A 44933-nucleotide genomic window follows, 5' to 3' on the forward strand; every position below is an offset into this window, starting at 1 on the left:
GGATCGGGCGGTTGAGGGCGCTCTTGGCGTCCTGCTCGGAGCCGATCGCGTGGTACATGTCGAACCCGACGAACGCGATGAACTTGTACGTCAGGTACGGGGCGAACGCGGCCATCGCCATCAGCACGATCCCCGCGATGGGGTCGCTGATCGAGGCGAGGTCGGCGTCGATCGGTGCGGAGACCTGGGTGATCGCAACGAGGAACATCACGACGAGCACGAGCTTGGAGCAGATCAGCGCGACGACGAACATCGCCCACTTCCCGATCCACCCCCGCGAGGCATCCCACGAGGCACCGCTGAACGCGAGCGGCGCGAACACGACCGCGACCAGCAGGAGCGCTTTCCTGACGAGGAGGGACAGCCACACGATCGCGGCGGCGGTGATCGCGAGGCCGGCCATGAAGATCGTGATGATCGCACCGACGCCGGGAGCGGCGATGTTGATCCCGACCAGCCCTCCGGCGAGGAGGGCGATCTTGTCGCCCATCGACTCAGTGGTCTCTCCGGCGGCCTGCACGATCCCGATGCATAGCTGATCGACGACCTCCAACAGCAGCGCGGTGAGCGTGATGACCACGAACGATCCGAGGACGGACTTGGCCAGGCCGAGGGCGGCGCGGGTGAGTGCGGTGGGGTCGCGGCGGATCAGGCCGGTGATGAGTTGGAGGCAGAAGAAGATCAGCATCACGAATACCGCGATGCCGAACAGCAGGTTGTAGACGGCGATGTAGCCGGGCTTGGTGACATCCACCAGGGTCGTGGTGTCGAAGACCGACCAGACGGCCTCGAACAGCCACCCTGCGGCGGCACCCATCGCCTGGGCGAGCCAGTCGAACGGGGCCGCGACCAGCGAGGCGGCTCCTTCGCCGACGGCATCGCAGACCGAGGAGATCACGGGAACGTCGCACACGCCCATCACGAACACCAGCACTCTCGACGACGACGGGCGGGTCAGACGGACTGGCCGACGTTCCAGAAGAAGTTGATGAGCGTCACGCTCGCGCCGCAGATCACCGCCGCGCCGCAGGAGACGAGGACGCCGATCTTCCCGCGCGAGGCGAGGTGCGGGTTGGAGGAGTTCGCGCCGAAGCCCCACACGATCGCGGACACGATCAGCGCGAGAACGGACAGGATGAGGCCGATGGTCATCACCGCGCCGACGATGGTGCGCAGCTGGTTGATCCCCGGCAGGCCGTTGGTGTTGGGGTCGATGTTGATGTCCATCGGCACCAGCAGCGGCGGCGCGGACATGACGTTGGCGAGCAGATCGAACACGGTAGGTCTCCTTGGCGACGGGCGGCCCGCCCACGAACTCGCAGACGGGGTACACGCGACAGGTGCACCCGCGACCCCTCGGCAGCGGAGACGACAACGCCCACGTCGGCGAGGACGTGGGCGTTGACAGGTTCGGAGGCGTTCGGCGTCAGAGTTGTTGGCCGAGGTTGAGTAGCCAGTTCATCCAGGCGACGCCGCCTCCGGCGAGGACGGCGGCACCGACGGAGACGAGGACACCGATGCGGCCCTTGCTGGCGGTCGCGTAGTTGCCGTGGGCGGTCGCGATGGCCCACACGATGGCCGACACGATCAACATAAGGACGGCGACGATGAGGACGAACGCCAGGAGCGCTCCGACCACGGCGCGCAGGTCGCCGATGCCGCCGAGCCCGTTGAAGTCGGGGAAGACACCCATTTCCGTTCACCCAACCTTGACTGTGACGTGGAGGTGGTCGTAGTGGCCTCCGGTGATGGAGGCGGGGTCGTGCATGCCGCCGCCGTTGTAGGGTCGCCAGCCCTGGGCGTCGCGGGCGACCGACCAGATTTGGCCTTGCCAGATCAGGTACTCGACGCCGAGCACGTCGGCGTTGTCCTTCATCCAGTTGGTGACCTTCCAGCCGGCGTCGAGTTGTACCGGGGTGGGTCGCTGGCCGATGCGGTTGCCGAAGGTGATGTCGCACGCCCTGCCGAGGGGATGCTCGGACTTGGTGCCGGGGCGCGGTGAGTAGCAGCCCCAGCCGGTGTCGGGGAACGCGGCGAGGGTCTGCTGGTAGAGGTGGAGCATGCGGGCGGTGATCTTGCCCGAGCTGGTGGGATCGTCGACGAGCCGGTCGGGGTCTCCATCGACACCGGTCGGCGTGCCCGCGGTGGCGTTGTTGCAGGCGGCGGGTGATCCGCTGGTCGCCGTCGGCAGGTTCGCGGCCCCGTGCTGGTTGAGCCAGGCGGCGGCGTCGATGGCCTCGCTGTTCGTGCCGCCGGGCCGGACCTCGAAGTGCAGATGTGCGCCAGTGCTCATGCCCGAGGAGCCGACATCGCCGATGTGCTGCCCGGCACTCACCCGGTCGCCGGGACGGACGTGGATGCCGCTCTGCCACATGTGCGCGTAGGCGGTCGCGACGGTCTTGCCGTCGATGGTGTGCTCGATGACGATGAGGCCGCCGTACCCGCCGGAGAACTCCGCGACCGTGACGGTGCCGTCCGCGGCGGCGAGGATCGGGGTGCCGTCGGGCGCGGCGAAGTCGGTGCCGGTGTGCATCTTCCGCTCGCCCGTGATCGGGTGCACCCGCATCCCGAACGGCGAGGTCAGCACCCAGGTGCCCTCGGGCAGCGGGAACACCACCCGCGACGACGACACCGCCGGGCCGCCGACACCAAGAGCAGCACTGCCGCCTGTGGTGAGGGCGGTGAGGATGCTGTCGGCGACGGGCGCGTAGTTGCGGTAGCGGTCGGGGTAGGCGGACACCTCGACGGCTTGGGCGGCTTCGCCGGGGTCCATCTGTTGCCAGCCGGGGATGTCGAGCAGTCCGCGTGGCGAGGGGTAGTTCGGTCCGGTCGGCCCGCCGAAGAACGCTCGCGCCTGGTAGTTCGGGTCCATGAGCTCGGCGACAGTGCCCCACCCGGATTGGGGGCGCATCTGGAACAGGCCGAGGGAGTCGTGGTCGCCGCCGTTGCCGTCGTTCGGGTAGGTCGCCGACTCGGGGTACGTGCCGGTGTTGGTGAGCATCCGCAGCGTGGACTCGGTGAGCGCGGCCATCAGCGCGATCTTGATTCCGGGCCTGCCCACGTCGGTGATGCCGTTTCCGACGGAGATGATCGTGGCCGCGTGCGTGAGCTGCTGACGATTCAGCGTGAAGGTTTCGCCGTTCGCGGTGGTCACGGTGAGCGAGTCCGGGATCGGGCCGAGGTTCACGCTCCCGGCTGGAGTGGCGCAGTAGGCAGCGGCGGGATTCATCAGCACCCCGATCCCGAGGAGTGCTGCGGCGGGTGCGAAGAACAGCAGTGCCAGGGCTGCGATGGCGGCCTTGCGGAACACGACGCCAGCCCTTCAGCGCAGCGGGTTGTCGAGCTGCGACAGCCGCAGCAGATGGCACGTCGGGTAGGCCGGTGCGCAGACGATGAACAAGGTGAACGCGACCGGATGCTCGCTGATGACCGGTTGGCCGTTCCAGACCCCGGCGCGATGGCGGGTTCCCTCGATCGTGACGGCCGACGTTCCGGCCGCGAGCTGCCCTGGCTGGGCCTGCGCTACCGCCTCGGACCAAGCGTCGGGGACGTACGTGGTGTTGATGGTGAGGTGCTGACGGGTGGCGTACTGCCGCAGCTCGATCCAGGCGTCTCGGGTCGGCAGGTACGCGGCCACGTCGGAGGCCAGCCCTGCTTGTTCGTCCCCGCTGGGGTCGCCAACCGCGAGGATCGTCGAGGTGAAGTCCAGCGGCCACAGCCCCGAAGCGGTGTCCCAGGCGAACAGCGTTGACGCGACGCCCTGAGCGAAAGTCTCGGGGTCGGCAGAACGGGGAACCGCTGGAACTCGCGGCGGTAGAGGCGTGCTCGGTGCCACGGTTGGCGGTGCCGTGGTGACCGGGCCAGGCTCCGAGTCAGGATCGGGGGTGGTGCTGTTGCGGGGGCCGGTGAGGAGTCCGTAGACGCCGACACCGGTCAGGAGCAGCAGGACGACGCCGGCGGCGATGAGGGCGACGAGTCGGCGGCGGTTCCGGGGATTGGTGGGTGCAGGGCTCATGCCGAGCAGGTGCGCACCCGGCACCCACGCCCGCGGTCAGAGGGCTCGGAGTCGTGGCCGTTCCGCCGTGCCTTCGCGGGCGACGCGGAGTGCGTCGGCGAACCGAACGGTGCCGTCGGTGGTGGTGAGGAAGTTCTCGAACTGCTCGTTGGTCAGCTCGGCGGCGAGGGTGCCGGCGTCGTAGTGGGTCCACCAGTCAGCCAGCTCGCCCCAGGTCTGCACGAACGCGCGCAGCGGGTAGCGGACGGGCTGGCCGTCGCCGGTGACGAGCGGCAGCGGGCGGGGTGGGATGCGCTTGCCCTTCTTGATCGACTTCGCCTGGGCTACGGCTGCTTCGGCGCGGGCGTGCAGCTCGGCCTCGCGTCGCTCCCGCGCGGTGGTGTCGGCGTCGCGGATCGCTTGGTAGATCGGATGCACCGGGTCGCCGGCCTCGATCCGTTCCAGCCCGGCGGCAGCCTCGGTGCGCAACGCCTCTGGCTGAGCGGGGTTGTGGGCGATGTCTTCGAGGTAGCCGATCTTCTCCAGCGTCGTGTGCGATGCACCGCCGGGAATCATCGCCGCCGCTTGCTCCCGCGCCTTCCCGAGCGGCCCGCTCGACGGTGGTGCAAAGTTTGCACCACCGTCGTTTCCCGGCTGGTTCTCGCTGCTGAACTGGGTGGCGGACTTTCGGCGGGCGGCGTCTTCGGCCATGACCTGCTTGATCTCGCGGTAGAGGCCGGCGGCTTCGAGTTGGGTGTAGGGCTTGTGGAGCATGTTGTCGTCCTGCTCGGCGAGGAGCTGTCCGAGTCGGTCGGACAGGCCACTGCGAACCCACACGTTGACGGTGCGCCAGCCGAGCTTCTTGATCGCGGCCAGACGTCGTGCCCCGCACACCAGCACGCCGTCGATGGTGATCGTGAGAGGTTGCAGCAGGCCGTCGCGGTCGATGGAGGCGGCCAGTGTGTCGATGTCGCCGAGGTCGGCGCGGTGCCGTGTGCCGACGAGGATCGACTCGACCGTGCGGTCGAGCTGGATGCTGCCGATCTGCGGCTCGGTCACGACGCCTCACCGCCTCCACCACTCGGCGCGGCCAGAGCGAGCGCGAGGATCAGATCATCGTCGCGGAGCAGCAGGTCGAGCGTCTCGCCCAGCAGCAGCCGGAGCAGGATGCCGCGACCGCTGCTGGTGGCCACGTAGGCCGGGTGCGGGTTCCCGAGCAGTGCTTTCAGCAGCGCGGCCCAGGAGCGACGCGGCAGGTCGAGCAGAGCCCGCGCGTGCCGGTCGCGGCGCAGCGCCTCGTAGGCGGACTGGCGGGTGCCCGCCTTCATCAACGCACCGCAGACGTGCTCGACGGCGGCCCGAGCGGTGTCGGTCGGCCAGTCGAGCAGGCACAGCATCGCGATGGCGTCCTCGGCCGCCGATCCAGCGGACATGCACGCCTGCGCCGACCCGAGACTGTCGCGCGGCTCGGTTTCGAGGTCGCTGGGACGCAGGTCGGTGGTGTGGAACGCGGGATGGTAGTCGGCCAGCGCGGTGTCGCGTTCGGAGAACCGTTCGGGGTCGTGGAACGCCGAGACGTGCGCGCGGCGGGCCTGGTGCACCGAGCAGAGCAGACCTTGGGCGCGTTCCTCGTAGACGCAGGTGATCCGCACGGCGTGGGTGATGATCGCCCACGGATCGTTGGCCTCGCGGGTCGAGCGGTACTGCATCGCGTCGAACGCCGCCGTGACCGCTTCCCAGGTGTCGAGCTTGTGCTTCCTCGCGAGAGCGCGGTACTTGTCGGCGGCGAACTCCATCAGGTCGCGGGCTACCGGGTCGTGAACCCAGGCATCCTCGCCGCCCTCGGCGAGGCGATTGAGCAGGGCGCGCAGGCCCTCGCCGGTGGTGAAGTCCTCAGCCCCGAAGGCCGTCGGCTCGGTGTTGCTGCTGGTGCGGGTTGGTGTGGTCATGGTGTCGGCACCTCCTGGCAGGCAGGTGCGCACTCGCTCCCACGAGTGCGTCCTGTAGCCGATGCTGTCGCAGCCATGACCCGTCACCACCGTCAACTCATCGAGACCCCGGAGCGGGAAACCTGCGACGCCGGTGTGCTGCTGCGCCCGAACGCTGAGATCGGCGGCAACCGCCGGGCGCGGTCCCCGAGACGACGAACGCCTGCACCGAGCGGGGTGCGGGTGCGGCGTGCGAGCTCGGCTTGGAAGTCGAGACCACGCCCGGCCGCGTGCGCGGAGTGCCGGGCGATCAGGTCGGTGGGGCGTACCCACTCCACGCCGCGCCCGCGAACGATCGCGTGCTGCTTGTCGTCGCGGGCGACCTGCGCGGCCTGCACCGCCTCCGGCGTGCTCGCCGGTTCGACTGGCTCGGGGCGCTCCCGCGGCTCCTCGAGGACCAGCCTCGCCGGATCGGGCCTTACCGAGTCGGTGTGCTGCGCGTTGTCGCTGGTGTTCATGGGGTCGTCTCCTCCCGCTCGTCGGCGGTGTCATTTGTGTCAGTCAGGTGTGCGACGGCGAACCAGCGGCCTACGGTCGAGGGATGCACATCGAGTTCGCGGGCGATCCGCTTGTTCGACCAGCCCGCCTCCCGCAGCTCCTGCCCCAGCGCCCGCCGATCCGCCACGCCCTCGTCGTGACGGGTCGGTTCGGTTTCGGCGGACGGCAGCGCAGGCATCGACTCCGCAGCAGCCGTCGAGAACGACGCGGCGGCGGTAGGTTCGGTGGCGGGGTCGGTGGCGCGGGTGAGGATCACGGTCAGGTGCGTAATGGCCAGCAGCACGACGGGCGGCACCGCGGCGACCGAGGCCGCGAGCATCCTGGGCACGTCAGCATCTGCGGCGACGACGGCGTGAATGGCGTTCGCCGTCACCGACACGATCGCGCCGCCGACCAGCAGCGCCCACGGATACCAGGCAGAGCGCTGCCCGGCGAGAGCGACGACGGCGACCGTGGCGACCACGATGATCCCGTCCACGATCAGCGGCCACGCCCACGCCTGCCCCGCACCGATCCCCGAGCGAGCGGCGAGATCGGCCAACGAGGTGAACGACAGCCAGAACGCCCCGGCGGCGATGAACACCGTCCCCGCGACCGCGGTCATCGCGGCCCAGCGCCGCCCGTCCGATTCACGCCTCACAGCCCCGCCCTCCCCAAGGCTGCGGAAGGTGGGCCTCCCGAGCGTTCGAACCACCGGCCCGCGCCTTGGGCCCGGTGGTCTGACGTGGCCTCGGATACGGGCTGGGTGGCTCGGTAGGCAGAGCGCACGGTCGTAGTGATCTCGCGATCGCCCAGACCCGCGGACTGTGCCGCAGCACCCAGGGCATCGAGCGCGTCGGCGGGCGAGACGCCGTTCTCGGCGAGGCGGCAGGCGGCCCAGAACAGGCCCCGGTTCCGCTCGCCCTCACCCCGCCCGGCGACCCACGCCGCCAGCCGCGTCCCATCCACGGCCATCGAAGTGCCCTCGGCGCGCGTTGAGGCGACGGGGCGCGGGTCGAGGAAGTCCCGCAGGCGGGTCGCGTCCACCGGGCCGACCGAGTGCGCGGCGATGTCGGCGACCTCGTAGCGGCGGACGTTGCCGTCGATGATTCGCCGGGAAGGCGAAGCGATGATGTAGCCGCCGTCGCCCCGGAAATCGACACCCGCAGTGGCTGCCTGCCACGACCGCTGCTCCCGGCCCGGTGTCGCCGGGAAGTACACGTGCGCGCCACCGGTGGGTGTGCGCACCAACAGACCCGCTCCATCGACGAGCCCCGCCTCGGAGGCGCGCTCGAATGCCGCGCGGCCATCGTGGGGGCCATGGACATCGACATCGACGACGACAACGCCCGATGCAGCGCCGGTCGGGATGCTGATGTTCGCGTTCGGTGTGCGCGACCACCAGGCCGCGACCTGTTCCGGGTCGCTGCTCGCATCGAGGAACCCACGACGGGTCAGCGGACGCTTCCCCTCGACGACGCACGGAAACACGGGCACGCCAGCCGCCGCGAGGCTCCGAGCCGCGAACGCCAGGCTTGGCGAGCGATCCACGCGAATGAGCGCCGCCAGGACATCGAATGCTTCGGGCATCACAGCCCCCGCCCTGCCAGAGCTGGCACCTGCGCAGCACGCGGACGATCGGTCTCCACCGCAGGCGCAGACGTGCGGGAGGTGCGCGGACTGGCGTTGTCGCGGTCGAGGCCGGGCGGGGTGCCGTCGCCGACCTGGAGCGTGTCGAGCTGGTCGAGGATCGCCAGCGCGGTCTTCCGCACCCGCTCGCCGGTGGCCTGCACCACCTGGACGGGCTCTTGGCCGTCCACGCGGACGGCCCAGGTCGAGACGTACGGGATCGTGTACCCGGCAGTGTCCATGCCGTGCGCCGCACCGACCATCAGAGCCACGGACTCGGCCTCGACCTCGCGGATGCCGCGATGCTGCCGCGCCTCCTCATCGTCGGGATCGTGCATCAGCACATGCGCCAGCTCGTGCGCGAGCGTCTTGACCTGCGCGGCAGGGTCCATGTTCTCCCGCACCGCGACCGTGCGCGCCTCGTAGTCGGTCATGCCGTTCGCGCCGGAGATCATCCCCTCGTGCGGCACCCGCAGCACCTCGAACCCCGCGCCGCGAACCTGCCCCGCCAGCCCTTCCCACAGCCCCGACGGAGCTTCACCTTCCAGCAGCGCCGGAGCGGGCGGGACCGGCAGCGGTTCGCCGTCGGTCTGGGACGCATCCCACACGTAGGCCGGTCGCGCTCCGACCATTCGCGAGCGCACCACTTCGCCGGCCTTCGGCTTCTCCCGTGGGCCGAGCCGCCGCCACGAACTCGCATCGGCAGGAGTCGCGGTGGCGAACCGGCCCGTCACGGGCGCGAAGATCATGTAGCCCGGCTGCCCTTTCATCACCTGCCGTCCCAGCCCCTGCCACTGCCGGTATCCGGCGACGAGGGTGGGGAAGGGTTCGGGCACGCGGCCTGCCTCGAACGCGGCCTCGTGCTGCACCCAGATCAGCATCGTGTTGTTGAATGACCGCGACCTGAACCGTGCTGCGAAGGCCAGCGCCTGCCGCCAGTCGTCACCGGAGACCAGCGACTCGACCGCGCCGGTCAGCTTCTCGTGCAGCTCGTCGAGCTTCGCCTCTCGCGCCGCGCGGGCGTCCTCGTTCGATGCCATGCTCCGGTCTCCTTTTCGGTGGGCCGCGGCGCGGTGGCGCGCGGCGGTACACCTGGCAGGTAGGCGCGAACACCCGTGTCCGGACTGTGAGCTGGACATCGTTCACCTCCTTGAGGCCGCCCGAGCCGAGACCGGGGCACCGGTATTGAGCATGCTCAAAGTGTCCCGGAGTCCTGTTCTAACACCGACCGTTGAGCATGCGCAACCCTTGATTTGTGCATGCTCAACAAGTACGGTTGAGCATGCACAACCACCCTCCGGGTGGCCCACATCGATGCCTTGCCCGTCGCGAAGGGAAGGGGGTCAGCCACCATGACCGAAGACGAGAGCCAGGCTGCGGCCGAAGACCTCGCCAAACGTCTGCGGCTCCTGATGGATGTCGCTGTGGCCGAGTCCGGCACGGAGCCGACCTACTCGCAGATCGCCGGCTACCTCCAAGAGCGAGGCACCAACCTTTCGCGGTCGCGCTGGACGTACATGGTCAACGGCCACCGCTACGTCCAAGACCCCGCAGTCTTCGAGGGGCTCGCCGCGTTCTTCGACGTGGACGCGGCGTTCCTGCTCGGCGAGGACGGTGCCGCCACGCCCGAGAAGGTCTCAGCGCAGCTCGACCTGGTTCGGTCCATGCGTGCCGCGAAGGTGAAGTCCTATGCTGGCCGCACCCTCGGCGACATCTCGCCGAAAGCACTCCACGCCATCACCAAGTTCCTGGATGAGGAAATGGCACCAACGCCTGAGCACTGACAGGTGTCGCGCAGGGCGAAGCCGATACCGGTCGCTGCTCCCCACTGAGAGGGGCGAACCGTGAACATAGAACAGGCCGTATCGGCGGCCGTCGCGGGCCTTCAGCTCGGCAATACCTTCACCTTCGACGACCTCCTCCGCTCGGTCCAGGACCAGCGGCACCGCAGGCTCCGCGTCATCGAGCTCGCCGACCTCGACACGCACGACGGCCTCTGCGCGCTCTGGCTGGCCACTGATACGGACGACCTCGTGCTCCACGCCCGCACCGACTCGACACTGCACCGCCAACAGTTCGTCCTGCACGAGTTCGCGCACATGATCCTCGGCCACTGCGACGGAGCGGACTGCCCAGCCGTGGACATGCTGCTGCCCAACATCCCGCCCCGCACACGCGGACGCCTGCTCCGGCGGCAAGACCTCGACAGCGAAACCGAGATCGCCGCCGAGTCCCTTGCCGACCAGCTCGCCGCCGGCATCCGAGGATCGGTGTTCGCCGAATCGGCCTTCTCGGAGATATTCGGATGATCCAGACGCTCGTCGCGACGCTCATGTGGGCGCTCGTGGCGAGCCTGCTCATCTTCCGCCGCAAACGCACCGACCGAAGCATCACCTACGCCGCACTCACCATCGCCATCGCGATGACGCTGAACGTCGATGGAATCTACACGGCCGTCGATCCGCTCGTCGGCGGAACGAACCTCGCAACACTGCTCGCGGACGCGCTGCTGATGACCGGACTGTTCTTCCTCGGACGGGGCGTCATGAAGTCCGGCGAGTACAGGCCCACGCTCGTCCGCGTCGCCGTGAGCGCACCCGTGCTCGTGATCTCGCTCTCCGCGATCGCCGTGACGTTCGTGTTCATCGACCGCGGCCGTACGACCACGCAGTTCATGAGCGACCTCGGCGCTCAACCCGCGACGGCTGCCTACTCGATCATCACCTTCGTCTATGGCGGCATCGTCATCGCCGCGATGCTAACCCTCGCCGCCCGGCGATACCGGCACAGCGCCGGTGTCCAGCGCCTGCCCGCAGCGCTGCTGACGCTCGGGTCAGCTTTCGGCGTCGCCCTCTGCCTCGCTGTGATCGTCATGGACATCGCCCACGTCACCGGCCGACTCGGCCTCCTGCATGCCGTTCAGCCCGCCTACGGGCCGCTCTCGCTCCTGACGTTCCTATTCCTCTGCGCCGGGTTCGCCGCGCAACCCGCCGTCCGGCGCGCCCAGCACTACCTGCGCGACAAGCGCACAGCCGCCCTCGCGGCACAGCTGGAGTCACTCTGGAACCGAGCGACACAGGTGCGGCCCGGCCTGAGCCAAGCAGACCCGCTCGCCGCCAGCACGGAAGACCCCGAAGGGCGACTGCACCGAGAGATCGTCGAAATCCGCGACGCGATGATCGACCCCCGAGTCACCTTCGACACCAGCCGAACCGAACGCACCCTGCTCGAACGCGCCGAGAGCCACCTCGTCGGAAACGACACCGCCGTCGCGACGACCTTGCCCATCCCGAACGTCGAGGAGCGGGAATCGTGATCGGCCGCATCGCCCTGAGCGCTGGAGTCGTTGCAGCCGCGGCTGCTGGGGCGGGGTACGCCATCGCGCGACGGCTCACCGCACCCGTCGGCCCGCGCAAGTTCGACCTCCCCGTCCGAGGAGTCGAGCACGACGAAGACGGCGACTTGGTCGTGCTCGATCGCACCGACCAAACCGCCGCCGACGGCATCTACAACGTCTGGTTCGATCACGGCGGCTGGGCACAGCTCTCCGCTGAGGTCGTCGATCGCGGACCTACCCGCGTCGCCCGCAGGATCACGGGCACCGCACCCGACTTCAACCCGAAGGTCGACGAGTGCGCCTCCTGGAGCGGCATCTACTACGCCACCCCAGCCGACGCCGGACTCCACGCCCGCGACATCAGCATCACGACCCCCGCAGGGCCGTGCCCGGCCTGGCGCATCGACGGAGACCCTTCGACGTGGGCGCTCCACATCCACGGCCTCGGCAGCACCCGCGCCGGCACCCTCCGCGGCGTCCTCGCCGCAACCGAACTCGGCTACACGTCCCTCGTCGTCAGCTACCGCAACACAGCAGAAGGGCCGCGAGTCGGCACCCGCCGCTCAACCCTCGGCCACGCCGAGACGCCCGACGTTGACGAGGTCATCGGGTACGCCGTCCGACGCGGAGCGCAGCGGATCGTGCTCTTCGGCTGGTCGATGGGTGCCGCGATCGCCCTCCAGCTCGCCGACCACCCGCGGCACGCCGGGCTGATCGTCGCGCTCGCACTCGACTCACCGGTTCTCAGCTGGGCCGAGGTCATCAAGGCCAACTGCGCCCGCAGTGGACTTCCCGCAGCAACCGGCTACCTCGCGATCCCGTGGCTCACCATCGGCCCGCTGGCTCGCACCGTCGGCCTGCCAGGCCGCATCCCACTTCCCGCCTTCGACTGGACATCCCGAGCCGCAGACCTCACGACGCCGACCCTGATCCTCCACGGCAGCCAAGACGACTCCGTACCGCTTCAGCTCTCACAAGCACTCCGAGACGCACGCCCTGGCCTCGTCGAGTTGGAGACCTTCGACGCTGGGCACACCCTCTGCTGGAACGCCGACCCCGACCGCTGGCAGAAGACAGTGATCAGATGGCTCCAGACGCGTGTCGCACGCTGATCGCCCGAGCGGCGTCGCCGCTCTCGGCACCCATCTCGTTCGGCCACGCCCGGAGAAACCCAACTCAAGCCGTACCTCCGCCGGTACCATCGTGAGTGTTGGCCTGCCTGGGCCATAGAGCGAGGGAGGACCAACGTGGCTGAGCCGTGGCTGTCCGCAGACGACATCGCCGCCCACCTCGGGGTCACCAAAGACACCGTCTACACCTGGATCGCCGAGAAGGCCATGCCAGCCCACAAGGTCGGACGCCTCTGGAAGTTCCAAGCCAGCGAGATCGACGACTGGGTGCGACGGGGTGGAGCCTCGGCCTCGACTCACGACGAGGATGCTGGGTAGTCACGTGCGGATCATCAACAACGTCTCCGACCTCTTGGGCGACGATCTGAAAGCCGAGATTGCGCCAGGCTCGAAGGTGCGCATCGCTGCCTCGACGTTCTCGATCTTCGCGTTCGAGGCTCTCCGCAAGGAGCTTGAGAAGGTCAGCGATCTGGAGTTCATCTTCACGTCACCGTCGTTCGTGACCGAGAAGGTGACGGACAAGCTCCGCAAAGAGCGCCGCGAGTTCTTCATTCCCGGCGGCCAGGCCGAGTCGAGCCTGGCGGGGTCCGACTTTGAGATCAGGTTGCGCAACAAGCTCACCCAGCGCGCGATCGCCCGTGAGTGCGCGGACTGGGTTCGCCGCAAGGTCACCTTCCGCTCGAACGCCACGGGCAACCCGATGCAGCAGTTCGCGGTCATCGATGACAAGGCCGCGTACACCCAGCTCCAGGGGTTCACGACCGCCGATCTCGGCTACGAACGCGGCAACGCCGTGTCGAGCTTCGTGAACCGGCTCGACGAGGCCTCGATGACCGAGCAGTACATGCAGCTGTTCGACCAGATTTGGAACAACCCCGAACAGGTCAGCGACGTCACTCAGGCCGTCCATGATCACATCGCCAGCGTGTACACCGAGAACTCCCCGGCACGCATCTACTTCCTGATCCTCTACAACCTGTTCGCAGAGTTCCTCGACGACATCAACGAGGACGTGCTGCCGAACGACCGCACTGGGTATCAGGAGACGAGGGTCTGGCAGAGCCTCTACAACTTCCAGCGCGACGCGGCCACCGGCATTATCAACAAGTTGGAGACTTACAACGGCTGCATCCTCGCCGACTCCGTCGGCCTCGGCAAGACGTTCACCGCGCTCGCGGTCATCAAGTACTACGAGCTGCGCAACAAGTCGGTGCTGGTGCTGTGCCCGAAGAAGCTCGCGGAGAACTGGACGAACTACAACGCCAACCTGACGACCAACATCTTCGCCTCCGACCGGTTCAACTACGACGTGCTTGCCCACACCGATCTCTCCCGCACCAAGGGTGAGTCGCTCGGCCTGCGGCTGGATCGGATCAACTGGGGCAACTATGACCTCGTCGTGATCGACGAGTCCCACAACTTCCGCAACGCTGACTACGCCGAGGAGAAGGAGTCGCGCTACCAGCGCCTCATGCGCCAGGTCATCCGCGAGGGCGTGAAGACCAAGGTGCTGATGCTCTCGGCCACCCCGGTGAACAACCGTTTCAACGACCTCAAGAACCAGCTCCAGCTCGCCTACGAGGGCGAGTCAGAGAACCTCGCCCAGCACCTGAGCCTGTCCACGACGGTCGAGAAGGTCTTCTCTGACGCGCAGCGCGTGTTCAACGAGTGGTCCAAGCTGGACCCTGAGCACCGCACCACCGACCGCATCCTCCAGATGCTCGACTTCGACTTCTTCGAGTTACTGGACTCCGTCACCATCGCGCGTTCGCGCAAGCACATCCAAGCGTTCTATGACACCACCGAGATCGGCGCCTTCCCGGAGCGACGCCCTCCGCTGTCCATCCGCGAGCCGCTCACGGACCTCCCGGACGTGCCCGGCTTCAACGACATCTTCGAGCAGCTCCAGGCGCTGACCCTCGCCGTCTACACCCCCCTCGCTTACGTGTTCCCGAGCCGGCGCGCCAAGTACGAAGACCTCTACAACGTCACCGCCGGGAGCGCCCGATCCAACCTCGGGCAGGCCGGTCGTGAGCAGGGCTTGAAGAAGCTCATGACCGTCAACCTGCTCAAGCGCTTGGAGAGCTCGGTCGATGCCTTCCGCCTCACCCTGGCGAAGATCGAAGGCTCCGTCACCCACACACTCGGACGCATCAGCAACCACGCGGGCAACCTCGCCGATCTGAGCCCCGAGCTCGCGGGGCTCGACTTCGATGTCGATGACGAAGACGACGCGAACATCGAAGCGCTGTCCTTCGGCGAGAAGATCAAGATCGACCTCGACGACCTCGACATCGAGTCCTGGCAGCGCGACCTGTGGAACGACCGCGAGACCCTGCGGGAACTCCTCGACGAGATGCGCAAAGTCACCCCCGACCACGACCTCAAGCTCCGCAAACTCAAACAACTCATCGAGGACAAGGCTCGGCACCCCATCAACGACGGCAACCGCAAGGTGCTCGTGTTCTCCGCCTTCGCCGACACCGCCGACTACCTCTACCGAGAACTGGCGCCCACGCTCGCAGCCGCCGGACTGGACACGGCCGTGATCACCGGCGGAAGCCACGGAGCGAAGACAACCCTCGGCACGGGCTTCGACTTCCAGCAGGTGATGTCGTTGTTCTCGCCGCGCTCCAAGCAGCGCCACCTCACGATGCCGCGCGAGACCCGCGAGCTGGACGTGCTCATCGGCACTGACGTGATCAGCGAGGGCCAGAACCTCCAGGACTGCGACTACCTGATCAACTACGACATCCACTGGAACCCCGTGCGCATCATCCAGCGCTTCGGACGCATCGACCGCATCGGCTCCACCAACAGTCAGATTCAGCTCGTGAACTTCTGGCCCGACATCTCCCTCGACGAGTACATCAACCTCAAGGAACGCGTCGAGAACCGCATGGTCATCGCCGACCTGGCCAGCACCGCCGACGACAACGTCCTCACCCTCGAAGACTCCGACGCAGCCTTCCGCAAGGAGCAACTCCGCAAACTCCAAGATGAGGTCATCGAGCTCGAAGACGTCCGAACGGGAGTCTCGATCACCGACCTCGGACTCAACGACTTCCGCATGGACCTGCTCGGCTATATCAAGGAACACGGCGACCTCGACACCGCGCCCCGCGGCCTGCACGCCGTGATCCCCGCAGACCCCAGCAAGGGACTGCGGCCCGGAGTCATCTTCGCCCTCCGAAACCTCACCGCAGACGAGCACATCAACCGAGGCAACCGACTCCACCCGCACTACCTCGTCTACCTCGACGACCAGGGCGAGGTCATCGCGAACCACACCGAAGCCAAGCACCTCCTCGACTTGCTTCGCGCCGGCTGCCGACCCTACGAGGAACCGGTCAGCGATGTCGTAGGCGTGTTCAACGCCGTGACCGGCGAGGGTGCCCAGATGGGCATGTATTCGGCGCTGCTCACCGACGCGATCCACTCGATGATCGATGTCACCGAGGAACGCGACATCGACAGCCTCTTCACCGGCGGCAGCACGACCGCCCTCACCCAGACCATCGCCGGCCTCGACGACTTCGAACTGACCGCGTTCATCGCCGTCGTAGACCCCGCCAAGGGCGGTGCCGATGACTGACATCCTCTACCGCTGGCCCGAGGCAGCGAAGCTCGGCAAACGAGTGCCCAAGGAGAAGTTCTACGAGCACGGCACCGTCAGCGCTGCTGTGCGGGAGAAGTTCATCGCCGAAGTCCAACGCATCACCTGGGCCTACAAACTCGCCGAGGCCACGGTCAACTTGCCCGGCACGCCGGCAGTCCCCGAGGTGCAGGTCTTCACGATCGACGCCAAGACCGATGACGTGAGCGAAGCCGTCCTGGGCGCCATCGACAAGGCCATCCCGTTCCCGATCATCTTCGAGATCGCGCGCCACCGCGGCGAGCAGCCCGAGGCGCGGACGGTCGCGGCGCACAAGCAGCTCGGCACCGGGGCTCCCAAGCTCAGCGACTACTACTCGACCGGTTGGCAGCGAGGAGACACGGGGCGGCAAGCCCTGCCGACGGCGATCACACTGCCCGCCCTCTACGCGGCACTCCTACAGCCGCTGACCCCGATCACGGCCCGCCCGGGCGAGGACATGTCAGACGTTGCTGACAGGCTGTCGGCGGTGCGCAAGCTCGAACGTGAGGTCGCCTCCTTGGAGCGCAAGCTCCGCACTGAGCCTCAGCTCAACCGCAAGGTCGAGCTCCGCCGCACACTCAAGACGAAGCAACACGAACTGGAACAGCAGAGGTAACCCGTGGAGAGACTACGAATGACATCACCCGACCTCACGCAGGCCAACATCGACAAGATCGCCGAGCTGTTCCCCAGCGTGGTCACCGAGAGTTCAGACGTCGACGGCAACCCCGCTCGAGCGGTTGACTTCGACCTCCTGCGCCAGGAACTCAGCGATTTCATCGTCGAGGGCCCGCAGGAGCGCTACCGGCTCGACTGGCCGGGCAAGCGTGCCGCCGCCTTCACAGCTAACGCGCCGATCGCTAAGACCTTCCGTCCCGTTCGCGAGGAGTCGGTGGACTTCGACACCACGAAGAACCTCTTCATCGAAGGTGACAACCTCGACGCGCTCAAGCTGCTCCAGGAGTCCTACCTCGGCAAGGTCAAGCTGATCTACATCGACCCGCCCTACAACACCGGGAACGACTTCGTCTACAACGACGATTTCGCTGAGTCCAGCGCCGGGTACCTGGAGCGTTCGAGCCAGGCATCTGCGGCTGGCGAGCGTTTCCTGGCCAACACCGAGTCGAGCGGGCGCTTCCACTCCGACTGGCTCAGCATGATGTACGCACGTTTGAAGCTGGCGCGTGCCCTGCTGACCGAGGACGGGGTGATCTTCATTTCGATTGATGATCATGAGGTCGACAATCTGCGGAAGGTGTGCGGAGAGGTATTCGGTGAGAGGAACTTCATCGCGCAGCTTGTCTGGAGGGCTCGGAAGTTCACCGACATGAGGGCCACGACGAACGTGTCAACGGATCACGAGTACGTCCTTGCCTATGCCCGTACCTCAGAAGGCTGCCTCCGCGGCGTGGAACGAGACGAATCGAAGTTCGGGAACCCGGACGACGACCCGCGTGGACCGTGGATGAGCCGGAGCATTCTCGGTCTCGCCACGCGTGAGCAACGACCGAACCTTCACTACGATCTCATCGATCCCGCGACGGACACGGTGTATCCGCCGAATCCCAGCACTGGTTGGCGGTACTCGTCGGATCGGATGGCGGAGATGGTGTCTGAAGGACGCATCCTCTTTCCGTCGCGCGAAGGTGGAAGGCCGAGGGAGAAGAAGTTCCGCGCGGAGATGCAGACGGACTTGATCGCCTTCAGGTCGGTGATCGAGGAGGTCTACACCGCGGACGGGACGCAGGAAGGCCGCGAGCTGCTCGGCAGCGGAGTCTTTGCGTTCCCAAAGCCGACTCGGCTCATAAAGGAGCTGGTCCGGCAGGGTACTGAGTCAGATTCAATCGTGCTCGACTTCTTTGCGGGGTCGGGAACGACAGGCGACGCGGTTTCGCGGCTCAACGCGGAGGACGGTGGGACTCGGCGATACATCTTGGTGCAGCTTGACGAAGTCGCTGACGCGAACACCGATGCGGCCACCGCTGGGTATCGCACGATCGCGGAAGTCTCCCGCGAGCGGATTCGCCGGGCAGGCGCCGACACACGATCCCAGGCTGGAGTCCTCGGCGACGCGCTCGATGTCGGGTTCCGTTCGCTCCGCATCGACACGACGAACATGACCGACGTACTGAGGGCGCCCGATGACACGGATCAACTCACCCTCTCGGACTTTGGAAGCAGCGTGAAACCCGACCGTACGGGCGAAGACCTGCTGTTCCAGGTCCTTCTCGACTGGGGACTGGAACTCACGATGCCAATCCAGAAGGAGACGATTGATGGCTTCGAGGTGTACGACGTTGAGGAGGGTGCGTTGATCCTGTGCACACGTCCGCGTGAGGCGCGCGATCTCTCTCTCTCTCTCTCTCTCTCTCTCTCTCTCTCGGGCTGCCGCGGCCATCGCGGAGCGTCAGCCGCTTCGTGTCGTGTTCCTCGACGAAGACTTCGCGGACGACGCGGCGCGCATCAACGTCGGGCAGGTGTTCAGTGAACGCTCGCCACACACTGAGGTCAAGACCATATGACCGTCGCTCGCTGGTCGGTGGTGCGTGATGGAGAAGCGGACCCTGCATTCCCCCGACCTCACCGCTCGCAACATCGAGCGGATCGCCGACCTGTTCCCGCAGGTCATCACCGAGTCGCGAGACGCGGAGGGCAACGTGACCCTCGCTGTTGACTTCGATCTTCTCAGGCAAGAACTCTCCGACCAGGTCGTTGAGGGGCCGCAAGAGCGCTACCAGCTCGACTGGCCCGGCAAGCGTGCCGCCGCCTTCGCCGCCAACACGCCGATCGCCAAGACGCTGCGTCCGGTGCGGGAGGAGTCGATCGACTTTGACACAACGAAGAACCTGCTCATCGAGGGCGACAACCTGGAGGCGCTCAAACTGCTTCAGGAGTCGTATCTCGGCAAGGTGAAGCTGATCTACATCGACCCGCCTTACAACACGGGAAACGATTTCGTGTATGACGATGACTTCGCCGAGTCGAGCGCCGAGTACCTCGCGCGCTCAGGCCAAAGCCTGAAGAGTGGCGAGCGCCTGGTTGCGAACACGGAGGCGAACGGTCGCTTCCACTCGGACTGGCTGAGCATGATGTACCCGCGGCTCAAGCTGGCCAGGAACCTATTGACCGACGACGGCGTGCTTGTTGTGTCGATCGACGAGAACGAGCACGCCAGCCTCGTCCGCTTGGGCGAGGAGGTGCTCGGCGACGCGTCGTACGTCGGAGAGATCGTGCTGAAGAACAGCAGCAAAAACGATCAGGCGTACGTCTCAATCCAGCATGAGTACATCGTCTTCTTCGTGAAGAACCGGCAGGCCAACGCCGGTGACTGGGTTGAGAAGAAAGAGGGACTCGACAAGATATACGCCGCGTTCGACGGGTTCCGGAGGAAGCACGGCGACGACTGGGCTGCTATCAACGCCGAGGCAAAAGCGTGGTTCAAGCAGTTCCCTGCGAGCGACCCGGTGTCGGCTAGCAAACACTACACCTGGATGGACGCCCGAGGCGTCTACTTCCCGGACAACATCGCAGGGCCGAATGATGGGCAGTACGTCTATGAGGTCAGCCATCCTGTAACGGGGAAAACCGTCAAGATGCCGTCCACCGGCTGGCGATATCCCGAGCCAGCGATGCGCGAGCGCATCGCCGACGGTCGCGTCCACTTCGGTCCCGATGAGACAACAGTCCCCAACAACAAGACCTATCTCGCGAACACCGAGTACCAGAGCCTCACGAGTATCCGCTACGTCGATGGCCGCGCGGCCTCGAAGCGGCTCGCGACGCTATTCGGCGAGAAGGTCTTCACGAACCCCAAGGACGAGTTCCTGCTCCGGGACATCTATCGCGCAGTCGGCGTGTCTGGCGATGACATCGTGCTCGACATGTTCGCGGGCTCCGGTTCGGCGATGCAGGCCGTTCTCGAACTCAACAGCACTGAGTCGATGTCATGCCGTTTCATCGGAATCCAGGTCGCCGAGGACTTGAACGAGTCGCTCAAGACGGCGAAGGGGGCTGCGAAGCAGATCACCACGAACGCGATCCGGCACCTCAAGCGCCTCGGGCGACCGGCGACCGTTGCTGAGATCACCAAGCAGCGGATGCGGCTGGCGCACGAGAGGCTTGCGGGTGACCTGCTGGCGGATAGCGGCTTCCGAGTGCTGCGAGTGGACACCTCGAACTTGGTCGACACCCTGTCAGTCCCCGACAGCCTCTCGCAAGACATGCTGTCCGGGGCGATCAACAGCGTCCGGCCGGACCGCGACGCGTACGACCTGCTGTTCCAAGTGTTGCTCGACTGGGCTTTGGACCTCAGCGAACCCGTCATCGCCGAACAAGTTGATGGCCGTGAAATCCTGTCGGCGGCCGAGGGAGCCCTCGTCGCCTGCTTCTCCGGGGACATCAATCCGACCATCATCAGTGAGGTCGCGAGGCGGCAGCCTCTGCGGGCTGTCTTCCTGGATTCAGGCTTCGCCACCGACGCTGCACGCATCAACGCAGAGCAGGTGTTCCGCGAGGTATCGCCCGCGACTGAGGTACGGACAATCTGAGGAACGACATGACCTTGACGAGCGACGAACTCACCGAACTCCTCGACCGGCTGTTGGCTGGTTGGGAGAACGAGGTTGTCGAGTTCAAGGAGGCTGCACGGCAGTTCTCTGCGGACAAGACCGGTGAGTACGTCTCGGCGCTGAGCAACGAGGCAAACCTGCGCGGGCTGGCTTCGGGGTGGCTCGTGTTCGGCGTCTCGAACGCTCGGCAGGTGGTCGGCACGACGCATCTCATCGACGTGCAGCAGCGTCAGGCATTGAAGCATCACATCCACCAGTCGATCGACCAGGGGCTGACTGTTCGTGAGGTCTACGAGGTCATGCACTCCGGCATGCGCATGGTGCTTCTGGAGGTGCCAGCGGCGCGCCGCGGCATCCCGATCTCGTGGAAGGGCGACTACCGCGCCCGTGCAGGTGAGAGCCTGGTGCCGCTCTCGCTGGACAAGTTGGATGAGATTCGGCGGCAGACGATCAGCGCGGACTGGTCGGCGGTCGTCGTACCTGAAGCCACACTCGCTCACCTCGATACAGCGGCGATCGTCCGCGCACGTCAAGGGTTTGCTGAACGGTACTCGCCTCGTATCCCTGCCGCCGACGTTGACGCATGGGATGACGCGACCTTCTTGTCCAAGGCACGGTTGACCCGCGATGGCCAGATCACGCGGGCCGCGCTCCTCCTGCTTGGCGCCGACACCTCGACGCATCTGCTGACTCCGCACCCTGCGCAGATGACCTGGAAGCTCGTTGGCGAGCAGCGGGCGAACGAGCACTTCCGGCTGCCATTCCTGTTGAACACGACGGCGCTGGCGAAGCGGATTCGTAACGTGCAGCTCCGGCTCCTGCCACCTGACGAGCTGATCTATCGAGAGATCAGCAAGTACGACGAGCGCAGCCTGCTCGAAGCGCTCTACAACTGCATCGCACACCAGGACTACACGCAGAACTCCCGGATCATCGTCACCGAGCACGCCGACCGCATCGTCTTCGAGAGTGTGGGCGAGTTCTTCGACGGCGCACCCGACGACTATGCCCTCGACGAGCGCACTCCGCGTCAGTACCGAAACCCGTTCCTCGTGGAGGCAATGACGGAGCTGAACCTCATCGACCAGATGGGCTACGGAATCCATCGGATGGTGCAGGACCAGGTGCGTCGTTTCCTACCGCTGCCCGACTACGATCTCAGCACCACCGGCGAGGTGAAGCTCACGATCCCAGGCGCTGTGATCGACGAGTCCTACTCTCAGCTGCTCATGGTCCGCACCGATCTCCCGCTCGAAGACGTGCTCGCTTTGGACCGGGTTCAGAAGGGGCTCGACATCAGCGAGAAGGCTGCCCGCCACCTGCGCAGAGTCGGGTTGATCGAGGGCCGAAAGCCCCACCGCCGGATCACTCCTCGTGTCGCTGCTGCGACCGGGGCGATGGCTGACTACATCCGCACCCGCCTCCAGGCCGACGTGCACTACGCCACGCTCCTCACCGACTTCCTCCGCGCTCAGGGCCACGCAGACCGCAGCGATGTGGAGGCGCTGCTCCGGCCGGCGCTCAGCGAAGCGCTCACCGAGCAGCAGAAGGCAACCAAGATCACGAACCTCCTGACCAAGCTGCGGCGCCACGGTGTCATCGTCAACCGGGGCACCCGCACGAAGCCACGCTGGGAGCTTTCTTACGCAGGCGACGAAGACGCACAGTCCGAACCCATCGGCAAGAAGGATGACGGCGACAGCGACGACGCGAGAGGGCCAGGATCAGCATGAACACAGGCATCCACACCGCCCGCACCCTTCTAGCAGCGACGACGAACAGCGACGGTTGCAGAAAGAAAGACACTCGATGAAGCTCCAGTTCAAGGTCCAGCAGTACCAGACCGATGCCGTCGATGCTGTCGTCGAGACCTTCGCCGGGCAACCGAAGCATGACGGCATCTCCTACCGGATCGACCCCGGCAAGGTCAGCCCCGTGACCGCCCCGGCACTGTTCGAGGCGGAGGAGCGCCCGGACGCAGGCTTGCGCAACGCCGAGATCGTCCTGTCGGGAGCGCAACTGCTGGAGAACGTGCACGCGGTGCAGCGGTCGCGGAACCTCCCGCTGTCGGCGAAACTCGCTTCCAGCGCCGCCGCGCCGGGTGCCCCGAACCTTGATGTGGAGATGGAGACCGGTACCGGTAAGACCTACGTTTACATTAAGACGATCATGGAGCTGCACAAGCGGTACGGCTGGTCGAAGTACATCATCGTGGTGCCGTCGGTCGCGATCCGCGAGGGCGTGAAGAAATCATTCGACGTGACAGCCGAGCACTTCCAGCAGCTCTACGGCACCAAGCCGCGTTCGTTCATCTACAACTCATCGCAGCTGCACGAGTTGGAGCGGTTCAGCTCCGATGCTGGCGTGCAGGTGATGATCATCAACATCCAGGCGTTCAACGCCACCGGTAAGGACAACCGCCGCATCTACGACGAACTCGATGACTTCCAGTCGCGCCGTCCGATCGATGTCATCAGCGCCAACCGCCCTATCGTGATCATTGACGAGCCGCAGAAGATCGGAGCGCCCAAGTCGCTGGAAGCGCTGTCACGGTTCAACGCGCTGATGCTGCTGCGGTACTCCGCTACGCACAAGGTCGATCACACCAAGGTGCACCGGCTCGACGCGCTGGACGCCTACAACCAGAAGCTGGTGAAGAAGATCGCGGTGCGGGGCATCACCGTGAAGGGTCTCGCTGGATCGACTGCCTACCTGTACCTCGACTCCATCGAGATCGCGAAGGGCGCCAAGCCACGCGCGCGGGTCGAGATCGAGGTGCATACGGTAACCGGCATCAGGCGACAGGTCAAGCGCCTCGACGTGGGAACGAACCTTCACGATGTCTCGAACGGAATCGAGGCATACAAGGGGCTGTTCATCACTGAGGTTGACGCGAACCGGGACGTGCTCGAGCTGAGCAACGGCGATGTGGTCGTGGCTGGGCAGCTTGCCGACCGGGACGTCACCGAGGAGACCAAGCGACGCATCCAGATTCGCGAGGTCGTTCGCGCCCATCTGGACAAGGAACGCGAGCTGTTCAGCCAGGGCGTCAAGGTGCTCTCGTTGTTCTTCATCGACGAGGTCGCCAAGTACCGCGACTACAGCCGTGAGGACACTCTTGGCGACTATGCGCGGATGTTTGAGGAGGAGTACGCCGCGATCCGTGACGAGGTGCTCGGCGAACTCGCCATCGACGCGGCGACCGAGGAGTACCAGACCTACTTGCGCCGCGACGACGTGCGGCAGGTGCACGAGGGCTACTTCTCCATCGACAAGAAGACCAAGCACCAGATCGACGGCAAGGTCTCCGGCCGGGGCGACGACAAGGGCCAGTCCACGGACACCGACGCCTACGACCTGATCCTCAAAGACAAGGAACGCCTGCTGTCCTTCACCGAACCCGTCCGATTCATCTTCTCCCACTCGGCGCTGCGCGAGGGCTGGGACAACCCCAACGTGTTCGTCATGGGCATGCTCAAGAAGAGCGACAACACCGTCTCCCGTCGCCAGGAGATCGGGCGCGGGCTCCGGCTGGCCGTTGACCAGCACGGGGAGCGGATGGACAACCCCGTCACGGTGCACGACATCAACGAGTTGACCGTCGTCACTGACGAGTCCTACACCGACTTCGTGACCGGCCTCCAACGCGAAATCTCCGAGTCGCTCGCCGCCCGGCCGCGCAAGGCCAGCGTCACGTTCTTCGTCGGCAAGACCATCCAGACCCTCTCGGGCGAGTCGGTCATCGAGGAAGCCGTCGCCCAGGCGCTCTACAAGTACCTGGTCAAGAACGACTACGTGAACGACGACGACACCATCTCCGACGCCTACAAGCAGGCCAAGGAAGACGGGACACTCGCCGCTCCGACCTCTGAGGTACTCAAGCCTGTCATCGACTTCGTGTGGCCGCTGATTGACGTTCTCTACCTGGACCTGCCGGTGCCCACCGATGACCGCAAGCCGAAGAAGATACCGCTGAACGAGGCCAACTTTGCTCGCAAGGAGTTCCAGGCCCTGTGGGGCAGGATCAACCACCGCGCCGTCTACCAGGTTGAGTTCGACTCCGGTGAACTGATCCGCAAGGCGATCGACCACCTCGACAAGCACCTCAATGTCGCCGCGCTGCAATACGTCGTGCAAGCCGGCCAGCAGCGCGAGCAGTTGGAGGCGGACGACCTGACCAGCGGCTCCGGCTTCGCGGTGCAGACCACGCAGACGCACACCGAAACCGTCAGCGCAGGCTCGCAGGTGAAGTACGACCTGCTGGGCGAGATCACAGAGAAGACCCAGCTCACCCGTCGCACGGTCGCAGCGATCCTCCGCGGCGTCACGCCAGGAACGTTCGCCAAGTTCCGTCTCAACCCCGAGCAGTTCATCACCGAGGCAGCCCGGCTCATCAACGAGCAGAAGGCCACCGTCATCGTCGAGCACCTCGCATATGACGCTCTCGAAGACCGCTTCGACTCCGCGATCTTCACCGAGAACCAGACGGCCCAAGACTTCTCGAAGGCCGGGTCGAAGCTCAAGAAGCACGTCTACGACTACGTGGTCACCGACTCCAAGATCGAGCGAGAGTTCGTCACCGAACTCGACACCAGCCACGAGGTCGCCGTTTACGCGAAGCTCCCGCGAGGGTTCTTCATCCCCACACCGGTCGGCGACTACAACCCGGACTGGGCCATCGCGTTCACCGAGGGCAGCGTGAAGCACGTCTACTTCGTCGCAGAGACCAAGGGCTCGCTGTCCACACTGCAACTCAAGGGCGTCGAGGACGCCAAGATCGAGTGTGCCCGCAAGTTCTTCGCTTCCCTCAGCGAGAAGAACGGCAATGACGTCACCTACGACGTGGTGACCGACTACACCGAGCTGATGCAGCTCGTCACGGCGTAGGTCTACCTCATGCCCTTGTACGCTTCCACCTTTCAATGGCCCGACCCGGCCATAGACTTTGTATCTCTCTCGAGTGGAGCTCGCGACGGCATTGCCGAACTCGTGGCGAGGAGCGATCGCTGGATACTGAAAGCACCCGGGAATTTCTCGGGAGTCACCGGGCAGCCTGGACAACGCACCCTCAGTACTACTCTCGACGGCGAACCGGCACTGATACGGGGTTCGGTATTCGCGATCGACGGCGACCTCGGTCTTCGCGTGGACGAACTGAGAATTGGATCAGTGGAGATGGACGCAGAGTACGTGTCTGCCACGGCCAACTTTGAGCACCTCGCCTCCGCGTGCACATATCGACCAGAAGACGGCGCTGCGCGGGACGCCCATCAAGCTCTCGTCTTCCCAGCCCTCGACGATGTTGCTGAGATGCGAGCGGAGCTTCCTTGTCGCGCCACGGCCATCACGCTTTCCGCAGATGCACCCGTCCCCTTGGAGGCGTTCGAGACACAGCTCACCACATTCCAGGACCTACTCACGTTTGCAGCCGACCAGCCTTGCAGTCGAACAAGCCTGACACTGACCGATCGCTCAGGGAATGATGTTCGGGTTTTCGGTAGGGACAAGTACAAGCCGTTCAACGGCAAGACGCGGAAACCAATTGAGTTCTCACTCCGCTTCGTCAGCGATCAGACTCAGCGAGTGATCGACGGGTGGTGGAAGGCCCGTGACGAGTTGCTTCCGGTCACGCAGATCATCGCGGGCCTGCGCTACCAGCCTGGATACGTCGAAGCTGATGCGGTTCTGAGCGCCGCCGCGATAGAGGCGCTGGCCACGGCCGGCCTGTGCGATCCTCGACCTCTGCTGAGTCAGGAGGACGCTGAGCCGATCGTTGCTGCCCTGAACTCACTCGATGGCACGAACCAGGCTCAGCGCGACGCGATCGCAAGATTAAAGGGGGAACTGCACAGGACAACATTCCGCTCGAAGGTTGAGAGCCTGATCGAGGATATAGCGCCCGAGAAGTGGGGACTCTCCCGCGTTCGTACGGATGAGTGGATCAAGCTATTCCTCAAGGCGAGGAACGGGATCGCCCACGCAGCTCCTGGACTTCCCGGCGGAGTGAGCATCTGGAAGGAGAGTGAACTCCTGCGCAGTATTCGGGACGCGAACTGGATCGTAATCACCCTGGTGTTGATCGCCCAACTTGGTGTGCCGGATGCGGCGATCGATCGAGTGGCTGAACGCCTCGGAACGCGCTACGGCATTCGCCACCAGGAAACACCCATATTCGCCCCGCGGGAGCACTGAGCATCGCATCAGAGAACTACGCCCACGCCTACGGGACCAACATCGATAGCGCCGACGTCGCTTGGAGAGGCAGGACCCCGTTCCCGAGCGCGGTGACCTGCTGGTTCTGTGTCAGTTCGCCACTGTCGGTTACCCAGCTGATCGGCAAGCCCATGAGCCACTCCACGAACGCGGGTGCTGGGCGGGGGCCGTCCGCGTCGTTCAGGAGGGCTGGCGCTGGCGCTGGCCGTCCGGTGATGTGTTCCCACCGGGCGATGGCGCCGGCGTAGCGTCCCCAGCGCTGAACAGTCCGTCGATCAGGGACCACAGCGTCTCCGACTCGGCTCTCCTGCTCGGTGAGCCAGCCGGTCCGTGGAGCGCGAAGTCGATGATCTGGTGCGACAGCGCGATCGTCCCTCGTCGTGCTCGCACCTGGTCGAGGGTCTCCCCGCCGCGCGATGAGTCGGTCGCCAGCGGGGTGCGGAACAGTGCGCCGGGCGAGGGCGAAGATGCGGAAGCGTTGGTGAGGAGCGCCGACAAGGGAAGCCGGTAGGCCGATCCATCGCGCATCCAGCCGCAGGTCGGCCAGATCGCCGAGAACGGCGCCGAGAGCCCGTAGAGGTCGAGTTGCGTTGTCTCCCAGATGCCACGGGTCGCGTTCCATGCCGCGAAGGGTTGCGCCGTCGGGGGTTGCATCGCCTGGGTTGCGTCCGTCATGGTCGTCTCCTTGTGCGGGTGGCCGCGTTGCGGGTGAGGACAGCAGCCCGCGGACGTTCTCGATGACGACCCAATCGGGCTGGAGCGCGTCGATGGCTGCGGCCATGTGTGCCCAGAGCCCCGAACGCGTGCCGGGTGCGAGGCCTGCGCGCTTGCCGACGGTGGATACGTGGCTCTTCGGACATCCGGTGGGGGGGTCATGGGGTGAGTCCGCCGGCGGTGAGGAGCATGCGGAGGCGGTAGTTCTCGCGGTTGCGATAGCCGCGGGCGAGGCGGCGGTGGAGCTCGATGATCCCGTTGATCGCCTCGGTGCCGCCGTTGTTCGCGCGGCTCGTGGTGAAGTACGCCAGGAACGCTGAACGCCAGCGGCGGAGGGTGCGGCCGAGGCGGGCGATCTCGGGGATCGGGCAGGTGTGGAACGTGTCGACCACCCTCTCGGCGATCCGCCGCCCCTCGGTCAGGTCCTTCGCGTGGTAGGCAGAGCGCAGCTGCTGTGCGCACTGCCACGCGACGAACACCTCGTCGTGCGCAGGATCGGCCTCGATTGCCGCGGTCAGCCGGATCCGCTGCTTGTCGGTGAGGTTCTCGGCCCCGGCACGGAGGATGGTCTGAATCCCGTAGAGCGGGTCGCCCTTCCGACCGCGATGCCCGAGGGTGTCTTGCTGGACGCGGCGGCGGACCTCGTCGACGGCGGCGGTGCCGAGCTTGACGACATGGAACGCGTCCAGCACAGCGACCGCGTCTTCGAGCGTGTCATCGATCGCAGTCTTGTAGCCCGCGAACGGGTCCAGCGCCGCCACCTTCACGTTCTTTCGGAACGCTTCGCCCCGCTCGCTGAGCCAGGACGCGTATGCCTTCCCCGATCTGCCCGGCACGAGGTCGAGCAGCCTGGCCCGCGTCTTCCCGGTGCTGTCGCGGCTGAGGTCGACCATGCCGGTCAGTTCCTTCGGGCCCCGCTTGCGGTGGTCGACGTGATGCCAGATGTGCTCGTCGACGCCGAGCGTGGTCACGTTCTCGAACCGGGACTCGTCGGCTGCCAACCGCACCAGTTCAGGCTCAACAGCCCGCCACACCGTCTTCCACGATGTCCCGAGCTGACGACGTAGTCCTTCGATCGTGGCGTGCTCGCGGCGCAGCTGCCCGATCGCCCAGTCGACGGCTCGCCTTGTGAGCGACCCGCGCCGAGCGACCAGCGAGGGAAGCTGCTCCACGAACGTCTTCTTGGCACAGCCCACGTCGCCGCATCGCCAGACCCGTTGCCGCCAGACGATCCGCACCCGCGTCACGCCCGGCACGTCATGCAACACTCGACGGCGGCGCCCTCGACCGATCGCCACGACCCCGCACAACGGGCACCCGGTCGGCGCCGCCGGTGTCGAAACGGTGACGATCAGCAGCCCGTCGCGGCGGTCAACGTGCTCGACATGGACGCCGTCGAGACCGACCAGCAGATCGCAGCGGTAACACGGATCAGCGGCAGAGCGCGCGTCAGCGCACCCCGAAGTAGGGTGAAGCACGTCGAGGTCCTCGTGATGGATCAGCAGTTGGCGCTACTGATCCTCGGGGACCTCGACCCCTACCCGCCGACCATCACCCGGCGAGCCTCACCCCCACCGCATGTCCGAAGAGCCCCCAATTCCCTTGGTCACCCCGGTGTGAACCATGCACCCCGGGCGGGCCATCTCCGTATCGGTGCACACCGTGCGTAGCGAGCTTTCCCGGAATCTCCTTGTGTCCTGGCGTTAACACGGGTGTCGTAGCATCGCATTAGCACCGCGACCACTCCTGAGAGTTGCACCCGGGATGAGGTGAATGCATCGTGACGGCACCGGGGTATGAGTTCAGCGTCTGGGAGCGCTACGCCACCGAGTTCACACTGGCTTTCGGTGACAATCCGTCGCGCATCCGGGCGGTGCGGGTGGCCTACTTCGAGCACGAGTTCGATGTGGACTTGATTGCGCAGCTCAGCGGTTTTCCTGTTTGGAGAATCCGACAGGCGTTGTCCCAGGGACTTCCACAGGCGAGCTGAAGAATCGTCGACCAGAGTCCCAGAACTGCTCGCCCATCTACCATCCCCTTGCGGGCACTGCGCGGTGAGGGGACGTCAGCGTGCGACGGTTCGGCCCGGGCGCGATGTCTCCCCTTTCACGTCTGAGTGGCCATCGGTCTGATCGGGCCATGAGCAGGATCAGTTTCGCGCGTCGCCCCCGCCCTCTGGTTCCGCGCTGCGGGCGTCATCGTCGTGGCAGGCTTCTTCGCGTCGTTGGTTACCGGTGTCTGCTGCCCCGGCGCCCCCGCCAGCGGAACATCGACGTGCGGAACGTTCGAGCGCTTGACCGCCGGGATCGACAGATCACGTGGCTCTGGCTCGCACGGACGGTCATCGTAGGCGCCATCGCGGCGCTCGAGGTGGGCGTCTTCGGTCGAGTCACCCTTGGCCGACTTCCTTGCGGGCATGGCACTGTTCGGGAGCTCGAGCGGACGCAGGGAGGTCATGAAATTGCCTTTCGCGGATAGCGGAGGCGATGAACGCTGCGTTCACCTATGGTTGGGGTCGTGGTCGCATTGCGCCCATACGATGTGCGGCGAACCCGAAAGGTGATCACCGGCTACATGAACTCGCCCCTCAACGAGCCGCCGCTCGGCGGAACCATCGACCACATCCTCTCGATCCTGCCGTCGCTCGTACCGAGCGCGCAGCGCGTCGCCCGCATCTGCGCCGAGCGACCCCACGACGTGGTCGACATGTCGGGCGCCGACCTCGCCGAAGCCGCCAACACGTCGCCGGCCACCGTCAGCCGCACCGCCCAGGCGCTGGGGCTGCGCAGCTTTCAGCACCTGCGCATGCTGCTCGTGCGTGACCTCGCCGCCGACGCCACCGCCGCGCCCGACGCACCCGCCGGCACCGAGGGCTTTCTGCGGTGGCTGGCCGAGGGGCGGGTGGGATGCTGCAGACCGCGCTCGCCTCGATCGACCCGGTCGCGTTCGACGCCGCTGCCGACGCCATCGCCCGCGCGCCGCGCCTGCTGATCTCGGGCACCGGCGCCTCGCACGCCGCCGCCCAGGCGTCGGCCGTCGCGTTCGCCGTCAACGGCCGGCCCTGCGAAGCGCCCGCTGACGGCGTGGTCGCCCACCTCACCGCCCGCGTGCTCGCCCCCGGTGATGTGTGCCTCATCGTCAGCTCGAGTGGCGCCAACTCGGTGACCCTCGCGGTTGCGGACGCCGCCGTCGACGCCGGCGCCACCGTGATCGGGGTCACGAGCTTCGCCCGTACCCCGCTCACCACCCGCGCCGACCACCTGCTCGTCGCCGGTGCGCGCTTCCAGGCGTGGGATCAAGGCATTCTCGGCAGCGGGCTCGTACAGCTGCTCGTGCTCAACGCCCTGCAGATCGCCGTCGCCGACCGCATGAGCGACGCCGCCGACCGCGCGCGCCTCGCGGTGCGCGAAGAGGTGCTCGACATCGTCGCCGACGACGGCTCCGACGCCGAGGCATCCGACGTGCCAGACGTTATCGACCACGGCGATGGGCGTTGACACTCCGTTTGCAGGAAATTCACTTTCCTCGATTGCAATAGCTCTGCAAGCGGATTTCGCGGGAAGGCCCCGGTTCGTCAGGTCGCTTGCAGAAGGCGACTCATGGGAACGATCCAGCTCTCTGGTGTCGGTCGCTCCTTCAAGAGCACCGCCGCCGTCAGTGATATCGACCTGATCATCGAAGACGGCGGGTTCGTCGTCTTGCTCGGCCCCTCGGGCTGCGGCAAGACCACCCTGCTGCGCATGATCGCCGGCCTGCTCGAGCCCACGGCCGGCCGCATCCACCTCGACGGCGACGACATCACCGACCTCCCGTCGAAGAAGCGCGACCTCGCGATGGTCTTCCAGAGCTACGCGCTCTACCCGCACCTGAGCGTGCGCAAGAACCTCGCGTTCCCGCTCAAGACGCAGCGCCTCGGCGCCGCCGAGATCGCGACCCGCGTGCAGGAGGTCGCCGACAGCCTCGAGATCGGCCACCTGCTCGACCGCAAGCCCAAAGAGCTCTCGGGCGGGCAGCGCCAGCGCGTCGCCGTCGGCCGCGCCCTCGTGCGCAACCCCAAGGCGTTCCTGATGGACGAGCCGCTGTCGAACCTCGACGCGAAGCTGCGCACCCAGACCCGCCACGAGCTCACCGCCCTGCACCGGCGCCTCGGCGCCACGTTCGTCTACGTCACCCACGACCAGGTCGAAGCCATGACCATGGCGACGAAAATCGTGGTGCTCAACGCCGGCCGCATCGAGCAGTACGGCACCCCCGAGCAGGTGTACGACCGGCCCGAGTCGGTGTTCGTCGCCGGCTTCCTCGGCAGCCCGGCCATGAACCTCGTCGACGCCCGCATCGTCACGATCGACGGCAGCATCGCCGTCACCGCCGACGGCATCGCCGGCGGCCTGTGGCCGGGAGACGTGCCCGACCTCGATGTCGTGCTCGGCGTGCGGCCCGAGAAGCTCACGATCGCGTCTGCGCACGCGGCATCCGACACCCGGGGCGTGCGCATCGCCGGCCGCATCGACCTGGTCGAGAACCTCGGCGGTGAGCAGATCGTCACGTGCCTCGTCGCCGGGCGCGAGGTCTACGTGCGCACCTCGCGCGAGGTCATCGCCACCCCCGGCGACGACATCGTGCTCACCGCCGCGCCCGAGAACGTGCACCTGTTCGACCGGGCCTCGGGCCGCCGGCTCGAGTGGGTCGCCGATGCACCCGTGGCCGACCCGGCCGCGCACGAGCTCGTCACCGCCTGAGCCGCCTTCCCTCCCTTCGTTCTGCCCCTCACCCCTACCCAGGAGAAATCATGAACACCCGTGCCCGTCGCGCCGTCTTCGCCACCGCGGCGATCGTCGGCGCCGCCGCCCTCGCCGGATGCGCCGGCTCTGCCGCAGGCAGCGCGCCCGCGGCATCCGGCTCGCTCACCGAGCTGACCGACGACCAGCAGGTCGAGATCGTCTTCGAGTCGTACAACCTCGCGAACGTCGGCACCTTTTCGGATGCCATCAACCAGCTGCTGGACGAGTTCATGGACGAGAACCCGAACATTACCGTCGTCGGCCAGCCCAGCCCGTCGACCAGCACCGCCGCGAGCGTGCAGCAGCAGCTGCTCGCCGGGCAAGCGCCCGACATCGCGCAGCTGACCTTCAACGAGCTCGACTTCGCCGCCACCACCCTCGGCGCACAGAACCTCAGCACCCTCGTGGGCGACGAGGGCCTCGCCGATCAGTTCGGGGGCGACTACCCCTACCACGAGCGCGCCGCCGTGCTCGCCGACTGGGACGACGCCACCTACGGCCTGCCCTACGTCTTCTCGACTCCCATCCTGTGGATCAACGAAGACCAGTTCACCGCCGCAGGCCTCGACCCCGAGACCGTCGATCTGTCGACGTGGGATGCTGTCGCCGACGCCGCCGCGCAGATCACCGAGTCCACCGGTGCCCCCTCGATGAGCGTGTCGTGCGTGATCACCGGCGGCAGCTGGTGCATGCAGGGCCTCTTCCTCTCGAACGGCGCCCAGGTGCTGAGCGATGACCGCACGACGATCGAGTTCGGCTCGGACGCCGCGATCGATACGGTCGCGACCTTCACCGAGATGTACGAGGACGGCGTGCTCACCAACGAGGACTTCACCAGCCAGTACGAGGCGTTCGCGCAGGGGAAGACCGCGATCCACGTCAACAGCTCGGCCGTGCAGGGCGCGTTCATGATGGGCGCCGAGGCCGGTGGCTGGACCCTCGACGCTCACACCCTGCCCGCGTTCGGAGACCAGGCGGTCGTGCCCACCAACTCGGGCTCGTTCCTCGCGATGTTCGCCACCGACCCCGCCAAGCAGGCCGCCGCGTGGGAGCTCATGCAGTTCATGACCAGCCCCCGCGCCTACGAGATCATCTCGACCCAGATCGGGTACCTACCGCTGCGCAGCAGCATGGCCGACGAGGGCGGACCGCTCTATGACTGGGTCGAAGCCAACCCGCTCGTGAAGCCCAACCTCGAGCAGCTCGACGCGCTCGAGCCGTGGGTGTCGTACCCCGGCGACAGCTACGCCCAGGTCGACCAGGTGCTCGCCACCGCCATCGAAGACGCGGTCTTCTACGGCGCCGACCCGGCCGCCACTATGACCGAGGCCGCCGAGCGCGCGCAGGGGCTGATCGAATGACCATCGACCTCGACCTGACGCCTTCGGCGACGGATGCCGCGGCCGCTTCGTCGCCGGATGCCGCGACCGCGGCGCCTCGTGAGCGTCGCCACGCCGTGGCCGGCCTCTACAACCTGCGCGACACCGGCGGCTACCGTGCAGCCGGCGGCACCAGCCGGTGGGGCAAGCTGCTGCGGTCAGATGCTCTGCACCGCATCGACGCGACCGGTCGCGACCGGCTGGCCGAGATCGGCGTCGCCCACATCATCGACCTGCGCGGCGGCGACGAGCGCGCCACAGCGCCGAGCGCGGTCGACGGGCTCGAGGTCACCGTGCACCACCTGCCCGTGTTCGACGACGCCGACCCGGCCGCGCAGGCCACCACGCACGTCGGACTCGTGCCCGTCTACGACCACATCGTCGACGAGCGCGGGGCGCAGCTGGTCGACGCGATCCGGGTGATCATCGCGGCTGACGACGACGACGCGGTGCTCGTGCACTGCACCGCCGGCAAAGACCGCACCGGTCTCGTCGTGGCCTTCGCGCTCGCCGCCGCCGGGGTCGACCGCGACGACGTCGTGGCCGACTACGCCGCCACCGCCGAGAACCTGCGCGGCGAGTGGTCAGACGCGATGACCGCCGTCTTCGAACAGCGCGGCATCGAACTGACCGCGGGAATGGTCGAACTCATCACCGAGAGCCCCGCCGAGGTGCTCGAGGCGCTGCTCGAGCGCATCGACCGCGAGCACGGGTCGATCAGCGCCTACCTCCTCGCCCACGGACTCACCCCCACCGAGCTCGAGCGTCTCACCGCCGTGATCATCGACCCCGCCGCCACCGCGGTCTGATCGGAAGGAACACACACCATGTCGCACATCGCGAGCCAGCATCCCGCTCCCGAGCACTTCATCCTGCATGTCTCTGACACCCACTTCGTGGGCGACGGCGACCTGCTGCACGAGCGCATCGACAGTGACAAGAACCTCGCAGAGCTGTTCGACGGCTTCACCAAGGCCAACGCCCGCCCCGAAGCGATCGTGTTCACCGGCGACCTCGCCGACACCGGCCGCCCCGACGCCTACGAGCGCCTGCGGGCCATCGTCGAGCCCGCCGCCGAGAAGCTCGGTGCCCAGGTGATCTGGGTGATGGGCAATCACGACGAGCGCGTCGCGTTCCGCCGCGGCCTGCTCGACGAGGAGGCCGACCAGTCCGAGCCCGTCGACCGCGTCTACGACGTCAACGGTCTGCGCATCATCGCGCTCGACTCGACGGTGCCCGGGCAGCACCACGGCGAGATCAGCGACGAGCAGTTGGCGTGGCTGCGCCGCGAGCTCGAAGTCCCCGCGCCCGACGGCACCCTCATCGCGCTGCACCACCCGCCCGTGCCGAGCCCGCTCGGGCTCATCGCCCTGTTCGAGCTGCGCGACCAGGAGCGCCTCGCCGAGGTCATCCGGGGCACCGACGTGCGCGGCATCCTGGGCGGTCACCTGCACTACTCGACCACCAGCACGTTCGCGGGCGTGCCCGTGTCGGTCGCGTCGGCGACCTGCTACACGCAGGACCTCGCCGTCGCCTACCCCGGTGCCCGCGGCCAGGACGGCGGCCAGTCCTACAACCTCGTGCACGTCTACGGCGACCGGGTGCTGCACTCCGTCGTGCCGATCGGGCAGTTCCCGACCGTCTACGAGATGACTCCCGAGATGCTCGAGGCGTTCATGAACATGACCCCCGACGAGCAGCTCGCCGCCGTCAACGCGTCGGCGGGAGAGTAGTCAGCCCATGTTCGTCACCGTCTCCGCTCCCTCGGCCGCCGCTGCGCCGGCCGAGGGAGCGGGCGCGGCTCCGGCCGAGGCATCCGCGCCCGTCGTGCGCCGCTCGCGCTTTCGGCCCCAGAGCCTGCTGCCCTACCTGTATGTGCTGCCGGGCACCGCGTTCCTCATCCTCTGGACCTACAGTCCCCTCGCCCAGACGTTCGGCCTGTCGTTCTACGACTGGAACCTGCTGCCCACAAGCCCCAAGACGTTCGTCGGCGGGTCGAACTACGCCGAGGTGCTGGCGCTGCCCGAGCTGCACACCGCGCTGCTGAACACCGTCGTCTACATCGCCGCGTTCTTCGTCTTCTCGCTCGTGCTGCCGATCGCGATCGCCGTCATGTCACGGCAGGTGCGGGGGCGAATGCGCACCTTCTATCAGGCGCTGATCTTCGTGCCGTTCCTCATCACCCCCGTCGCCACCAGCGCCGTGTGGCGGTGGCTGTTCGCCGAGCAGGGGGCATTCGCCACCGTGCTCGCGCACTTCGGCGTCGACATGCCGAACGTCTTCCGCGACCCCGACCTCGCCATCTGGGCCGTCATCGTCATCGTCGGGTGGCAGATGCTGGGCTTCGGCGTGCTCGTGATCGCCGCCGGCTTCGCCGGCATCAGCCCCGAATACGGTCAAGCCGCCGCACTCGACGGTGCCGGCGCCGGCCGCATCTTCGGACGCATCACCTTGCCGCTGCTCTCACCGACCCTGGTCTTCCTGTCGCTCATGACGATCCTCCTCGCCGCGCAGTGGACCTACCCGATCATCGACCTGCTCACCCAGGGCGGGCCCACCAACTCAACCACGAACATCTACTACCTGCTGTACCAGTTCGGGTTCCAGAACTTCGACGTGGGCATCTCGTCGGCGGCCGGGGTGATCTTCTTCGTCGGGTTCGGCGTGATCGCACTCATCTTCCTCGAGCTGCAGGAGCGGCTCAGCTTCTACGACAACTAGGACCACCCATGTCATTCGTCACCGTCACCGGGCCGGCGCTCGCCGCCGACACCGTGCTGCACAAGGGCGCTCGCGTGCGGGCGGCTTCCGCTTCGGCGGAAGATGTCGCCGTGGCATCCCGCACCCGCCTCGGCACCATCGCCGGCCACGTCGTGCTGATCATGCTCGCGCTGTTCAGTGTCTTCCCCGTGTACTGGATGTTCGCCACCGCCTTCCGCGCCCCCGAGAACGCGCTCGACCAGACGCTGCTGCCCTGGCCGCTCAGCCTCGAGAACTTCGCCTACGTGTGGAACACCATCCCCATCGGCAACATGCTGTGGAACACCTTCGCGATGTCGATCATGCTCGCCGTGGCGCAGCTGCTCATCGCCGTGCTCGCCGCCTACGGGTTCGCCATGTGGGACTTCCGCGGGCGCAAGCTGCTCATGTTCCTCTTCATCGGGTCGTGGCTCGTGCCGTTCCAGGTCACGATGATCCCCAACTATGTGCTCGTGTCGCAGATGGGCCTGCTCGGCACCGTCGGGGGCGTCGTGATCCCCCAGCTCGCCGGAGCCTTCGCCGTGCTGCTCATGGTGCAGCACATGCGCGCCTTCCCCCGCGAGCTGATCGAAGCCGCACACCTCGACGGGCGCTCGAGCTGGGCCACGCTCTGGACCGTCGTCGTGCCCAACATGAAGCCGGCGCTCGCCGCGCTCGGGATCATGGCGTTCATCTCGGCGTGGAACGAATACCTCTGGCCGACGCTCATCATGCGCCAGGGCGATGCACTCATCCAGGTCGGCGTGCGCAGCTTCTTGAGCGCCGAGGGAAACAACTGGGGCGCGACGATGGCCGCCGCCGGGCTCGCCTGCGTGCCCGTGCTGCTCATCTACGTGTTCCTCCAGCGATACGTCGTCGACGCCTTCGTGCGATCAGGACTCAAGTGAGGCACCGTCCCTACGGCTGAACTGACCAAGCCACCCAAAGCAGCGACGTCTTGCACCGATCCCCTTGCGGGCGACGAACGCAAGCGGGAGGTCGCGGGCGATCTTCCGGGCGTCGTCAAGCGTGCCCCTACTCGTTGACTTCCCATGGCTGGCCGAAGCTGGCGCCGCGTACGACCGACCAAGCTTCTACCGCGCGCTCGCACGAGTCAATCGTCGCCCCACAGTCCCGTCACGTAGTAGTCCTCTGCGTCGGTGTAGATCGAATCGCCGACCCGCTCTTCAACGTTCGGGAGTCCGGCGAGCTCATCGGATGCGCCGTCGAGAACCAACTCATATACGGAGCACTGCAGAAGGACCGGGACTAGCGTCACCTCATGTACGGCGTACTCGTGCTCCGGAGCACCGTCGTCGTCGTATTCGACGTGCAGGCTTCCCTCGTCGCGCGCCCGGACGTGCGTTAGCCAGGGTCGTTGTCAAGGGGGGATGCAGACGACGGCTGTCAGCGCATTGTTGATCTGGAGGTACTGATGATCACCGCAGATCAACAAAGGCTGGTGTTCGAGCCGCTCGGCCAGGGCGCCTGGCGGCTGTGCGACGCCGGCATCGACGAAGCAAGCGCCGAGCGCTTGATCGCCTACGTGGAGCGCGCGGCGAGCGGCGGGTACGAGGCGATCTGGATGCGGCCGGGTCTGCGAGCCAGCCATCACGCGACGCGCGAAGACGTTCGACTGACTGCCATGGCGCAGCGGAGCGGGAAGGTCGCCTCGACGCGTTCGAAGCCGATCCCGATCCCGCATCTCACACCGCTGCAGTCCCCGCTAGCCCGAGGACTCCCCGGCGCCAACTGACGAGCCGCACCCATCGCAATGGCGCGGGCCTGCGACTGGGCTCGGGGTCGCGCTTCTGAGTTGAAGCCGCCGCCCACTGTTGTGGAGGCGCGGGCACTCGCATTGAACCGATCGCACGGCACCGCGTTAGACCAACACAGCTGTCCGGTTGGCTGTCGGCTCGGGCATCAGGTACATGCCCTCACCCCATGACCCCCACCGAATGTCCGAAGAGCCGGATACGTCTTGGCACGGGAACCCGCCAATGAGGATGTCCACGGGTTCGACGTGACTCCAGTCGATGGTCGTGATGTCGCCGAGGTTCGGAGCCTCGGGCCAGTGTCGCGCGAAGACGCGGGCGACGGGCTCGTTGAGTTCTGAGAACCACACGGTCCTGGCGTTGAAGACGTGCTCGACGGCAAGGTCGAGGCCACCGTACCCGCTGAACAGCGACCCGATCCTGAGTCGTGGTTCGCCGCTGGCGTCAAGGTCGTGCATGAAGTCTGCTCCGGTGACGGTCGTCTCCGGCATCGCCTCGTCACGGAGCTGATGCCGAGCTGGTCACCTGTCAGGTGCACGGCTCCGACACACCCGCCGCTCACCGAGCCCTGATCGACTCCGCGAGTCGCGCCACTGCCTCCGGTCTCTGCTCGCGCCCTGTTCGAGGTCACACGCGTCTTGCAGATCAAGGTTCGTCAACCAAAGTTGACAGCGCGTTCGCGCGGTCAACGCCCGCTCACCTGACCGTCGAAAGGCGGTGGCGTGGTGACGGTCTCGATGCGCGTGATGTCGGCGGGTGATGGCTATAAGTACCTGCTGCGCACGATCGCGGCCGCAGACGGCGACCGCGCCCTCTCGACGCCGCTGACGAGGTACTACGCGGAGGCGGGAACACCACCGGGCCGATGGCTGGGGTCCGGCGTCGTCTCGCTCGGCAGGGGGGAGCTCGCGGTGGGTGATCGGGTGTCGGAGGCTCAGCTCCAGCTCTTGATGGGCATGGGCCGTGATCCGATCACCGGCGACCCGCTCGGTCGCGCGTTCCCGGCCTACAAGTCGGTGCCGGAGCGGATCGAGGCTCGGATCGCTGACCTTGACCCGGACCTGAGTCCGGGCGCGAAGGGTGAGGCGGTCGCTCGGATCGAGGCTGAGGAGGCCGAGCGCGGCAGGCGGCGGGCGGTGGCGGGGTTCGACTTCACTTTCTCGGTCCCGAAGTCCGCGTCGGCGTTGTGGGCGGTCGCCGACGCAGGGACGCAGGCGCTCATCGGTCAGGCGCATCATGCGGCGGTTGCGGAGGTGGTCGCGTTCATGGAGCGCGAGGTTGCAGCCACCCGCTCTGGCGCAACCGCCGGTGACGGAGCCGTTGCACAGGTCGATGTCACCGGCCTGGTCGCCACGGCGTTCGATCACTTCGACTCCCGCGCCGGCGACCCCCATCTGCACACCCACGTCGTCATCAGCAACAAGGTCCAGACCGCCTTCGACGGCAAATGGCGCAGTCTGGATGGCCGGCCGATGCACGCCGCCGTGGTCGCCCTGTCGGAGCTGCACGAGGCAGTGTTCGCCGACCACATGACCCGCACCTTCGGCGTCGAGTGGGAAGCCCGCGACATGGGCCGTGACCGCAACCCGGCATGGGCGATCAGCACCGTCCCGGAGGAGCTGGTAGCCGAGTTCTCCACCCGTGCTCGGCACATCGACGCCGAGAAGAACAGACTCATCGCCGAGTACGTCGCCAAGAACGGCCGCCAACCCTCCACAGCCACGATCATCAAGCTCCGCGCCCAAGCCACCCTCGCCACACGCCCGGAGAAGGAAGTGCGGTCGCTGGCCGACCTCACTGCCGACTGGCGCACCCGCGCCACCGGAGTGCTCGGCCACGACGCCACCAAATGGGCACGTGACGCGACCGACAACGACAAGCCGCTGCTGCTGCGAGCCGATGACGTGCCCCTGGATGCAATCGGCGAACTCGGCGAGTCGGTGGTCGGGGTGGTGGGTGAGAAGCGGTCCACGTGGCGGCGGTGGAACCTGATGGCAGAGGCGTCCCGGCAGACGATGGGCTGGCGCTTCGCCACCATGCGAGACCGCGAAGCGGTCGTCGCGATGATCGCCGACGCCGCCGAGCAAGCCTCGCTGCGGCTGACGCCGCCCGACCTCGCCACGAGCCCGGCCGCGTTCCGGAGGGTGGATGGCACGAGCGTGTTCCGCCCGAAGCACTCGACCGTGTTCTCCTCCGAGCTGCTGCTGGAGGCTGAGGACCGTCTGCTCGACCGCTCCCGCACCACGACCGGACCGACCGTCCCGCTGGCGACGGTCGAGAAGGTCACCACGAAGCCTGATCGTGAGGGGCGGATGCTCGGCGAGGATCAGGCCGACGCGCTCATGAAGATCGCGGTCTCCGGCCGCGTTCTTGATGTGCTGGTCGGCCCGGCAGGTGCGGGTAAGACCACCGCGATGAATGCCCTGCGCCGGGCGTGGGAGACCGATCACGGCAAGGGCTCGGTGGTCGGCCTAGCACCGTCCGCAGTGGCCGCGCAGGTCCTCGCCGACGACCTGGGCATCCAAACCGAGAACACCGCCAAGTGGTGGCAGAACTACCTCGTCCACGGTACGACCTTCGAGGCCGGTCAGCTCGTCATCATCGACGAAGCCTCCCTGGCCGGAACCCTGTCCCTGGACCGCATCACCCACCTGGCCGATCGGGCGGGGGCGAAGGTGCTGCTGGTAGGTGACTTCGCCCAACTCCAATCCGTGGACGCCGGCGGCGCGTTCAACCTGCTCGTGAGTGACCGGGACGATGCGCCCGAGCTGGTCGACGTCCACCGCTTCACCAACGCCTGGGAGAAGACCGCCTCGCTCGCGTTGCGGCACGGTCGCACCGAGGTGGTCGACACCTACCTCGACCACGACCGCATCCGCGACGGCGACGCCGAGGCGATGACCGACGCCGCCTACGCCGCCTGGCGCACCGACCGGAACCAAGGCTTGGTGTCGGTGCTGGTCGCTGAGACCCGCAACGACGTGACCACTCTGAACCAGCGCGCCCGTGCTGATCTGATCCTCGACGGCACCCTGACACCAGGCCGGGAGGTAGAACTCACAGACGGCGTCACTGCTGGGGTCGGGGACACGATCATCACCCGCCGCAACGACCGGCGCCTGCGCAACGGCAAGGACTGGGTCCGTAACGGCGACACCTGGACCATCAAGGACGTTCGCGACGACGGCTCGGTTACGATCCGCAAGACCGGCCGCCGGTTCGGCGGCTCCATCGTCCTCCCCGCCTCCTATGTGGCCGATCACGCAGATCTGGGTTACGCGGTCACGGCGCACAGGGCGCAAGGCGTCACCGTTGACACCGCGCATGTGCTGGTGGAGCCGACGACCACGCGGGAGAACTTCTACGTCGCGATGACCCGCGGCAAGCACTCCAACCGCGCCTACGTGATCCTCGACCGGCCCGACGAGCACGCCCACCCGCATCCCGGCGACACCCCCGACGCCACCGGCCTGTCGGTGCTGTTCGGTGTGCTCCAGCACGTCGGTGCCGAGCTGTCCGCGCACGAGACCATCACCGCCGAACACGAGCAGTGGGGGTCGATCGCTCAGCTTGCCGCCGAGTACGAGACCATCGCTGCCGCAGCCCAACACGACCGCTGGGCCACTCTCATCCGTGCTTCCGGCCTCACCGCCGAGCAAGCCGACACCGCGATCGAGTCCGAGGCGTTCGGAGCACTCACCGCCGAGCTGCGCCGCGCCGAGGCCAACCACCACGACCTCGACACCTTGTTCCCGCGATTGGTGGCCGCACGCGGGTTCACCGATGCCGACGACATCGCCTTCGTCCTGCACTACCGGGTGGCTCGTGCCACCGCACGCCCAGCGGGCTCGGGTCGCACCCGCAAGGCGCCACGGCTGATCGCCGGACTGATCCCGTCCGCGGACGGCCCGATGACCGACGATATGCGGCAGGCCCTCGATGAACGGCGGGAGCTGATCGAGACCCGCGCCGACGCTGTGCTCGACACCGCACGCGACGCCGGAGAAGCCTGGACGCGGCCACTCGGTGACCCGCCGCGCGACCCGCGCAAGACGGCGGCGTGGCGACGCCACGCCCGCACCGTCGCCGCCTACCGCGACCGGTACGGCATAACCGACGACACACCCCTCGGCTCGGCACCGGAGAACGCGGCGCAGAAGATCGACGCCGCCCGCGCCAGAAGTGCGCTCATACGGGCACGTGACATCGCTCGGCAGCGCCCGAGAGACGCAGAGCGACGACCGGTCGAGCAAGCTGCCCCCACCCGGAGCCTGTAATGCGACCCCTACCCGAGCCGCAGGCACGCTCCGACACGTGTGGATACGCCACATACTCGACTCCAAGCGAGACAATCGTCAGTGGGCAGCCCGGTCCCCATCAGAGTGGCCTAACTGCGCCAGGTGCTATCTCGACTACGAGGTGAGGAGGACGGGGCCGATGATGAGACAGCCTCGATGGTGCCGGCGCTGGGACGAGTGGCCGAGGCGGCAGCGATGAGCTACATGCCGCCAGATCTCGGTGCTCTCTACCTCCGTCATCGAGACGCTATGCACAAGGTTGCGGCCTCAGTGCTGCGCGAGGCCGGTCGTGCGTCTGAGGCGGACGACGCGGTGCACGACGCGATCGTCTCAATCATGGCTTCGCCACCGGAGAATGTGCGGAACTGGGAAGCATTCCTAGTCACCGCGGCGAAGCGAAAGGCACTGGATCGAATCCGATCAGCCGAGGTACGGCACGCCGGACCCGAGTTCGTCGAGGCCAGCCATGATCGCGCCGACGATTCCGACCTCGGGGAAGACGTAGCTGACGCCATTGACCAACAGGAAAGGGCTGGCCACGCGTGGGACTGTCTCTCGGTACTGGACGAACGCCATCGAAAGGCGGTGTGGGAGACCACGGCGTTGGGACGGCCGCGATCCGAAGTGGCTATGGAACTGAGCGTGACTCCGGCACGTGTGAGCCAGATGACGACACGATCACTAGCACTCCTTCGAGAGGAAATGCGCAGAAGGGAGGAAGGGATCAATGAATAACGATGAACGCGACAGGCTTGTCGCCGAGCTGCTCGAACGACCGCAAGAGCGCGAACTGATCCTGCGTGACGCTGAGTTGACCGATCGAGAGCGCACAGAACTCGCTGGCATCGTTGAGACTGCGGACGCACTCTGGCTTGCGGCCCAAGGTGCGCCCGCGCTCGAAGACGACCCCGTGGCAGCAATGCTCGGCCTGCTCCCTGACAGCGAATGTCGTCTCGACTCCGCTGCATTGTCTCGCGTAAGAAAGCGTGCGCGACTGAGCGTGAGCGACGTTGCCGCACGCCTGCGTGAGCGGGGGTGGGAGTTCGACAAGAGCGACGTGTTCAGGTGGGAGACTCGTACAGCGACGGATGTATCTCCCGCCGTGGTTCAGGCAATCGCTGAAATCTTCGGAGCACCGGTAGACGACCTGATCTCGGCCCCATCGGTGTCTTCTCTGCCCGATCATGTAGGCGCGGTACGCGCGCATCCTCTGTTCGCACAACTCGTTGACCGCTGGTCGCAGGCCCGCCGAGTGTCACGCGCCGTGGCTACGGCGACGCTCGAAAGCCGGATGCTTGCGACCGTGCACCGCGGGGAGCACCCCGACACAGAGCAACTGTTGCGTTCGCTCGACGCCCTTGTTGCCTCTGTCGAACAAGCCGACCGAGGGTAAGAGGCGTATGAACCTGGAAGGTTGTGTTGATCAGGCACTGTCCCTGCTGACGGATGATGTGCGAGCCCGCTTCGCAGGGAACCCGACTAGCGTCCTCCGCACCGACCTCGACCTGACCGTCAGCGCTGTCGAACACCTTGCCAGTTCCCGTGACGACGGTGGCGCATGTGATGGCGTGTCGTTCCTCCAAGACGGGGTGATCCTTTACGCACCCACGCCGTGGAGTCGGCGCGAGAACTTCACACTCGCCCACGAACTCGGGCACTGGCTCGCCGAGAGGGCTCCAGACATCTATGACTGGATCGCCGACCAGGACGAGCCTGGTCGCCTTCTCGAAACGGTCTGCGACCAGATCGCTCAACGCTTGCTTCTACCCGAGTCCGCGGCAACAGCGGTCATTGCTAGCGGCCCGATCAGAGCACAGCACCTGATCGACCTCTATAACGCTACTCAGGCAAGCCGACCAGTGTGCGCGATCGCTCTCGCCAAGCACCTGCCCGGCCTGGGGGCGATCGCCATCATCGACCGCTACACCGGCACCGTCACGCACGCCAGCGTCAAGCCCGACCCCGAGCAAGGCTGGCCCACCGTCTTCCCTTGGCGAGACCAGAAGCTCACCGAAGGCCACCCGCTGCTCAACCTGACACCAGGAGCATCGACTGCTCGACGCCTAGCCTGGCGGACCCCTTGGGGTACCCAAGCAGACTTCTACGTCGACGCCGTCAGCGACGACAAGCGCGCCATCGTCGTGTTCTGCGACCTAGGGCGTGTCTGACAAAGGTTGAGGGGATCGGTTGAGACGCTGGAGCGGTGACGCGGTTTCGGTTGCTTACGGATGCTCAGTGGTCTCTGATCGATGGGATGTTGCCGAGGCCGACGGG

41 protein-coding genes and 1 pseudogene are annotated in these 44933 nt (G+C 66.6%); 26 read left to right on the plus strand and 16 right to left on the minus strand.

The window, feature by feature from the left end:
- From Q0D57_RS05455 to Q0D57_RS05505, 11 genes are all read right to left on the minus strand, one after another.
- On the minus strand, nucleotides 1-919 hold a 919-nt coding region (locus Q0D57_RS05455; protein WP_291039645.1), incomplete at its 3' end, for a conjugal transfer protein TrbL.
- Between the two features lie 35 nt (nucleotides 920-954).
- Nucleotides 955-1278, minus strand: coding sequence for a DUF6112 family protein (locus Q0D57_RS05460; protein ID WP_090587775.1), 324 nt, complete (start codon nucleotides 1276-1278; stop codon nucleotides 955-957).
- 148 nt (nucleotides 1279-1426) lie between these two features.
- Nucleotides 1427-1693, minus strand: a complete 267-nt coding sequence (locus Q0D57_RS05465) for a DUF6112 family protein (RefSeq protein WP_090587774.1) — start codon at nucleotides 1691-1693, stop codon at nucleotides 1427-1429.
- A 6-nt stretch (nucleotides 1694-1699) separates the two neighbouring features.
- On the minus strand, nucleotides 1700-3310 hold the full coding sequence (locus Q0D57_RS05470) for a M23 family metallopeptidase (RefSeq protein ID WP_090587772.1): 1611 nt from the start codon (nucleotides 3308-3310) through the stop codon (nucleotides 1700-1702).
- 12 nt (nucleotides 3311-3322) lie between these two features.
- On the minus strand, nucleotides 3323-4015 hold the full coding sequence (locus tag Q0D57_RS05475; RefSeq protein WP_090587806.1) for a hypothetical protein: 693 nt from the start codon (nucleotides 4013-4015) through the stop codon (nucleotides 3323-3325).
- Nucleotides 4016-4051: 36 nt separating this feature from the next.
- Complete coding sequence (locus tag Q0D57_RS05480; protein WP_090587771.1) at nucleotides 4052-5053, minus strand: ParB N-terminal domain-containing protein; 1002 nt, start codon at nucleotides 5051-5053, stop codon at nucleotides 4052-4054.
- On the minus strand, nucleotides 5050-5943 hold the full coding sequence (locus Q0D57_RS05485) for a hypothetical protein (RefSeq protein WP_090587769.1): 894 nt from the start codon (nucleotides 5941-5943) through the stop codon (nucleotides 5050-5052). Before Q0D57_RS05485 ends, Q0D57_RS05480 begins: the two co-directional genes overlap by 4 nt.
- 92 nt (nucleotides 5944-6035) lie before the next feature.
- The gene (locus tag Q0D57_RS05490) at nucleotides 6036-6440 is read right to left on the minus strand and encodes a hypothetical protein (RefSeq protein WP_090587768.1); all 405 of its coding nucleotides are present in this window, start codon (nucleotides 6438-6440) and stop codon (nucleotides 6036-6038) included.
- Complete coding sequence (locus Q0D57_RS05495; RefSeq protein WP_090587805.1) at nucleotides 6437-7084, minus strand: DUF2637 domain-containing protein; 648 nt, start codon at nucleotides 7082-7084, stop codon at nucleotides 6437-6439. The genes Q0D57_RS05490 and Q0D57_RS05495 overlap by 4 nt, the downstream gene beginning before the upstream one ends.
- A 32-nt stretch (nucleotides 7085-7116) precedes the next feature.
- Nucleotides 7117-8049 (minus strand): bifunctional DNA primase/polymerase, encoded by a 933-nt coding sequence (locus tag Q0D57_RS05500; protein ID WP_291039520.1) that lies wholly within the window; start codon nucleotides 8047-8049, stop codon nucleotides 7117-7119.
- Nucleotides 8049-9128: an ImmA/IrrE family metallo-endopeptidase gene (locus Q0D57_RS05505; protein WP_090587765.1), complete on the minus strand. Its 1080-nt coding sequence runs from the start codon at nucleotides 9126-9128 to the stop codon at nucleotides 8049-8051. Before Q0D57_RS05505 ends, Q0D57_RS05500 begins: the two co-directional genes overlap by 1 nt.
- A gap of 312 nt (nucleotides 9129-9440) precedes the next feature.
- On the opposite strand from Q0D57_RS05505, the gene Q0D57_RS05510 reads away from it, so the two are divergent.
- From Q0D57_RS05510 to Q0D57_RS05565, 12 genes are all read left to right on the plus strand, one after another.
- On the plus strand, nucleotides 9441-9872 hold the full coding sequence (locus Q0D57_RS05510) for a hypothetical protein (protein WP_291039525.1): 432 nt from the start codon (nucleotides 9441-9443) through the stop codon (nucleotides 9870-9872).
- Between the two features lie 60 nt (nucleotides 9873-9932).
- Nucleotides 9933-10397 (plus strand): hypothetical protein, encoded by a 465-nt coding sequence (locus Q0D57_RS05515; protein ID WP_090587761.1) that lies wholly within the window; start codon nucleotides 9933-9935, stop codon nucleotides 10395-10397.
- Between the two features lie 35 nt (nucleotides 10398-10432).
- Nucleotides 10433-11404, plus strand: a complete 972-nt coding sequence (locus tag Q0D57_RS05520) for a DUF6545 domain-containing protein (protein WP_291039529.1) — start codon at nucleotides 10433-10435, stop codon at nucleotides 11402-11404.
- A complete protein-coding gene (locus tag Q0D57_RS05525; RefSeq protein WP_090587759.1) occupies nucleotides 11401-12537 on the plus strand; it encodes an alpha/beta hydrolase in 1137 nt (378 codons plus the stop codon). The genes Q0D57_RS05520 and Q0D57_RS05525 overlap by 4 nt, the downstream gene beginning before the upstream one ends.
- A gap of 135 nt (nucleotides 12538-12672) precedes the next feature.
- Nucleotides 12673-12873, plus strand: a complete 201-nt coding sequence (locus Q0D57_RS05530; RefSeq protein ID WP_090587757.1) for a helix-turn-helix domain-containing protein — start codon at nucleotides 12673-12675, stop codon at nucleotides 12871-12873.
- Nucleotides 12863-16150 (plus strand): helicase-related protein, encoded by a 3288-nt coding sequence (locus tag Q0D57_RS05535; RefSeq protein WP_291039536.1) that lies wholly within the window; start codon nucleotides 12863-12865, stop codon nucleotides 16148-16150. Before Q0D57_RS05530 ends, Q0D57_RS05535 begins: the two co-directional genes overlap by 11 nt.
- On the plus strand, nucleotides 16143-16808 hold the full coding sequence (locus Q0D57_RS05540; RefSeq protein ID WP_090587754.1) for a DUF4391 domain-containing protein: 666 nt from the start codon (nucleotides 16143-16145) through the stop codon (nucleotides 16806-16808). The genes Q0D57_RS05535 and Q0D57_RS05540 overlap by 8 nt, the downstream gene beginning before the upstream one ends.
- Nucleotides 16809-16826: 18 nt before the next feature.
- The gene (locus Q0D57_RS05545) at nucleotides 16827-18680 is read left to right on the plus strand and encodes a site-specific DNA-methyltransferase (RefSeq protein WP_291039541.1); all 1854 of its coding nucleotides are present in this window, start codon (nucleotides 16827-16829) and stop codon (nucleotides 18678-18680) included.
- Nucleotides 18681-18741: 61 nt separating this feature from the next.
- Nucleotides 18742-20739, plus strand: a complete 1998-nt coding sequence (locus Q0D57_RS05550) for a site-specific DNA-methyltransferase (RefSeq protein ID WP_090587753.1) — start codon at nucleotides 18742-18744, stop codon at nucleotides 20737-20739.
- Between the two features lie 8 nt (nucleotides 20740-20747).
- The gene (locus Q0D57_RS05555; protein WP_090587751.1) at nucleotides 20748-22493 is read left to right on the plus strand and encodes an RNA-binding domain-containing protein; all 1746 of its coding nucleotides are present in this window, start codon (nucleotides 20748-20750) and stop codon (nucleotides 22491-22493) included.
- 76 nt (nucleotides 22494-22569) lie between these two features.
- Complete coding sequence (locus Q0D57_RS05560; protein WP_090587750.1) at nucleotides 22570-25647, plus strand: DEAD/DEAH box helicase family protein; 3078 nt, start codon at nucleotides 22570-22572, stop codon at nucleotides 25645-25647.
- A gap of 9 nt (nucleotides 25648-25656) precedes the next feature.
- The gene (locus Q0D57_RS05565) at nucleotides 25657-26952 is read left to right on the plus strand and encodes a HEPN domain-containing protein (protein ID WP_090587748.1); all 1296 of its coding nucleotides are present in this window, start codon (nucleotides 25657-25659) and stop codon (nucleotides 26950-26952) included.
- A 201-nt stretch (nucleotides 26953-27153) separates the two neighbouring features.
- On the opposite strand, the gene Q0D57_RS05570 is transcribed toward Q0D57_RS05565, so the two are convergent.
- From Q0D57_RS05570 to Q0D57_RS05580, 3 genes and pseudogenes are all read right to left on the minus strand, one after another.
- Nucleotides 27154-27648, minus strand: coding sequence for a hypothetical protein (locus Q0D57_RS05570; RefSeq protein ID WP_090587747.1), 495 nt, complete (start codon nucleotides 27646-27648; stop codon nucleotides 27154-27156).
- Between the two features lie 43 nt (nucleotides 27649-27691).
- Nucleotides 27692-27907: pseudogene (locus tag Q0D57_RS05575) on the minus strand (DNA cytosine methyltransferase); the annotation flags it as partial.
- A complete protein-coding gene (locus Q0D57_RS05580; RefSeq protein ID WP_231729493.1) occupies nucleotides 27846-29165 on the minus strand; it encodes an ISL3 family transposase in 1320 nt (439 codons plus the stop codon). The gene Q0D57_RS05580 and the pseudogene Q0D57_RS05575, both read right to left, overlap by 62 nt.
- A 302-nt stretch (nucleotides 29166-29467) precedes the next feature.
- On the opposite strand from Q0D57_RS05580, the gene Q0D57_RS05585 reads away from it, so the two are divergent.
- Nucleotides 29468-29677, plus strand: a complete 210-nt coding sequence (locus Q0D57_RS05585; protein WP_045245741.1) for a hypothetical protein — start codon at nucleotides 29468-29470, stop codon at nucleotides 29675-29677.
- Between the two features lie 116 nt (nucleotides 29678-29793).
- Here the strand turns inward: Q0D57_RS05585 and Q0D57_RS05590 are convergent, their stop codons facing one another.
- The gene (locus Q0D57_RS05590; protein ID WP_005052795.1) at nucleotides 29794-30144 is read right to left on the minus strand and encodes a hypothetical protein; all 351 of its coding nucleotides are present in this window, start codon (nucleotides 30142-30144) and stop codon (nucleotides 29794-29796) included.
- A gap of 60 nt (nucleotides 30145-30204) precedes the next feature.
- On the opposite strand from Q0D57_RS05590, the gene Q0D57_RS05595 reads away from it, so the two are divergent.
- The 9 genes from Q0D57_RS05595 to Q0D57_RS05635 all read left to right on the plus strand — a co-directional run bounded on the left by Q0D57_RS05595 (nucleotide 30205) and on the right by Q0D57_RS05635 (nucleotide 38342).
- Nucleotides 30205-30678: a MurR/RpiR family transcriptional regulator gene (locus Q0D57_RS05595; RefSeq protein WP_164743636.1), complete on the plus strand. Its 474-nt coding sequence runs from the start codon at nucleotides 30205-30207 to the stop codon at nucleotides 30676-30678.
- The gene (locus tag Q0D57_RS05600) at nucleotides 30594-31184 is read left to right on the plus strand and encodes an SIS domain-containing protein (RefSeq protein WP_005052796.1); all 591 of its coding nucleotides are present in this window, start codon (nucleotides 30594-30596) and stop codon (nucleotides 31182-31184) included. Before Q0D57_RS05595 ends, Q0D57_RS05600 begins: the two co-directional genes overlap by 85 nt.
- A 102-nt stretch (nucleotides 31185-31286) precedes the next feature.
- Nucleotides 31287-32426 (plus strand): ABC transporter ATP-binding protein, encoded by a 1140-nt coding sequence (locus Q0D57_RS05605; protein WP_062637296.1) that lies wholly within the window; start codon nucleotides 31287-31289, stop codon nucleotides 32424-32426.
- Nucleotides 32427-32476: 50 nt separating this feature from the next.
- A complete protein-coding gene (locus Q0D57_RS05610; protein WP_127481850.1) occupies nucleotides 32477-33829 on the plus strand; it encodes an extracellular solute-binding protein in 1353 nt (450 codons plus the stop codon).
- Nucleotides 33826-34656: a tyrosine-protein phosphatase gene (locus Q0D57_RS05615; protein WP_005052798.1), complete on the plus strand. Its 831-nt coding sequence runs from the start codon at nucleotides 33826-33828 to the stop codon at nucleotides 34654-34656. The genes Q0D57_RS05610 and Q0D57_RS05615 overlap by 4 nt, the downstream gene beginning before the upstream one ends.
- Nucleotides 34657-34674: 18 nt before the next feature.
- Nucleotides 34675-35580, plus strand: a complete 906-nt coding sequence (locus Q0D57_RS05620; protein ID WP_127481851.1) for a phosphodiesterase — start codon at nucleotides 34675-34677, stop codon at nucleotides 35578-35580.
- Between the two features lie 7 nt (nucleotides 35581-35587).
- Complete coding sequence (locus Q0D57_RS05625; protein WP_062637302.1) at nucleotides 35588-36568, plus strand: sugar ABC transporter permease; 981 nt, start codon at nucleotides 35588-35590, stop codon at nucleotides 36566-36568.
- Between the two features lie 8 nt (nucleotides 36569-36576).
- Nucleotides 36577-37494: a carbohydrate ABC transporter permease gene (locus tag Q0D57_RS05630; protein WP_090586852.1), complete on the plus strand. Its 918-nt coding sequence runs from the start codon at nucleotides 36577-36579 to the stop codon at nucleotides 37492-37494.
- 527 nt (nucleotides 37495-38021) lie between these two features.
- Complete coding sequence (locus tag Q0D57_RS05635) at nucleotides 38022-38342, plus strand: hypothetical protein (RefSeq protein WP_090586853.1); 321 nt, start codon at nucleotides 38022-38024, stop codon at nucleotides 38340-38342.
- A gap of 126 nt (nucleotides 38343-38468) precedes the next feature.
- Here the strand turns inward: Q0D57_RS05635 and Q0D57_RS05640 are convergent, their stop codons facing one another.
- Complete coding sequence (locus Q0D57_RS05640) at nucleotides 38469-38852, minus strand: DNA cytosine methyltransferase (RefSeq protein ID WP_245702829.1); 384 nt, start codon at nucleotides 38850-38852, stop codon at nucleotides 38469-38471.
- 246 nt (nucleotides 38853-39098) lie between these two features.
- Between Q0D57_RS05640 and mobF the strand changes: the two genes are divergently transcribed.
- From mobF to Q0D57_RS05660, 4 genes are all read left to right on the plus strand, one after another.
- Nucleotides 39099-42638: a MobF family relaxase gene (mobF, locus tag Q0D57_RS05645; RefSeq protein ID WP_090586999.1), complete on the plus strand. Its 3540-nt coding sequence runs from the start codon at nucleotides 39099-39101 to the stop codon at nucleotides 42636-42638.
- Between the two features lie 216 nt (nucleotides 42639-42854).
- Nucleotides 42855-43394, plus strand: coding sequence for a sigma-70 family RNA polymerase sigma factor (locus Q0D57_RS05650; RefSeq protein ID WP_291039638.1), 540 nt, complete (start codon nucleotides 42855-42857; stop codon nucleotides 43392-43394).
- Nucleotides 43387-44052: a helix-turn-helix domain-containing protein gene (locus Q0D57_RS05655; protein WP_090586855.1), complete on the plus strand. Its 666-nt coding sequence runs from the start codon at nucleotides 43387-43389 to the stop codon at nucleotides 44050-44052. The genes Q0D57_RS05650 and Q0D57_RS05655 overlap by 8 nt, the downstream gene beginning before the upstream one ends.
- A 7-nt stretch (nucleotides 44053-44059) precedes the next feature.
- Nucleotides 44060-44827 (plus strand): ImmA/IrrE family metallo-endopeptidase, encoded by a 768-nt coding sequence (locus tag Q0D57_RS05660; RefSeq protein WP_291039641.1) that lies wholly within the window; start codon nucleotides 44060-44062, stop codon nucleotides 44825-44827.
- Nucleotides 44828-44933 lie beyond the last annotated feature (106 nt).

Source organism: Herbiconiux sp. (assembly GCF_023264895.1).
Lineage (GTDB): Bacteria > Actinomycetota > Actinomycetes > Actinomycetales > Microbacteriaceae > Herbiconiux.

What these genes read in the sequence shown, in the direction of transcription:
- Q0D57_RS05465 (WP_090587774.1), bottom strand. Translation starts at nt 1,693, where the DNA reads ATGGGTGTCTTCCCCGACTTCAACGGGCTCGGCGGCATCGGCGACCTG.
- Q0D57_RS05475 (WP_090587806.1), bottom strand. Translation starts at nt 4,015, where the DNA reads ATGAGCCCTGCACCCACCAATCCCCGGAACCGCCGCCGACTCGTCGCC.
- Q0D57_RS05485 (WP_090587769.1), bottom strand. Translation starts at nt 5,943, where the DNA reads ATGACCACACCAACCCGCACCAGCAGCAACACCGAGCCGACGGCCTTC.
- Q0D57_RS05490 (WP_090587768.1), bottom strand. Translation starts at nt 6,440, where the DNA reads ATGAACACCAGCGACAACGCGCAGCACACCGACTCGGTAAGGCCCGAT.
- Q0D57_RS05495 (WP_090587805.1), bottom strand. Translation starts at nt 7,084, where the DNA reads ATGACCGCGGTCGCGGGGACGGTGTTCATCGCCGCCGGGGCGTTCTGG.
- Q0D57_RS05500 (WP_291039520.1), bottom strand. Translation starts at nt 8,049, where the DNA reads ATGCCCGAAGCATTCGATGTCCTGGCGGCGCTCATTCGCGTGGATCGC.
- Q0D57_RS05505 (WP_090587765.1), bottom strand. Translation starts at nt 9,128, where the DNA reads ATGGCATCGAACGAGGACGCCCGCGCGGCGCGAGAGGCGAAGCTCGAC.
- Q0D57_RS05510 (WP_291039525.1), top strand. Translation starts at nt 9,441, where the DNA reads ATGACCGAAGACGAGAGCCAGGCTGCGGCCGAAGACCTCGCCAAACGT.
- Q0D57_RS05535 (WP_291039536.1), top strand. Translation starts at nt 12,863, where the DNA reads ATGCTGGGTAGTCACGTGCGGATCATCAACAACGTCTCCGACCTCTTG.
- Q0D57_RS05540 (WP_090587754.1), top strand. Translation starts at nt 16,143, where the DNA reads ATGACTGACATCCTCTACCGCTGGCCCGAGGCAGCGAAGCTCGGCAAA.
- Q0D57_RS05545 (WP_291039541.1), top strand. Translation starts at nt 16,827, where the DNA reads ATGACATCACCCGACCTCACGCAGGCCAACATCGACAAGATCGCCGAG.
- Q0D57_RS05550 (WP_090587753.1), top strand. Translation starts at nt 18,742, where the DNA reads ATGGAGAAGCGGACCCTGCATTCCCCCGACCTCACCGCTCGCAACATC.
- Q0D57_RS05555 (WP_090587751.1), top strand. Translation starts at nt 20,748, where the DNA reads ATGACCTTGACGAGCGACGAACTCACCGAACTCCTCGACCGGCTGTTG.
- Q0D57_RS05560 (WP_090587750.1), top strand. Translation starts at nt 22,570, where the DNA reads ATGAAGCTCCAGTTCAAGGTCCAGCAGTACCAGACCGATGCCGTCGAT.
- Q0D57_RS05565 (WP_090587748.1), top strand. Translation starts at nt 25,657, where the DNA reads ATGCCCTTGTACGCTTCCACCTTTCAATGGCCCGACCCGGCCATAGAC.
- Q0D57_RS05570 (WP_090587747.1), bottom strand. Translation starts at nt 27,648, where the DNA reads ATGACGGACGCAACCCAGGCGATGCAACCCCCGACGGCGCAACCCTTC.
- Q0D57_RS05590 (WP_005052795.1), bottom strand. Translation starts at nt 30,144, where the DNA reads ATGACCTCCCTGCGTCCGCTCGAGCTCCCGAACAGTGCCATGCCCGCA.
- Q0D57_RS05600 (WP_005052796.1), top strand. Translation starts at nt 30,594, where the DNA reads ATGCTGCAGACCGCGCTCGCCTCGATCGACCCGGTCGCGTTCGACGCC.
- Q0D57_RS05605 (WP_062637296.1), top strand. Translation starts at nt 31,287, where the DNA reads ATGGGAACGATCCAGCTCTCTGGTGTCGGTCGCTCCTTCAAGAGCACC.
- Q0D57_RS05610 (WP_127481850.1), top strand. Translation starts at nt 32,477, where the DNA reads ATGAACACCCGTGCCCGTCGCGCCGTCTTCGCCACCGCGGCGATCGTC.
- Q0D57_RS05615 (WP_005052798.1), top strand. Translation starts at nt 33,826, where the DNA reads ATGACCATCGACCTCGACCTGACGCCTTCGGCGACGGATGCCGCGGCC.
- Q0D57_RS05620 (WP_127481851.1), top strand. Translation starts at nt 34,675, where the DNA reads ATGTCGCACATCGCGAGCCAGCATCCCGCTCCCGAGCACTTCATCCTG.
- Q0D57_RS05625 (WP_062637302.1), top strand. Translation starts at nt 35,588, where the DNA reads ATGTTCGTCACCGTCTCCGCTCCCTCGGCCGCCGCTGCGCCGGCCGAG.
- Q0D57_RS05630 (WP_090586852.1), top strand. Translation starts at nt 36,577, where the DNA reads ATGTCATTCGTCACCGTCACCGGGCCGGCGCTCGCCGCCGACACCGTG.
- Q0D57_RS05635 (WP_090586853.1), top strand. Translation starts at nt 38,022, where the DNA reads ATGATCACCGCAGATCAACAAAGGCTGGTGTTCGAGCCGCTCGGCCAG.
- Q0D57_RS05640 (WP_245702829.1), bottom strand. Translation starts at nt 38,852, where the DNA reads ATGCCGGAGACGACCGTCACCGGAGCAGACTTCATGCACGACCTTGAC.
- mobF (WP_090586999.1), top strand. Translation starts at nt 39,099, where the DNA reads ATGCGCGTGATGTCGGCGGGTGATGGCTATAAGTACCTGCTGCGCACG.
- Q0D57_RS05650 (WP_291039638.1), top strand. Translation starts at nt 42,855, where the DNA reads ATGAGCTACATGCCGCCAGATCTCGGTGCTCTCTACCTCCGTCATCGA.
- Q0D57_RS05655 (WP_090586855.1), top strand. Translation starts at nt 43,387, where the DNA reads ATGAATAACGATGAACGCGACAGGCTTGTCGCCGAGCTGCTCGAACGA.
- Q0D57_RS05660 (WP_291039641.1), top strand. Translation starts at nt 44,060, where the DNA reads ATGAACCTGGAAGGTTGTGTTGATCAGGCACTGTCCCTGCTGACGGAT.